48 protein-coding genes and 1 tRNA gene (2 of these 49 only partly in view) are annotated in these 57,671 nt (G+C 66.6%); 43 read left to right on the top strand and 6 right to left on the bottom strand.

Features of this window, described 5'->3' with window-relative positions; genetic code table 11:
- Together B5G20_RS03435 and B5G20_RS03425 are read left to right on the top strand one after the other, a co-directional pair.
- Nucleotides 1-740 carry the 3' portion of a hypothetical protein gene (locus tag B5G20_RS03435; protein ID WP_087355068.1) on the top strand. The gene continues 94 nt to the left of window position 1, outside the view, so 740 of the gene's 834 nt are visible here — the last part of the coding sequence; the start codon falls outside the window, past its left edge; its stop codon occupies nt 738-740.
- Nucleotides 741-1,263: 523 nt separating this feature from the next.
- Complete coding sequence (locus tag B5G20_RS03425) at nt 1,264-2,427, top strand: YitT family protein (protein ID WP_239286849.1); 1,164 nt, start codon at nt 1,264-1,266, stop codon at nt 2,425-2,427.
- Nucleotides 2,428-2,568: 141 nt separating this feature from the next.
- On the opposite strand, the gene pyk is transcribed toward B5G20_RS03425, so the two are convergent.
- Nucleotides 2,569-4,029: a pyruvate kinase gene (gene pyk, locus B5G20_RS03420; protein ID WP_087355065.1), complete on the bottom strand. Its 1,461-nt coding sequence runs from the start codon at nt 4,027-4,029 to the stop codon at nt 2,569-2,571.
- 322 nt (nt 4,030-4,351) lie between these two features.
- Here pyk and B5G20_RS03415 point away from each other — a divergent pair, with 322 nt between their 5' ends.
- The 28 genes from B5G20_RS03415 to B5G20_RS03280 all read left to right on the top strand — a co-directional run bounded on the left by B5G20_RS03415 (nt 4,352) and on the right by B5G20_RS03280 (nt 32,452).
- A complete protein-coding gene (locus tag B5G20_RS03415; protein WP_087355063.1) occupies nt 4,352-7,036 on the top strand; it encodes a cation-translocating P-type ATPase in 2,685 nt (894 codons plus the stop codon).
- A gap of 330 nt (nt 7,037-7,366) precedes the next feature.
- Nucleotides 7,367-7,927 (top strand): HAD hydrolase family protein, encoded by a 561-nt coding sequence (locus tag B5G20_RS10310; protein ID WP_158094380.1) that lies wholly within the window; start codon nt 7,367-7,369, stop codon nt 7,925-7,927.
- Nucleotides 7,855-8,070, top strand: a complete 216-nt coding sequence (locus B5G20_RS03405) for a PTS system mannose/fructose/sorbose family transporter subunit IID (protein WP_087355059.1) — start codon at nt 7,855-7,857, stop codon at nt 8,068-8,070. The genes B5G20_RS10310 and B5G20_RS03405 overlap by 73 nt, the downstream gene beginning before the upstream one ends.
- A gap of 121 nt (nt 8,071-8,191) precedes the next feature.
- Nucleotides 8,192-8,692: a hypothetical protein gene (locus B5G20_RS03400; RefSeq protein ID WP_087355057.1), complete on the top strand. Its 501-nt coding sequence runs from the start codon at nt 8,192-8,194 to the stop codon at nt 8,690-8,692.
- A 192-nt stretch (nt 8,693-8,884) separates the two neighbouring features.
- Complete coding sequence (locus tag B5G20_RS03395; protein ID WP_087355055.1) at nt 8,885-9,499, top strand: DUF1349 domain-containing protein; 615 nt, start codon at nt 8,885-8,887, stop codon at nt 9,497-9,499.
- Between the two features lie 89 nt (nt 9,500-9,588).
- The gene (locus B5G20_RS03390) at nt 9,589-10,071 is read left to right on the top strand and encodes a hypothetical protein (RefSeq protein ID WP_087355053.1); all 483 of its coding nucleotides are present in this window, start codon (nt 9,589-9,591) and stop codon (nt 10,069-10,071) included.
- Nucleotides 10,072-10,099: 28 nt separating this feature from the next.
- Complete coding sequence (gene rsgA, locus B5G20_RS03385; protein ID WP_087355051.1) at nt 10,100-11,263, top strand: ribosome small subunit-dependent GTPase A; 1,164 nt, start codon at nt 10,100-10,102, stop codon at nt 11,261-11,263.
- A gap of 453 nt (nt 11,264-11,716) precedes the next feature.
- Nucleotides 11,717-12,487 (top strand): Flp pilus assembly protein CpaB, encoded by a 771-nt coding sequence (cpaB, locus tag B5G20_RS03380; RefSeq protein WP_239286864.1) that lies wholly within the window; start codon nt 11,717-11,719, stop codon nt 12,485-12,487.
- A complete protein-coding gene (locus B5G20_RS03375) occupies nt 12,487-14,205 on the top strand; it encodes a P-loop NTPase (protein ID WP_087355047.1) in 1,719 nt (572 codons plus the stop codon). Before cpaB ends, B5G20_RS03375 begins: the two co-directional genes overlap by 1 nt.
- Complete coding sequence (locus B5G20_RS03370) at nt 14,202-15,536, top strand: CpaF family protein (RefSeq protein WP_087355046.1); 1,335 nt, start codon at nt 14,202-14,204, stop codon at nt 15,534-15,536. The genes B5G20_RS03375 and B5G20_RS03370 overlap by 4 nt, the downstream gene beginning before the upstream one ends.
- A complete protein-coding gene (locus tag B5G20_RS03365) occupies nt 15,515-16,486 on the top strand; it encodes a type II secretion system F family protein (RefSeq protein WP_087355044.1) in 972 nt (323 codons plus the stop codon). Before B5G20_RS03370 ends, B5G20_RS03365 begins: the two co-directional genes overlap by 22 nt.
- Nucleotides 16,487-16,614: 128 nt before the next feature.
- The gene (locus tag B5G20_RS03360) at nt 16,615-17,127 is read left to right on the top strand and encodes a type II secretion system F family protein (RefSeq protein ID WP_239286848.1); all 513 of its coding nucleotides are present in this window, start codon (nt 16,615-16,617) and stop codon (nt 17,125-17,127) included.
- A gap of 280 nt (nt 17,128-17,407) precedes the next feature.
- Nucleotides 17,408-17,587: a class III signal peptide-containing protein gene (locus tag B5G20_RS10540; RefSeq protein ID WP_087355267.1), complete on the top strand. Its 180-nt coding sequence runs from the start codon at nt 17,408-17,410 to the stop codon at nt 17,585-17,587.
- A 92-nt stretch (nt 17,588-17,679) separates the two neighbouring features.
- Complete coding sequence (locus B5G20_RS03350; RefSeq protein ID WP_143750207.1) at nt 17,680-18,276, top strand: hypothetical protein; 597 nt, start codon at nt 17,680-17,682, stop codon at nt 18,274-18,276.
- A 321-nt stretch (nt 18,277-18,597) separates the two neighbouring features.
- Entirely contained in the window at nt 18,598-18,783 is a 186-nt protein-coding gene (locus B5G20_RS03345; protein ID WP_087355038.1) for a hypothetical protein, read from the top strand.
- A gap of 37 nt (nt 18,784-18,820) precedes the next feature.
- The gene (locus B5G20_RS03340; protein WP_239286847.1) at nt 18,821-19,324 is read left to right on the top strand and encodes a TadE family protein; all 504 of its coding nucleotides are present in this window, start codon (nt 18,821-18,823) and stop codon (nt 19,322-19,324) included.
- Complete coding sequence (locus B5G20_RS03335) at nt 19,296-21,335, top strand: hypothetical protein (RefSeq protein WP_204207633.1); 2,040 nt, start codon at nt 19,296-19,298, stop codon at nt 21,333-21,335. Before B5G20_RS03340 ends, B5G20_RS03335 begins: the two co-directional genes overlap by 29 nt.
- On the top strand, nt 21,332-21,796 hold the full coding sequence (locus tag B5G20_RS03330; protein WP_343283986.1) for a hypothetical protein: 465 nt from the start codon (nt 21,332-21,334) through the stop codon (nt 21,794-21,796). The genes B5G20_RS03335 and B5G20_RS03330 overlap by 4 nt, the downstream gene beginning before the upstream one ends.
- 434 nt (nt 21,797-22,230) lie before the next feature.
- Nucleotides 22,231-22,434, top strand: a complete 204-nt coding sequence (locus B5G20_RS10535; RefSeq protein ID WP_239286846.1) for a DUF192 domain-containing protein — start codon at nt 22,231-22,233, stop codon at nt 22,432-22,434.
- Between the two features lie 310 nt (nt 22,435-22,744).
- Entirely contained in the window at nt 22,745-23,194 is a 450-nt protein-coding gene (locus B5G20_RS03320; RefSeq protein ID WP_087355032.1) for a helix-turn-helix domain-containing protein, read from the top strand.
- Between the two features lie 309 nt (nt 23,195-23,503).
- Nucleotides 23,504-23,576, top strand: a tRNA-Phe gene (locus tag B5G20_RS03315).
- Nucleotides 23,577-23,870: 294 nt separating this feature from the next.
- Nucleotides 23,871-24,935 (top strand): cellulase family glycosylhydrolase, encoded by a 1,065-nt coding sequence (locus B5G20_RS03310; protein WP_087355030.1) that lies wholly within the window; start codon nt 23,871-23,873, stop codon nt 24,933-24,935.
- Between the two features lie 13 nt (nt 24,936-24,948).
- On the top strand, nt 24,949-26,115 hold the full coding sequence (gene rsmI, locus B5G20_RS03305; protein WP_087355028.1) for a 16S rRNA (cytidine(1402)-2'-O)-methyltransferase: 1,167 nt from the start codon (nt 24,949-24,951) through the stop codon (nt 26,113-26,115).
- 263 nt (nt 26,116-26,378) lie between these two features.
- Nucleotides 26,379-27,992 carry a methionine--tRNA ligase gene (gene metG / locus B5G20_RS03300; protein ID WP_087355026.1) on the top strand — a complete coding sequence of 538 codons (1,614 nt, stop codon included), beginning with the start codon at nt 26,379-26,381 and terminating at the stop codon, nt 27,990-27,992.
- A 136-nt stretch (nt 27,993-28,128) separates the two neighbouring features.
- On the top strand, nt 28,129-29,010 hold the full coding sequence (gene rsmA / locus B5G20_RS03295) for a 16S rRNA (adenine(1518)-N(6)/adenine(1519)-N(6))-dimethyltransferase RsmA (protein ID WP_087355024.1): 882 nt from the start codon (nt 28,129-28,131) through the stop codon (nt 29,008-29,010).
- Complete coding sequence (locus B5G20_RS03290) at nt 29,007-30,179, top strand: TatD family hydrolase (RefSeq protein WP_087355022.1); 1,173 nt, start codon at nt 29,007-29,009, stop codon at nt 30,177-30,179. Before rsmA ends, B5G20_RS03290 begins: the two co-directional genes overlap by 4 nt.
- Nucleotides 30,180-30,320: 141 nt before the next feature.
- Nucleotides 30,321-31,772: a PHP domain-containing protein gene (locus B5G20_RS03285; protein ID WP_239286845.1), complete on the top strand. Its 1,452-nt coding sequence runs from the start codon at nt 30,321-30,323 to the stop codon at nt 31,770-31,772.
- Between the two features lie 17 nt (nt 31,773-31,789).
- Complete coding sequence (locus tag B5G20_RS03280) at nt 31,790-32,452, top strand: pentapeptide repeat-containing protein (RefSeq protein ID WP_087355020.1); 663 nt, start codon at nt 31,790-31,792, stop codon at nt 32,450-32,452.
- A 120-nt stretch (nt 32,453-32,572) separates the two neighbouring features.
- Here B5G20_RS03280 and B5G20_RS03275 read toward each other — a convergent pair whose 3' ends face one another.
- The 4 genes from B5G20_RS03275 to B5G20_RS03260 form a co-directional block, all read right to left on the bottom strand.
- The gene (locus B5G20_RS03275; RefSeq protein WP_087355018.1) at nt 32,573-33,367 is read right to left on the bottom strand and encodes an acyl-ACP thioesterase domain-containing protein; all 795 of its coding nucleotides are present in this window, start codon (nt 33,365-33,367) and stop codon (nt 32,573-32,575) included.
- A gap of 42 nt (nt 33,368-33,409) precedes the next feature.
- On the bottom strand, nt 33,410-33,760 hold the full coding sequence (locus B5G20_RS03270; protein WP_087355016.1) for a hypothetical protein: 351 nt from the start codon (nt 33,758-33,760) through the stop codon (nt 33,410-33,412).
- 215 nt (nt 33,761-33,975) lie between these two features.
- Complete coding sequence (locus B5G20_RS03265) at nt 33,976-34,746, bottom strand: mechanosensitive ion channel domain-containing protein (RefSeq protein ID WP_087355014.1); 771 nt, start codon at nt 34,744-34,746, stop codon at nt 33,976-33,978.
- A gap of 140 nt (nt 34,747-34,886) precedes the next feature.
- Complete coding sequence (locus B5G20_RS03260) at nt 34,887-35,516, bottom strand: helix-turn-helix transcriptional regulator (protein WP_087355012.1); 630 nt, start codon at nt 35,514-35,516, stop codon at nt 34,887-34,889.
- Between the two features lie 332 nt (nt 35,517-35,848).
- On the opposite strand from B5G20_RS03260, the gene B5G20_RS03255 reads away from it, so the two are divergent.
- From B5G20_RS03255 to metA, 7 genes are all read left to right on the top strand, one after another.
- Complete coding sequence (locus tag B5G20_RS03255) at nt 35,849-37,210, top strand: ABC transporter permease (protein WP_087355010.1); 1,362 nt, start codon at nt 35,849-35,851, stop codon at nt 37,208-37,210.
- A 315-nt stretch (nt 37,211-37,525) separates the two neighbouring features.
- Nucleotides 37,526-38,548, top strand: coding sequence for a patatin family protein (locus tag B5G20_RS03250; protein WP_087355008.1), 1,023 nt, complete (start codon nt 37,526-37,528; stop codon nt 38,546-38,548).
- A gap of 355 nt (nt 38,549-38,903) precedes the next feature.
- Complete coding sequence (locus B5G20_RS03245; protein ID WP_087355007.1) at nt 38,904-40,985, top strand: cation:proton antiporter; 2,082 nt, start codon at nt 38,904-38,906, stop codon at nt 40,983-40,985.
- 457 nt (nt 40,986-41,442) lie between these two features.
- Complete coding sequence (locus B5G20_RS03240) at nt 41,443-42,135, top strand: response regulator transcription factor (protein WP_239286863.1); 693 nt, start codon at nt 41,443-41,445, stop codon at nt 42,133-42,135.
- A gap of 19 nt (nt 42,136-42,154) precedes the next feature.
- Nucleotides 42,155-43,822, top strand: coding sequence for an ATP-binding protein (locus B5G20_RS03235; protein ID WP_239286844.1), 1,668 nt, complete (start codon nt 42,155-42,157; stop codon nt 43,820-43,822).
- A gap of 197 nt (nt 43,823-44,019) precedes the next feature.
- Nucleotides 44,020-45,228 carry a Gfo/Idh/MocA family oxidoreductase gene (locus tag B5G20_RS03230; protein ID WP_087355003.1) on the top strand — a complete coding sequence of 403 codons (1,209 nt, stop codon included), beginning with the start codon at nt 44,020-44,022 and terminating at the stop codon, nt 45,226-45,228.
- A gap of 2 nt (nt 45,229-45,230) precedes the next feature.
- Nucleotides 45,231-46,193, top strand: coding sequence for a homoserine O-succinyltransferase (gene metA, locus B5G20_RS03225; protein ID WP_087355001.1), 963 nt, complete (start codon nt 45,231-45,233; stop codon nt 46,191-46,193).
- A gap of 155 nt (nt 46,194-46,348) precedes the next feature.
- Here metA and B5G20_RS03220 read toward each other — a convergent pair whose 3' ends face one another.
- The gene (locus tag B5G20_RS03220; protein ID WP_087354999.1) at nt 46,349-49,489 is read right to left on the bottom strand and encodes an insulinase family protein; all 3,141 of its coding nucleotides are present in this window, start codon (nt 49,487-49,489) and stop codon (nt 46,349-46,351) included.
- Nucleotides 49,490-49,756: 267 nt separating this feature from the next.
- Between B5G20_RS03220 and B5G20_RS03215 the strand changes: the two genes are divergently transcribed.
- The 6 genes from B5G20_RS03215 to B5G20_RS03190 form a co-directional block, all read left to right on the top strand.
- Nucleotides 49,757-50,353 carry a hypothetical protein gene (locus B5G20_RS03215; RefSeq protein WP_087354995.1) on the top strand — a complete coding sequence of 199 codons (597 nt, stop codon included), beginning with the start codon at nt 49,757-49,759 and terminating at the stop codon, nt 50,351-50,353.
- A 331-nt stretch (nt 50,354-50,684) separates the two neighbouring features.
- Nucleotides 50,685-51,725, top strand: coding sequence for an EamA family transporter (locus B5G20_RS03210; RefSeq protein ID WP_087354993.1), 1,041 nt, complete (start codon nt 50,685-50,687; stop codon nt 51,723-51,725).
- A gap of 423 nt (nt 51,726-52,148) precedes the next feature.
- Nucleotides 52,149-54,767, top strand: a complete 2,619-nt coding sequence (locus B5G20_RS03205) for a DNA topoisomerase I (RefSeq protein WP_087354991.1) — start codon at nt 52,149-52,151, stop codon at nt 54,765-54,767.
- A gap of 296 nt (nt 54,768-55,063) precedes the next feature.
- Nucleotides 55,064-56,203 carry a DUF4013 domain-containing protein gene (locus B5G20_RS03200; protein WP_143750206.1) on the top strand — a complete coding sequence of 380 codons (1,140 nt, stop codon included), beginning with the start codon at nt 55,064-55,066 and terminating at the stop codon, nt 56,201-56,203.
- Between the two features lie 8 nt (nt 56,204-56,211).
- Entirely contained in the window at nt 56,212-56,961 is a 750-nt protein-coding gene (tmk, locus tag B5G20_RS03195; RefSeq protein WP_087354987.1) for a dTMP kinase, read from the top strand.
- A 137-nt stretch (nt 56,962-57,098) separates the two neighbouring features.
- Nucleotides 57,099-57,671, top strand: the 5' portion of a protein-coding gene (locus tag B5G20_RS03190; protein ID WP_087354986.1) for an AAA family ATPase. 558 nt of this gene lie beyond the right edge of the window; the window shows 573 of its 1,131 coding nt (coding positions 1-573); it begins with the start codon at nt 57,099-57,101; its stop codon lies off the right edge, out of view.

Genomic DNA, 57,671 nt, shown 5'->3' with positions numbered 1-57,671 from the left:
TCTTTGGCAACCTCGTGCCCGACATCTACGTGGGCTATATGGTTCCGGGTATCGAGCATCCCATCGCCTACCGCGTGACCCACGTGGCGCGTCCCGAGCACATCCCCAAGCCGCGGGAGTGGGAGTTCTGGGACACCTATGTGGCGCCGCTCGCCCAGCGGCTCGGTATCTCGGCCGGCACGCGGCGCGAGGGTGCCGATCAGCCCATCCCTGTGGCGCTTCTCAGCGTGGAGCAGGACTATGTGAGCCGCCTGCATTATCCCCAGCGCTATGCCGAGGCGGAGCCGCCGGTGTGGCAGGCATGTGCGGCCGATGAGGACACCTCACCCGAGGCAGTGGACGCCTCCCGCTTTGACCTCGTGCTCGGTGCGTGGTCGCATCTGGTGGCCGATAACCTCTGGAACACGCGCGTCAACGAGTTCCTCGAGGCGCACGGCGGGCGTCCGAGCGAGTCGTTCCGCATCAAGAAGCAGGGGGACTTCGATCGCTTTGGCAAGGCGCTGCCGCTCGATATGGTTCCGCGCGCAACGAAGCGGCTCATCGCGGCCGCGGCGGCGTTTCCGCAGTATCCCATCGAGGAGCAACCCACACTCTTCTCCATCGGCGTGGCGCACGAGACCGTCCGCACCAACCACGGCGACCAGAACCCGCGCTACGAGCTCCTCACCACCGACTTTTTTGAGCATGTGTTTGCCGAGGCGCTCGATCGCACCGAGGAGCTGCTCGCCGCGCGCCTCTAGCCGCTGCGGTTATTGAGACCGTCAAGACAGGCGAGCCGCTGTTCGTTTGGCGTGCCGCCCGCCCTCCGCTCCCGCCTCTGACCCTGTCCCCGAGGGGCACCCGTCGTTCACTCAGCTTTTGTGCACATTGCTTTTGCCGTTCACTCACCCTTTGAGCAGAATTTGGCTGCATTTCGCACAAAGGATGAGTGAACAACAAAAGCCATTTGGAGGAGGGGGTCATTTCAAACGATGCGAAGAAGTCTGCGGTAGTTGCCCGGACGCTTACCGGAATGACGCCCCTGTGGCGCGCGGTCTGCGGTATCCTCGTCGTGGAACGAGACGGTCGCGAGGGGCTGCGCTTGCCTGGTCCGGCGCGCGGACTGGCCGGTGCGGCCCTGCGGATACGCTGAGCAGGGGGTTTGGTCGCATGGAGACGACGGGCCGGCAGGATGGGACGTCAGGGTCCGAGGGGTCTTTGACGGGCGGGGAAGAGGCTCCCGGCATGACGTCGGCCAATGCCTCCGGGCCCGAGAGGGCGCCGATGAGCGCTTTGGGCTCTGGCACACCGTCCGATGTGCCGGCGTCGGGCGCCTCTGCGTCCGCCTATGCGGCCGCAGAGTCCGCCGCCTCCGCATCGGCTGCGGCCCCCACCGCCGCCTCCGCGTCGGCTGCGGCCCCCACCGCCGCCTCGCCCAACACCCCCTCACCGCACCGGCACCCGCTCCACGGCGCCTACCGCTCGCGCCGGGGCTCGGGCCCCCGCCGTCGGCGCCGCATCAACTTCCGCGCGCCCATGCCGCGCCTGGACGTCTCCGCCGAGATGGAGCGCCTCCGTCGCTTCCGGCGCATCACGGTCGTGCGCCGGCTCTGGACGCTCACTTCGGTTATCGTCTCGGCGCTCCTCCAGGCCTACACCATCGCGGCCTTTGTGCGCCCCGCCGGGCTCCTCTCGAGCGGTTTTACCGGTCTCGCCCTGCTCATCGAGCGCATCACGGGGCTCTTTGGCGTGCACTTCTCCACGTCGCTCGGCATGATCGCCCTCAACATCCCCGTCGCCCTCATCTGCTGGCGGAGCATCAGCCGGCGCTTTGTGGTGTTCTCGCTTCTGCAGGTGGCGCTCTCGTCGTTCTTTTTGCACTTCTTTACCGGCACCCGGCCGCTCGTGGCCGACCTCATGCTCCAGGTGGTCTTTGGTGGCTTTCTGTACGGCTTCTCCATCGCGGTGGCGCTTAGGGCCGGTGCCTCCACGGCGGGGACGGACTTTATTTCGCTCATGGTCTCAAACCGCACGGGTCGGAGCATCTGGGGCATCATCTTTGCGGGGAACTGCGTGGTCCTCGGCATCTTTGGCGTGCTCTTTGGCTGGCGCGCCGCGGCCTATTCCATCATCTTCCAGTTCATCTCCACCAAGGCGATCGAGACCTTCTATCACCGCTACGATCGTCTGACCCTGCAGATCACCACCAAGCGGCCCGACGAGGTGCTCGGCGCCTACCACGAGGCGTTTCGGCACGGGTCGTCGTGCGCGGAGGTCATCGGCGGCTACAGCCGCGAGCGCTACTGGGTCATCACCACGGTCATCTCGTCGTACGAGCTCGATGACGTTCTGCACGTGGTGCGTGGGGAGGACGAGCGCGCCGTCGTCAACACCATGCGCACGGAGAACTTCTACGGCGGCTTCTACCGCGGCCCGCTCGATGCCTAGGCGCAGCGCTGCCTGCGCAGGCATGCGGCATCGGCCTCCCGGCCCCCGCGACACAAAAAAGCCGCCGGGCGCAAACCCGGCGGCCTGTACAGCTAGCAAGTCGGCCAAGCTGCCTCGCGGCAACCTCTGTCCGCGTGTGCCTTAGTGCACCTGCACCACGTAGGCCACGTTGGTGGAGGTTACCTTGTCGGCCAGGGCAACGGAGGTCTTGGGGTCGCCCACGGTCACCACGGCGAGGTCGTTCTTCTCCACGCAACCGCAGTCCTTGGCGGCCTGGATGGCCTTCTGAACGGTCTCGTCCACGGTGCCCTGGGTGATGGCGGCATAGTGCGGCTCAACGCCCCAGTACATGATCATCTTCTGGACGGCCCACTTGTGACGCGAGAACGCCACGACCGGGGTCTTGGGGTGGAAGTGCGAAATCAGGCGCGCGGAGCGGCCCGTGGTGGTCGGGACGATGATCGCCTTGGCGTCGATGGTGGTGGCCATGTTCACGGCGGAGAGACCCACGACGTTGTTGATCACGCGGGTGCCGTGGCTGCCAGCCGGGACCTCGAGCGGACCGTGCTCAGCGATGTGGCGCTCGGTCTCGTGAGCGATGGAGGCCTGCATGCGCACAGCCTCGACCGGGTACTTACCGGCCGCGGTCTCGCCGGAGAGCATCACGGCGTCGGTGCCGTCGTAGATGGCGTTGGCCACGTCGGCAACCTCGGCGCGGGTCGGGCGCGGGTTGCGGATCATGGAGTCGAGCATCTGGGTGGCGGTGATGACGGGCTTGTAGGCCGCATTGCACTTGGCGATGATCGTCTTCTGGATGTGCGGCACGAGCTCGGGCTGGATCTCGATACCGAGGTCGCCGCGCGCCACCATCACGCCCTGGGAGGCCTTGAGGATGTCATCGAAGTTCTTAACGCCGAGAGCGCACTCGATCTTGGGGAAGATGCCGACGTTCTCGCCGCCGTTCTCGTCGCAGAGCTGGCGAATCTCGCGCACGGCGTTGCCGTCGCGGATGAAGGAGGCCGCGATGTAGTCGATGCCCTCCTTAAGACCAAAGAGGATGTCCTCACGGTCGCGCTCGGTGATCGCGGGGAGGCCGATCTCGACGTTGGGGACGTTGACGCCCTTGCGCTCGCCGATCTCGCCGCCGTTCTCGACGGTGCAGTGGATGTCCTGGCCGTCGATGGAGTCAACCACGAGGCCGATGAGGCCGTCGTCGATCAGGATCTTGGAACCGACCTTGACCTCGCGGGGCAGGTCGAGGTAGTCGAGGGAGATGTGGCTCGCGTTGCCGAGGCGGTCCTCGCTGGTGGGCTCGGCGGTCACGACGATCTTGTCGCCGGCGGCCACGGTGATCTTCTTGTGGTCCTCAAGAAGACCGGTGCGGATCTCGGGGCCCTTGGTGTCGAGCAGGATGCCGATGGGGGTGTCGAGCTCCTCAGCGATGCGCTTGACGCGCTCAATGCGGCCGTGGTGCTCCTCGTACGAACCGTGGCTGAAGTTAAAGCGCGCCACGTTCATGCCGGCCTTGATCATCTCGCGGATGGTGTCGTCGTTGTCGCACGCCGGACCCATCGTACAAACGATCTTGGTGTGTTTGTACATGCGAACCTCCTTGGTTCTACGTCGCCTTACGTCTCATCTGAATCCGCGCGTCATTATAGCGTCAACAAAAAACCGATAACCGAGAAATTTCTACCGCACGCCGATTTTGGAAGATTTTTCCATTAACTAAGTCTTAAGAGGGGCCTGCGTCTTGAATTGCCACCCGCGGCGGAGCACGCCCCCAATTTGCGCTATCATGGTCGCTATTGTCAGCTGCCTCTCGGCATGGCAGCCTTGACGAGCCCTTGCCCCGACCCCTGGGGAATTATGATCGGGCGTCAATCTGCCGAGCGGCTTGATGCACCCAGGAGGGGTCGAACGTATGTCAAAGGAATACTTGGCTTCGGCTGAGGAGGTGCTTGCGGAGCAATCTGTGGGCGCCGAGATGGGTCTTAGCTCCGCGGAGGCGGCGTCGCGCCTGGCGGCCGTGGGTCCCAACAAGCTCAAGGAGGAGGAGAAGACGCCGCTGTGGAAGCGGTTCTTTGAGCAGATGGCCGACCCGATGGTCATCATGCTCATCGTGGCGGCGGCTATCTCGGCCATCACGGGCACCATCCAGGGCGAGCCCGAGTGGGCCGATGTCATCATCATCCTGGCCGTCGTTATCATCAACTCGGTGCTCGGTGTGGTGCAGGAGGCCAAGAGCGAGCAGGCTCTCGAGGCCCTGCAGCAGATGAGCGCCGCGCAGTCCAAGGTGATCCGCGACGGCAAGCTCGTGCACCTGCCCTCGTCTGAGCTCGTGCCCGGCGACATCGTGGTGCTCGAGGCGGGCGACTCGGTGCCGGCCGACTGCCGCGTGCTCGAGAGCGCCAGCATGAAGATCGAGGAGGCCGCCCTCACCGGCGAGTCCGTGCCGGTGGAGAAGCACGTGCAGGCCATCGAGCTTTCCCCCGACTCCGACGACGTGCCGCTCGGCGACCGCAAGAACATGTGCTACATGGGCTCCACCGTGGTGTACGGACGCGGTATGGCCGTGGTGGTCGCGACCGGCATGAAGACCGAGATGGGCAAGATCGCCGACGCCCTCACCACCGCCAAGAAGGAGCTCACGCCGCTGCAGATCAAGCTCAACGAGCTCTCGGGTATCCTCACCAAGCTCGTGCTCGGCATCTGCGTGGTCATCTTTGCCGTCGACCTCATCCGCCACGGCAGCGAGCTCGGCCAGAACCCCGAGATGATCCTCGACACCTTTATGGTCGCCGTGTCGCTCGCCGTCGCCGCCATCCCCGAGGGCCTCGTGGCCGTGGTCACGATCGTGCTCTCGATGGGCGTCACCAAGATGGCCAAGCGTCAGGCCATCATCCGCAAGATGACGGCGGTCGAGACCCTCGGCTGCACGACCGTCATCTGCTCGGACAAGACCGGCACTCTCACCCAGAACAAGATGACCGTGGTCAAGCACGTGCTCGCTGCGCCCGAGGAGAAGTTCCTCGCCGGCATGGCGCTCTGCTCCGACGCCAAGTGGGACGAGGAGGCCGGCGAGGCCCAGGGCGAGCCCACCGAGTGCGCGCTCGTTAACGACGCCGCCAAGGCCGGCATGAAAGGGCTCGAGGTCGAGCACCCGCGTGTGGGCGAGGCGCCCTTTGACTCGAGCCGCAAGATGATGTCGGTTGTTGTGGAAGAGGCCGACGGCACCTTTGAGCAGTACACCAAGGGCGCGCCCGACGTGGTGCTCGACCTGTGCACGCAGATCTACGACGGCGATGCGATTGTCCCGCTCACGGCCGAGCGCAAGGCCGAGCTCCTGGCCGCCAACAAGGCCATGGCCGATGAGGCCCTGCGCGTGCTGGCGCTCGCGAGCCGCACCTGGGACGAGGTGCCCGCCGACTGCAGCCCTGAGGCGCTCGAGCACGACCTCGTGTTCTGCGGTCTCTCCGGCATGATCGACCCCGAGCGCCCCGAGGTGGCACCCGCCATCGCCGAGGCCCGCGAGGCCGGCATCCGCCCGGTCATGATCACGGGCGACCACATCGATACCGCCGTGGCCATCGCCAAGAACCTCGGCATCCTCGAGGGCGACGGCGCGGGCCACGCCATCACCGGCGCCGAGCTCGACAAGATCTCCGACGAGGACTTCCACGAGAAGGTCACCGAGTACAGCGTCTATGCGCGCGTCCAGCCCGAGCACAAGGCGCGCATCGTCGACGCTTGGAAGAGCCGCGGCAACATCGTCGCCATGACGGGCGACGGCGTTAACGACGCGCCCTCCATCAAGCGCGCCGACATCGGCGTCGGCATGGGTATCACCGGTACCGACGTCACCAAGAACGTGGCCGACATGGTGCTCGCCGACGACAACTTCGCCACCATCATCAACGCGGTGGAAGAGGGTCGTCGCATCTACGACAACATTCGCAAGGTCATCCAGTTCCTGCTCTCGGCCAACATCGCCGAGGTGCTCTCGGTCTTTGTGGCCACGCTCGTGGGCTTTACCATCTTCCAGCCGGTGCAGCTGCTGTGGATCAACCTCGTGACGGACTGCTTCCCGGCGCTTGCGCTCGGTATGGAAGGCGCCGAGGGCGACATCATGAAGCGCAAGCCGCGTAACGCCAAGGACGGCGTCTTCGCTGGCGGCATGGGCCTCGATATCGTGGTGCAGGGCATCATCATCACCGCGCTTGTGCTCGCGAGCTTCTTTGTGGGCGTGTACTTCGACATGGGCTATATCAACATCGCCGACATGATTGCCGGTACCGCCGACGAAGAGGGTGTGACCATGGCGTTTATTACGCTTTCCATGGTCGAGATCTTCCACTGCTTTAACATGCGCAGCCGCCGTCAGTCGCTCTTCACCATGAAGAAGCAGAACATGTGGCTCTGGGGTGCCGCGGTGCTCGCGCTCATCCTGACGGTCATCGTGGTCGAGGTGCCGTTCTTGGCCGAGATGTTCGGCTTCATGGAGCTGCCGCCGGTGGCGCTTGCCTCTGCACTGGGTCTTGCGTTCCTCATCATCCCGCTCATGGAGGTCTACAAGGCCATCATGCGTTCGGTGGAGAAGGACGCGTAAGGGCGCGCTACACGCTTCGACCTGACCGGGCCGGGCGCAACCCCTTCGGGTGTGGTCCTCGCCGCTTTGCGGCTGCGGGAAACACCCTCCGGGGTTGCGCCCGGCCCTTTGTTATGCGGAGCCGTTGGCATAAATCGGAGCCAGGCTCAGGACGTGCGGACTTGTTGGCTATGCGAGGCCGTTCGGGGAGGAGAGCTCGTAACTGTTGCGGTCTCCGGGGGCGAGGGTGACGGTGAGTTCGAAGGGGCGCTCGTTGGCGTCGTAGGTGACGCGCGTGATGCGGAAGGCGGGGGCGCCGGCGTCGAGGCCGAAGAGCGCCGCCTGCCGTTCGTGATCGTCACGGCGCGCGGTATCACAGGTACCTACCCCATGCTCGAGCAGAACGACATCGCGTGCCCGGTGGTCACCTACAGCGGCGGCGTTGTCCTGGACCGGGACCGCTCCGTTGTCTACCATCACGGCTTTAGCAAAAAGACCGCGCAGGACGTGGTCGAGTTCATCGAGCGGCGGGGGTTCGACCTCACGTGGAGCGCCTACGCCTTCGAGGACTGGGTCTCGCCGCGCAAGGACGACGAGCGCCTCAGAAACGAGGAGCGCATCGTGATGGCCGAGGCGCGCGAGGGCGACATCGCGTCCATCGCGCACGACGAGGTGCAGAAGCTCCTGCTCATCTGCGATCCCGCCCAGACGGTGGGCATCGAGGGCGAGCTGCGCGGGCGCTTTCCTGAGCTCGCCGTCATGCGCTCCTCGAACATCCTCATCGAGGTGATGCCGCGGGGCACCAACAAGGCTCACGCGGTGCGCGCCCTCTGTGAGCTGTGGGGCGCGGACCCGGCGGCGGCACGCTCCAGGGCACGCTCGACGGCATCTTCCCCAAGCTGCTGCCCCTGATCTTCACCCTGCTGTGCTGGTGGCTCATGTCCAAGAAGAAGGTCAGCCCCATCATCACGATGCTCATCCTGCTTGTGGTCGCCTTCGTGGGCTCGGTGATCGGCTTCTTCGGCGCGGCGACCATCGCAACGGCCGGGGCGTAACGCAAGGCGCTGCCGTGCTTTCGTGATCGCATCGAGGGGCTGCGGGCGCTCTGTTCCGCAGCCCCTTCCTTGTTTTACGTGTATCGTTTCATTATCGGTTTCCCGCGTGAGGAGACGCATCATGGCCAAGCTCAACCCCCTCGACACCTCCCGCTGGACGCGCGACGACTTCATTCGCGAGGCGCGCCTGCAGACCGATGCCATCCAGCGGCTGAACGTGTGGCTGCGCCTGGGGTACTCTCTCGTGGCGGTCGGCTTCCTGCTGGGTTACGGCGGGTTCTACGGCGGCTTTGGCGCCGGGTGGGGCATCGTGGGCGTGGTGGCGCTCGTGCTGGGTGCGCTCATGTCCGTGGTGCTCAAGGTGGGGACCACCAACGCCAAGAAGAACGTCGAGGCGCTCATGGGCGAGGCGGGCGTAAATCTCGAGGAGCTCAACCGCCAAAAGCGCGCCGAGGCCGCCGTCGAGGGCAAGAAGAGGGCCGAGGCGCACGCAGGCAAGGTGAGCCGCAAGATGGACGGGTTCACGAAGGCGGGGGAGGAGTTCTCCGGCGAGGTGCGCGGGATGCGCGCCCGGCAGGCCGAGGAGGCGCCGGCGAAAAAGTGGCCGCACAAGAAGCGCTAAAGCGGTTCTCTGGCGATGCCTCGCTGTGCGGGTTCCCGGCCGCTCGGCGCCAGCACATTGGTTACGCCCGGGGGGCGACGAATCGTATTACCATTGCCGTAGTGCACGTGTGACGAGCGCATGGACGGATGGGGGCGCTGCGAGCCCCGGCCCGCTGTGCGGCGGCTGCGAGAGAGGGGATGTGCGATCGATATGACGGTTGACTGGAAGACGATGACGTGGACGCGCGAGCCGCGCTCTTGGGAGGTCGCGGACGGCGCACTCGCCATCACCACGGAGCCCGGGACCGACCTGTGGCAGCGCACCTACTATCACTTTCGCAACGACAACGCGCCGGTGCTGCAGCTCGAGATTGCCGAGCGCTTTTTCTCGTTCGTCGTGCGCACGGATTTCTCCGACGCGCACCATCGCTTCGACCAGTGCGGTGTCGCGCTCTACCTTGACGCCGAGAACTGGATCAAGGCATCGGTTGAGTACGAGAACGAGGAGTACCAGCACCTGGGGAGCGTCGTTACCAACCATGGATGGTCCGACTGGGCGACGACCGAGATTCCCGCGTCTACGCGCCAGATGTGGTATCGCCTGAGCCGCCGCGAGGACGACTTTCGCATCGAGTGCTCCGGCGACGGCGCAAGCTGGCAGCAGATGCGCATCTGCCATCTGCACGAGGCTGCGGGCGCGGTGCGCGTGGGCGTGTACGCGGCATCGCCGGAAGACTCGTCGTTCACGGCGCGGTTCAGCGACATCTCGCTCGGCCCCTGCGAATGGGCGGCGCACGACGGCCAGGCGCCCGACGAGGACTGCTGAGACGGGCATCCGGCGAGAGATTGCGGGCCGGCGGCGTGCTGCCGGGCCCGGGGCTGGACCGTGGGGCTTCGGAACGGGTGGTGAGGACCATGAGGGACAAGGCGGGCGAGCTGGTTGCACCCGATATGTGGCTGACGGAGGACATGCTGGCGCCAGATGGCGAAGACGAGCCGGGCGACGAGGGCGCATGCGGCGCGGACGCGTCTGGCGAGGACGGTCGCGCGCCGTTTGAGCTGCCCGCGCCCGCGTACTCGTCGATGGAGCGCTACCGGGAGTTCGTTGACGGGTGCTTCGGCAGGCGGGGAGGGTTCAACCCGCAGGATCCCGTCCACCGTCAGGTTAGGATCATGCTGATGTGCGGGGCGGTGATCTATACGCTTGCCGACGGCAGGGAGGTCGTCGTTCCGGCACCCGAGGTGCTCACGGCAGTGTTTCCCGGCAAGGACTTCTCGCCGCGGTCACAGCTGCGCAGTGCCATGCCGCAGCATGCCGTTGAAGCCCCGCGCGGGTGCAAGGCGGCAGATTGCCGGTCTTGGAGCCTCTTGGTTAGCCCAGACAAGACGCTGCTATAATCTCCGCAGGTAGCTTGCGGAGGTTTGCATGGCAAAGAAAGCTCGGAAGAAGACGGGTTCGCGCGCCGGCGCTCGGCGGCGTGCAGGGGCGGACGCGGCTCTGGATGCCGCGGCGATCGCATCGCTGCCCTCCGGCGCGGCCCTGGCCGATGCCCCGTCGTTCGACGACCTCCGTGTGGACGATGCGCAGCGCGCGGCCTTTGAGGAGTTCCGGGCGGGGAGCGACGCTCCCGACGAGATGCACCTCGGGTTTGTGATCAGGCTCGACCGGGGGTTTCCCCTGGTGACGACGGCGGAGGCGACGTTTCGCGCCGAGCACGCCGTGGGTTTTGCCAAGCGCGACCGCGAGCGCGACGAGGGGCTGTTGCCCGCCATCGGCGACGCGGTAGCTGTGCGCCTCGCCCCGGGGCACGACATGGGCGTGATCGAGCGTGTGCTGCCGCGGCGCAACGCCTTCGAGCGGTGGCGTGGCAAGAACCGCGGCGAGCGGCAGGTGCTCTGCGCCAACGTTGACCGCGTGCTCGTGGTGGCGGCGCTCGGGGCGGGCGAGGTGCTGCTCGACCGCATCGCGCGCTCCCTCGTGCTCGCGGCGGATTGCGGCGCGGCGGCGACCGTGGTGCTCACCAAGGCCGATCGCTGCACGCCGGACGAACTCGAGCATGAGCTTGGGCGCGTGCGGCGGCTGGTGGGCTCGGGCGTTGACGTGGTGGTGACCTCGTCGGCGGAGGGTGAGGGCGTCGACGCAGTGCGCGAGCGTGTACCGGTGGGGACGTGCGCCATGATTCTGGGAGAATCGGGCGCGGGTAAGTCCACCCTGCTCAACGCGTTGCTTGGGCATGAGGTGCTGGCCACGAGTGCCGTGCGCGAGCGCGATGACGCGGGCCGGCACACCACGGTCGCGCGCGTGATGGTCTTGCTCCCCGGTGGCGGGGTGGTTGCCGATGCGCCGGGTCTTAGGAGCTTGCCCCTGGTGGGGCATGAGCGCGGGCTGGCGCGCGTCTTTCCCGAGGTGGTGGAGGCGGCGCACGGTTGTCGCTTTAACGACTGCACGCATACGCATGAGCCGGGTTGCGCGGTGCGCGAGGCCGAGGCCGCGGGCGAGCTCGACTCGGTGCGGCTCGAGGCGTGCCTGACCCTGGCACGGGCGATGCGCGTGAGTGCCCAGAGTCTCGACCCGGATGTAAAGCTGTAGCGGGTGCGCTGCCGGTGCCGTTGGGTGCCGGGGCGCTGCGCGGTGCGGGCGCGCGGCGTGTGGCGGAGCATATATAGGCGTGCGGGCGGCTTGTTGGGCCGCCTGTTTTTTGCACGGGCTCGCGAGCAGAAGGCGTGCGTCTTGGGGTGGCGCCCGAGCGGCGTGGAGGTTCTGTGTCGCTTTGTGTCAGAAAAAGTGAGTTGAGCCAAACTTTAAACGCTTCAATGTTTGTCCAACCAAATCCTGACCGTTTTTCTACGGCTTCTGTCACGAATCTAACCGGGTGGTTAGATTCGTGACAGCTTTTGGTAAGAACGTGTCGAACTTTCTCAGATTGATCTAAGCCCTCTGACCTGCCGCTTTGAGAATGAAACCAGGGGGAGCCGTCGGGGCGCTCCCGGTTCTTCTGGAGCGGAGGCGCGCGTGAAACGGACGACCAAATTGCTATTGAGTGTGACCTCGGGGGTGCTGGCTGCAGCGCTCGCCCTTTGGTACGGCTCCTCCGTGCGCGCCGAGGCGGAACAGGCTCGGCAAGAGGCACTCGCCGCATATGGCGGCGAGCTCGTGAGCGTTTGCGTGGCGTCGCGCGACATCGATGCCGGCGAGGCGTTGAGCGAGGCGAACGTGCACGTTGAGGAGTGGGTTGCGAGCCTGCTCCCCGACGGAGCGGTGACCTCGGTTGCCGACATTGCCGGATCGCGAGCGACCTCGAGCATCCCGGAGCGGGCGGTGATTTGTCCCGTCTACCTCGAGCAGGAGGACGGCGCCATTGAGGTGCCTGCGGGCACGGTGGCGGTTTCGGTCCCCGTGGATGAGGAACACGCGGTGGGCGGCGCCATATCTCCGGGCGACCAGGTTGATGTCTACGTTTCTAACAACGGCGTTGCCGACCTGCTCTGCCGGGCGGGCGTGATCGACACGAGTGCGCATGGCAAGGAGACCGAGGGCACGACCATCTCGTGGGCGACCCTGGCGATTGAGCCGGAGCGCGTGACTGAGGTGCTCGCGGCGACGGCAAAGGGGTCGGTGAGCCTGACGCTCCCGGATGCGACGCTCGACCAGGAGGCCGAGGGTGGTAGCACGGACGATGCCGAAGAGGCGGATGAAGCTGCGAGCGACGGTAAGGCCGATGATGCCGGCGCGGAGGGCGATGGCGATGCGTCTGCCGGCAAGGAGGCCGATGGTGCGGCTGCCGATGCCGCGGCGAGCGGGGGAGGTGCCTGATGGGGAAGATTTGGCTCGCCTGCTGCAGTTGCGCAGGCTACCCAGAGATTCAGCGAGAAGTCGAGGCGCGCGAGGCGTCTGCCCACATATTGCGCGTGGCCGACCTTGCGGCGCTGGGGCGCATGGTCGAGGCGTTTGTGCGGTCGAGCGGCTCGATTTCGGTTGCGCTGCGCGGAGGGTGCGACGAAGGGCTGCTGCGCACCGTTGCGGACCTGGCGCACAACGGGGGCGTGCGGCAGGTTGTGGTGGTGCTCGACGACCTCGACCCCGGGTTTATCGCACAGCTTTTCCAAGCGGGTGCAACCGAGGTCATCGCGGGGAGCGGAGACGCCCCGAATGCTAGCGAAAACAGGGAGTGTCCGGAGACGGGGCACCGTATCACCGGAGGGCGTGCTGCACCGCCCCGCGATGACGTACGTTTGGCTGCTGGGAGCGATGCTGCCACGCGGCAGGCGGCCCAGACGAGGACGGCGCCCGCCTCCCTGGCTGAGGCGGCGCCATGTACGGCAGGGCGGTACCGGTTTGTGGACGACCTTGATGAGCCCGATGCGTGTCGGGCTGATGACCTCGGCGGACGCGTGGCGTCGTTGGGGGCGCCTGCATCGTCTGCGCGCGGTAGGGCCGGCGATGGGGTGCCGCCCGGCGAGCGGCACGCTGGTGGGACCGCTGAGGGCGTCGGTACGGGTGGCGACTCGCTTGAGGAGAGAGTCCATGCGCCGGCGGTGTGCGGTGCGGCGTCGGTAACGCCTGAGACGATGCACGCTGGCAACTACCCGGCGCGACCTGCGGATGCTGCTGCGTGGCCGGATCGGGTTGCTCCTCCGGGGTGCGTTCCCGTGCCGCGCGGGGAGACGTCCCAAGCGGGAGGCGATGCTCAGCAGGCTCGGCTCGTTGTGCTGGTGGCGGGCCGGGGCGGATGCGGCAAGACAACGCTTACCGCGGCGATGGCACTCAGGGCGGCGGCCCTTGAGCTGCGCACCGCGGTACTTGACCTCGATCTCATGTTTGGAAACCTTGCCACTTTGCTCGGCGTAGAGGAGCCGCATGATGCGGCGACGCTTGTGGTCCCGGCGCGCGCCGGCAGGCTCGAGGAGGCGGATATCGTGCGCGCCTCGATGCGGGTGGCACCGGGACTCACCGTGTGGGGGCCGGTGCGCGCACCGGAGCACGCCGAGCTCATGGGCGCGCCCGTGGAGCAGCTGATCAGGGTGATGCGCAGCGAGGCCGATCTCATCATCGTCGACACCTCGACATATTGGAGCGACGCGGTTGCCGCAGCGGTGGCGGCGTGCGACCGGTGCCTTGTGCTGGGCGATGCACGGACGGGGTCCGTTGCCGCTGCCGAGCGGGTCATCGACCTTGCAGCGCGGATTGGCGTGCCGCGCACCAAGATGGCGAGCGTCTTCAACCGGTTCTCGACGCACGACGCGAGCGAGGACGCTGCATCGCGGTTTGAGTTCACTACAGCGCTCGGCCTTAAGGGGCGCATCGCCGACGGCGGGTCGGAGCTCGCGGGGCTCGCGGCGCTGGGTCATCTCGATACGGCCATGGAACATCCCGGGGCCTTTCGCACGAGCGTGTGCGAGTTTACCGATCTTCTGCTGCGGGAGCTCGGCTGCTCCATCTTGGCGGGGGCCGAGATTCCCGAGGTGGCACCGGCTGCCGAGCGCCCGCGCATCCGGCTGCCCTGGAAGCACGGAGGAGGTGGAACCGCATGAGCGTGATGGCGCGCGTGGAGCGCGTGCGCAAGGAGCGGAGCAGTCGCTGCCGGCGTTCGGTGCGCGGAGCACGCGCCAACCGCTCGCTCATGAGTGCCGTTAAGCGTGGGGTGCTCGAGCGAGTTGGGTTTGACGAGATGGCCCATCTGGTGGCGGACGAGGAGGTCAGCCGTTCGCGCGAGGAGCTGCGCCCCGCCGTCGAGGCGGTGGTGAACGCGCAGAGTGCGCTCGAGCTCGAACCTGGCGAGCGCGAGGACGTGGTGGATTGCGCGCTCGATGACATCGTGGGGCTCGGCCCGCTTCAGCCACTGCTCGAGGACGACTCGGTGAGCGAGATCATGGTCAACGGCTGCCGCTCGGCGTTTTACGAGCGCGGCGGCGTGCTCTACCCCATGGAGAACCTCTTTGAGAGCGATGAGCAGATTCGCATTCTCATCGACCGGATCATCGCCCCGCTCGGCAGGCGCATCGATGAGCGGAGCCCGTTGGTCAACGCGCGCCTCAAGAGCGGTTACCGCGTCAACGCTGTGATTCCGCCCGTCGCGATCGACGGCCCCACACTCACCATTCGCAAGTTCTCCGACCGCATCACCTCGCTCAGGGAGCTTGTGGAGCTGGGGTCTCTGCCCGAGTGGTATGCCGGCCTGCTCTCGTGCGCTGTGGCGCTCAGGCAGGACCTTGCCGTCGTGGGCGGGACCGGTTCGGGCAAGACGACGCTCCTCAACGCGCTCTCGTGCGAGATTCCCACCGGCGAGCGCATCGTGACGATCGAGGACTCGGCAGAGCTTAAGTTCAGCCACCATCCGCATGTGGTCCGGCTGGAGGCGCGCGAGGCGTCGATTGAGGGAGAGGGTGCGGTAACCATCCGCGACCTGGTGGCAAACGCCCTGCGCATGCGCCCCGACCGCATCGTCGTGGGTGAGGTGCGAGGCGCCGAGGCCATCGACATGCTGAGCGCGATGCAGACCGGCCACGACGGTTCGCTTACCACGCTCCACGCTGGCAGCGAGGAGGAGGCGGTCGTGCGCCTGACGCTTCTGGCGCGTTACGGCATCAACCTGCCGTCGGAGCTCATCGAGGAGCAGATAGCACTTGCGCTCGACGGCATCGTGATGTCCGAGCGGCGCGCGGACGGCAGGCGCTTTGTCTCGTCGTACGCGGGGGTCTCGCGCGCGCCCGGCGGCGGAGTGGAGCTCGAGCGCTACGTGAGTTTTGACCGGGCGAGCGGTACGTGGTCGCTCGACCGGGAGCCACCGTTTATCGAGGAGGCGCTTGCCTCGGGCGAGCTTAGCGAGGAGGAGGTGGAGCAATGGCGGAGATCGTGCCCCTGATGGTGGGCGTGCTTGCGGCTTGCAGCGTGTGGGGGATGGCAAGTGCGGTGTGCGCACCGTATGGAGCGCTGGCGTCTGGTGCGGCGGGTGCGTGGGATGCCGAGGCGGCGCGAGCGCACCTTGCGGCCCGTGTTGTTGCCCTCGCGCGCGCGGCTGGGGCGCACGTGCCGGTGATGCCGCGCGGGGAAGGTGTACTCGATGCCTGGGCAGCGGAGGCGGCGCGTGTGGCGCGGCCGCTGGTTGGCGCGGCGGCCGATGAGCGGGTTTGCGCCCGCGGGCTTTTGGCGTTGGGGTGTCTTGGCGGTGCCGTGGCTGGCGCGGTGATTGCCCTGTCGCCCCTTGGTGCGCTCGTTGGCGCGGTGGCTCCGGTGGCGTTCTGTGCCGGAGCTGCGGCAAAGCGCTCTCGCGAGCAGGCGCGTCGCGTGGAGTCCGCTATGCCCGAGGCATTCCAGGCGCTTGCCATCTCGCTTGGGTCCGGCCATTCGCTGGCGCAGGCCCTGAGGTTTGTGGGCGGTCATGCGCAGGAACCCGTGCGGACGGAGTTCTTGCGTGCGGCGTCTGCCCTCACGTGCGGAGTTCCCGCACGTGAGGCGCTTGACGAGCTGCTGCGGCGTTTGCCGGCGCCGGGACTCGAGCTCGTGGCAACAGCGCTTGCCGTGTCGCAGCGCACCGGCGCCCCGCTCAAGGACCTGCTTGCGCAGGCGGCGGGCATGGTGGGCGAGCGCATCGAGCTGGCGCGGCGCCTTGAGGTCAAGACGGCGCAGGCGCGGCTCTCGGCACGCCTGGTGACGATCATGCCGCTTGCGATGGTGGGCGCCCTTGCGCTGCTCTCGCCGGATTTTCGCGCCGGGGTGTCATCGCCGGGCGGTGCGCTCGCCGTGGCGGTTGCGCTCGTGCTCGACGGATGCGCCTGGCTCATCATCCGGCGCGTTATGGAGGTGAGGCTCTGATGGCCGGCGGGTTGGCATCGATTGCAGCGATTGGCGGTGCTGTCGCGTGCGCTGTGGCGGTGGCGCTCTCGTGGAGCCCGGCAGAGCGGGCGTGGCTAAACGGAGAGGTGCGTAAAGCCTTGGAGCAGATGGCGCAGAGGCTACGGCGCCTGGTGGGCAGGCTGACAGCGGCGCGGTCGGCCGGCACAGGCGCTCCCGACGTCACGCTTGCGGAGGCCTCCGAGATGATCGACGTCATCAATCTGGGGCTTTCCGCCGGGCTTTCCTTCGATGCCTCGCTTGAGCTCTATTGCGGGTCGCGCCAGACACCGCTCGCCCGCGGGATGGCGCGTGCGCTGCTGGCATGGCGGATCGGCATCGGCTCGCGTGAGGAGGAGCTGACGCGTGCGGCGCGGTTGCTGGACTTGCGGGCGTTGGAGTCATTTGCCATCGCGGTTACCCAAGCGCTCGCGCTCGGGGCTCCTCTGGTGGACACGCTTGCTGCCCAGAGCCGCGAGATGCGCGCCGCGCACCGCGCCGAGGTGGAGCGGCAGATCGAGCGTACGCCGGTCAAGCTGCTCATCCCTACGGGGACGCTCATCTTGCCGGCCCTGCTGCTCTCGATCGTCGGTCCGCTTATGGCGGCGAGTGGCATGTGGTAGTGCGCGGTGCACAGGGGTGGCACGCATGCGCGACGGAGTGCTGCGGGGGCAGTGCGTGGCGGCGTGTAGATGAGAGCTGATGGAGGGAGGCACGATGAGGGGAGGTTAAGTGACTTAGGGCCATGTGGAGTGCAGGAGGAAGAAGCGGGAAGAAGGAGGAGTCATGTTGATGGGAAAGGTCGCGTGGGAGCAGGCGGAGAAGTGTGCGGCGGTCGTACCGGCGGGAGCAAAATCGGTTGCGCTACAGGCCCGCAACGCAGCGGCGTACGGTGGCGAGCGGCTGAGGTGCGCTTTGTGGCAGGCACAGCAACTGGCAAGAGAGGAGCGGGCGCAGGGCACAACGGAGTACGCCATCCTGGTTGGGGTCCTCGTGGTTATCGCGATCATCGCCATCGTGGCGTTTCGTGACCGGGTGAGCGAGCTGTGGACCGCCATCTCCGACGGCATCAACAGCCTGTAGCGCAACGCGGCGCGCGAGCCCGGAAGTGCGTGGGGACGGTCCGGCGTACCGGACCGTTCCGTCCCTGCGGGTCTGCAGGGTGGGTGCGGGTCGTGGCAGCGCTTCTCCTCGGCGTGTGCGGGCTGGGTGTTGCGATGGCTGCCGCCGGGGGTGCGTTCCGGGGCTGCACGCCGGATGTCGGGGCGACGGGGTCGGCTCAAACGGCGCCTGCCGATGGAGAAGGTGCCGGGGTGGGCTCTGCCGCGCCGGAAGCGGGTGGAGCGTTTGAAGAGGCTGGTGGTGGTTCGGAAGCCGCGGGCGCGGGAGCGAGTGGCAGCGAGTCGTCGGCGCCGCCGGATGCGAAGGCTGCCGACCTCTCGACAGAAACGTTTCTGGCCGAGCTTGCCCGCAAAAGTGAGGAGGCGGGTAGTGCGGCGACTTCGGAGGATGCCGGCGAGGTTGCCGTGAGCTGGACGGAGGAGCGTGGGTTGGTATCTCTCGCGTCCGATGTGCTAACCGCGTACGGCGATATCGCTACGGCCACGCTTGCCACGAGCGGTTACCTCGACCTCAGGGGCAATGTGTGGGCAGCTCTTGTGCAGGATGCGCGCGGATGGGTCGATGTGGTCACGGTGACATCGGCGGCGGATGACGGCTCGGCCACCGTGCACGTTGCGCGTCTGTTGGCGAGCGCGGCACCGGAGTCGTGACGAGGGGGTAAAGGGGTTGGAGACGATGGGGGAGGTTTTGCAATGGGGCGTAGGTCAACGGGGGCGCTGCACATGGCGCGCATTGCAGGTGCGCCGGCGGGGCAGCGGAACATTGGGATGGAGCCGCAGGACGCGGGAGCGGGCGCTCGGAGATCGAGCCGCCGCGGGGCGCGAGCGGAGTTTTCGATTCGGCACGAGGTTGACCCGGTCGGGCGACTGGCTGCGTTGCGTGCGTTCCCGTGGCAATCGAGGTGCGTCCGACCTGTCACAGACACCGATGCCATGCGAAGGGGAGACTGCGCCGGATGCGGGCCGCCGCGCATGGGGGAGGAGCGGGCGCAGGCGACGCTCGAGTATGCGCTCACCATCGTGGCCCTGCTTGCGCTCGCGGTGGGGCTTGCCTGTCTGTGGCGCGCGGGGGAGCGGGGCGTCTTTGTTGAGGCGGCCGAGCGGGCGGCGTCGCATCAGATGGATGGGCTTGGAGCCCTTGATATCGCGCTCTTTTGACATGGCGCGCCGGGCAGCACGTCGTGTGCGGTGGGTCTTGGGCGAGGCCACCGCGCAGGCAACGGTGGAGGCTGCCGTGCTGCTGCCGAGCTTTCTCATCGTCATACTGCTGGCGCTGCAGCCGGTTTGCGTGCTCTACACCCGTGCCGTTATGGAGGGTGCGGCGGCCGAGACGGCGCGGCTCATGGTCACGGGGGAGGCGGATTCTCGGGCCGAGGGGGAGTCTGGCGGCGATGGGTCCGATGCGTATCGCGCCTTTGCGCTCAGGCGGCTCGCGGCAGTACCCGACCTCTCGATTTTCCATGCGGGAGGTCCTCTCTCGTGGGATGTCGAGTGCTCACCCGCTTCGTCGGGGGAGGGCACCGTGCGCGTTGCCATTACGGGGGCGGTGACGCCGCTTCCGGTGCTCGGCGCATTCGTGGGGCTCTGGGGCTCGCGCAACGCTCAGGGCGATGTGGAGGTAACCGTTGAGGTGACCTATGCGGGTCGCCCGTCATGGCTGGAGGGGAGTTATGAAACGTGGACTGCGGCTTGGGATTGACCTGTTCATCGAGGACGGCGCCTACACCACGGTGGCTGCTGCCGTAACCATGCTGGTAACGCTCACGTTGCTCTTCTCGGCGATTACGGCGGCGTGGACCCTCTCCCGCTCGGGGGAGGTGCAGGTTGCAGCTGATGCCACGGCGCTTGCTGGGTCCAATGTGGTTGCGTCCTACCGCACGGCGGCTACGGTGGCCGATGCGGCGGTGCTGAGCATGGGGCTCGCGGGGCTCTGCACCACCGGGGCCGGCTTGGTGGGCATGCTGGTGCCGGGTGCGCAGGCCGCCGCGGGCGAGACCGTTCAGGCGGGGATCCGCATGCTCGAGCTCAGAAACAAGCTGGCGGCCTCGGCGTCGCGCGGGCTCTCCGCGCTCGAGTCCGCGCTGCCGTACTTGGTGGCCGCCAATGCGGCGCGCACCTGTACGGCGCAGGGGAGCGAGCAGGTCTCGTACACGGGCACAGCGCTCGCGGTCCCGCGCGATTCCGCATCGGAGTTTCCGGCGCTTGAGGGTGAGGGCATCCCCACCGAGGGGCTCTCTCAAGCATCGGACGAGCTAGGCGCGGCTGCCGAGCGCCTTGCCGAGGCCTCCGCCGCTACCGAGGAGGCCAAGCGGGCTGCCTGGTTGGCAGACTGCGGCAGCGACGGCGCCAACATGCAGGAGCGGGCGGCGCGTCTCTCGGGCCTTACTGCCAGGGAGAACCCCGACTATGCCTCGAGCATCACGTGGGAGCCTCAGGTCGGTCTCGATCGTGCCCGGGCGTACTATCGCTGGCGCTTGGCCCATAACGAGCCCGAGGGGCCCGGAACTGAGGCTGCAGCCGATGCCGCCGCGCGCTCTGCGTTCTACCGCTTTGCGCTCGAGGAGCTCGAGGCGGCGCGGATCGAGGAGGTGGACGGGCGGGTGGTCTCCACGGTTCCGCTTCTGCCCCGCAATACCGACGATGTGCGGGCGACCTCCCTCTACACCGAGGCGGTTTGGCCCTCCACGGTCGAGGCGGAGGGACTCACGCTTCACTACAGCGCGGCCTGCCCGGGCGCTGCGGGCGCGGCGGGGCCGGCACTTTCGCTCGCCGCGACCGAGAACGGAACGGCGCGGGAGTGCCCCACCTGCCGGTTTGGAGTTGGCGACGTGGGTCGTGCGCCGGCTGCTTCGACCTCCATCGAGAACGGTTTTGAGTACCACCTGCGAGCCTTCACGCTCGCGCTCAACGAGTACATCTCCTGTCGCGACCGGGAGCTCGAGCTTGAGCAGGAGGTTCGACAAGAGGCGGAGGGTGCCTCGGATGCCTTTGAGGCGGCACTCGGAACGCTCGCGGGCAAGCGACCGCACATCGCCCCGCCCGGGCGCGACGGGTGCGTCGGCTTTGCCGTGACGGGCGAGGTGACAACGCCCGAGGAGCTCGAGAGCGCCTTTGCGCCCGGAGGGATGCTTACCGCGCGCGGTGCCGTTGCGGGATCGGTGCTCGCCCCGGACCCCGCGACCGAGGAGAACAATGTGCTTGCGGATTTCTTCAGCACCATCGCCTCGCGCACGAGCGGCGGAGGTGCGGCGGGACTTATCGACGACGTGATGGGGCTGTGGGGCCGGCTGCTCGTGACGTACGGCAATGCGGCTGACGGTCTCGCGGGGGTGATGGACGACCTGCTTGGCGGACTTAGCTCGCTCGGCATGGGGTCGATAGCCTCGTGGCTCTCCAACCAAGTGAGCGGTGCGGTTCATGCTCTTGGGCTCGAGCCGGTGGACCTCACCCTCATGAAGCCGGTGCTCACCGACTCCGCCAACGTTATAGCACGGTCGGGTTCGTCGGGGCTCTCGGACGTGCAGAGCGCGCTTCGATCGCTTCCCGTGGGGTCTACGGATCCGGCGCCGATGATGCAGGCGCTCTCGTACGAGGTGGGGGAGACCTTGAGCGGCGCCACGTTCACCCTTGCGGAGATTCCGCTGCCCGGCGGCGGGTCGATTCCCCTCACCATCCAAGTGCAGGACCTGATGGGAGGCGAGCTGCCATGATGCGCGTCAGGGCACACGAGACGTCGGCGCAGGCGATGGTCGAGATGGCGGTCGTGCTCCCCACTCTCCTGGTGCTTGCACTCATCGTCTACAACCTGATGCTCTACGCCGCGGCAGTGGTGCGCTTTGATCGGGTGGCGGCCGATGTGGTGATGGCCCAGGGTGTCTCGCCTGCAGGCGGCGAGGAGGCTGCGGACGCGGTTGAGGCGGTAGAGGGTGAGCTTGCCCGGGCCATGGGCGACTACCCCGTTGAGGTGTCGGTTTCCTGCGATGAGGAGGGTGCGGAGAGCGCGGCGATGCTCTCGCTCGTGGGTGCGCTTCACACGTACCGGTGCACGATGCGTTTCTCGCCCTGGCCGAGCGGGCTTTCTATCGCGGGGGTGCGTCTGGGGGCTCCGGCGGTTCTGGAGCACGAGCGGGCGGTCACGGTCGATCCGTGGCGCCCGGGGGTGGTGATGTAGCGATGCGGCGGATCGAGAGACAGAGGCGGTCGGTGCAGGGCGTTGGCCGATGTGATGCGACGGACTCGAGCATTCGATGCCGTATGGTGCGTGCGACTCGTGCGGCGCTTGTCCGCGCCCGCAGGAGGTTTGCTCGCATGCGGGCGGCGGAGTGGCTGCGCAGCCGGCGGTTTCCTGCCCGGGCTCCCATTGTGGTGCTCGACCCGTATGGGTTTCGTCGGGCGCTCCGAGAACTTGGGTGGGAGCCGGCGCGGCTTGTGGTGGCGGAGCGTTTCGTGCCACGGCTCCGAGGGTTAACCGGTTTTCCGGCGCCGGATGCTGGCGCACCGGCCGCGCCGACAGCGCCGGACGCGGCGGCACGCAAGGTACCGCGTGGGGACATGCGGTCTCTCGCGATGGGGTTTCCGCGGTGCCGCTCGGTCCACACCTGCTTTATGAACTACCCCATTGACGTGGCGTTTCTCGATGCATCGGGGCGTGCGATTGAGGTCCATGTGGCCGTCGGTCCATGGAAGGTTCTCTCATGCCCCGGCGCCGTATCGGTGCTCGAGCGGCCCACACCGCGCGGCCACGAGCCGCCGAGCCTGCGCCTTGTGGCACCCGCGCCGTCCCCACCGTCCTATCCCGATGCTGCCTAGCAGGTCGTTTGGGTGACTGCTCCGTCTGTGGAGGCGATTGGTCCGGTGCTAACGAGGGTCATATATCTTAACACATGTTAAGATATAGGTACCGGAGAGGAGCTGGGTTGCAACGGCGAGAGCTGGTGAGGCTCCTGCTGCGGGCGGGGTTTGTGTCCCGGGGAGGATCGAAGCACGAGCTGTTCACGCGGGGAAGGAAAGGGTCCTGGTAAAGCGCCATCGAGAGATTGAGGACCAGGTGGCGCTTCGTATTCTACGCGAGGCCTGGCTGCGTTGATAGTGGTGAGCGTGTCACCTAAGGAGGAGCCGCATGGTGTACATCTGGGAGTTTGAGTTCTTTGAGTCAAACGGAATGGTCGATGCGTTTCCGTGCGGAGACCTTGGCTACGGGGCGACCTATGGCGAGAATCTGCAGGAGGCCGTAGAGATGGCAGCGGATTTTCTGATGACGGTGGTGGACGACCATCTGATGAACGGGGTGGCGTTGCCGCCCATGGAATTTGGTCATACGCCTGAGCGTGGAGGGCAGATCATCGCCATCGCAGTCTCCCGTGAGCTTGATGATATCCCCGCGATGACCGCCTCGGACGCAGCGCGGGAGCTCGGGGTAACAAGAGCGCGGGTGTCGCAGCTTATCAGGGCGGGCTTGCTCGACTCATGGAAGGACGGGACGCGTCGCATGGTGTCGCGCGCTTCGGTCGAGGCGCGCAAGGAGGATGACCCAAAACCGGGGAGGCCTTGTTCTTCTGAGGCGGCATAGCATGACGGCCAGCCGCGTGTAGCAGTTGCGGGCAACGTGTGGGGTTGGGATGTCGCCTGCCTTGGAGATGGGCTGACGGCGCGCCCTCGTGTTTGGGCGCCGCTCAACGATTGGCCGCGGGTGCGCGACGGAGCGGCGTGCGCCCCTGCACGTTTACGCACGTAGCGTACCGTGCCCGATTGGGTATTGACGGTCCATCGTGCGAGCAGGAAGTGTCCCCTCGAGTGTACCTTGAAAATTGAACGAGATTCGTGCTTGACCTCGCAGACGATTTTGGTATATTTAACAAGCTGTCCTTGAGACAGCCCCGGTCAGATAGCTCAGTTGGTAGAGCAGAGGACTGAAAATCCTCGTGTCGGGGGTTCGAATCCCTCTCTGACCACCCTTTGCATTGCGAGCCCAGGCACCGTGCCTGGGCTTTTTTCGTAGTGCGGCATGTTCTGGCGGCAAGGGCGCCGTCTTTCAGGGTTTTGCGGCCCCCGACCGCATGGCGGGCTGCGTAACAGCCGATGGCCTGGGCAATGGTGCGAGCAAGGCCCAGTAGCTTTGCCAAATGACGTACTCCGGGATGCCGGGAGCGCGCGATTGCCAACCGAGAAGCCCGGCTCCGCAGCTCGTTCGGCTATACTCAGGGGCACCGATATGCGCGAGGCGCGAGCGAGAGAGAGGGGACGGCATGACTGAAAGGATCCGCGGCGTCAATCTTTCCGGATGGTTTATCCCGGAGCCCTGGGTCACGCCATCGCTCTTTGCGGCAACGGGCGCGTCTAACGACTCCGAGCTGCAGAGCGCTCTCGGTGCGACCACCTACAACGAGCGCCTGCGTCGCCACCTCGAGACCTTTATCTCCGAGGACGACTTTCGCCGCATCACGGCCATCGGCCTCAACGCCGTGCGCTTGCCCGTGCCGTGGTACGCCTTTGGTTCGCAAGGCGAGAGCGAGGTCTATATCCCCCTCGTCGACTACATCGACCGTGCCTTTGAGTGGGCCGAGAAGTACCATATGGGCGTGCTCCTCGACCTCGCAACGGTGCCCGGCGGCCAAGGCGATTCCAACGCCACGCCGAGTACGCCGGAATCCACTGCCGCTTGGCATTCGTCCGCCAACGGCCGCCATATCGCCCTCAACGTTCTCGAGCGGCTTGCCGCGCGCTACGGCATGCGCGAGGGTCTGCTCGGCCTTGAGCTCCTCGATTCGCCAATCATGAGCCGACGCCGCGGGTTCTTTAATGTAACGGAGGGTATTCCGAGCCACTACCTGCGCAATTTCTATCGCGATGCCTACGAGCTCGTGCGCCTGCACATGGCCGACGACAAGCTCGTGGTCTTCTCTGCCTCGGGCGACCCGGCCGCGTGGAAGCACTTTATGCGGGGCGACAAGTACGAGGGCGTTGCCATGGACGTGCATCTCTATCATTACCGCGACGAGCATGCCCAGGACATCACGAGCCCGCGCGGCCTCTCGGCGGCGATTGCGCGCAACCGCAAGCTCATCAAGGAGGCGCGCGCGGCAGGGTTCCCCGTGATCGTGGGCGAGTGGTCGGGCGCGGCGGTCTTTGCCAACGCGTCGATGACGCCCGAGGGCCATGCCGCCTACGAGCGCGTCTTTATCTCTAACGAGCTCGCCTCGTTTGCTGATGCGCGCGGCTGGTTCTTCCAGACCTGGAAGACCGAGAAGCGCATCCCCGCGTGGGACGCCCGCGTGGCGCTCGGCACGCTCGAGCGCGCGATGATCGATTAGCGCGGAGGTGCGCATGGCGGGGAAGAGCCGGGCGGACGCGCGCGTGGTGGACGCAGCCGCGCTGGATAAGGCCGGAGCGGGTGTGAGTGCGCCGGGGGCGAACGTGCCGGAGGTTGCCGCACCGAAGACAGCCGCACGGGAAGTGGTCGTGCCGGGCGCAAGCGTCCCAGAGGTGGACGCTCCGGGAGCAGATTCTCAGCGTGCCGGCACCGCGACGGCGTCCAAGGCATCACGCAAGACGCGGGGTGCCGCTGCTCGATCGGGCCGGCTTTACGTGGTCGGCACTCCCATCGGCAATCTCGGCGACCTCTCGCCGCGCGCCGTCGAGGCCTTCCGAGCAGCGGATGCCGTTTGCTGCGAGGACACGCGGGTGACGGGTAAGCTGCTCGCTGCTGCAGGCGTCTCGCGCCCGCTTATCCGCTGCGACGAGAACGTGATCGCTCGCCGCGCCCCGGAGCTCGTGGAACGTCTCGCCGCAGGCGAGGTGCTCGCTTTTGCCTCCGACGCGGGGATGCCGGGAGTGTCCGACCCCGGGCAGGTGCTCATTGAGGCGGCGCGTGCGGCCGAGGTGCCCGTGGAGGTCATCCCTGGGCCGACGGCCTGCATCACCGCGCTTGTGAGCTCGGGCATTGCCTGCGACCACTTCTTCTTTGAGGGCTTTTTGCCCCGCAAGGCGGGGGAGCGCGCTCGCCGTCTGGCCGAGCTTGCCCCGGTGCCGGGGGCGCTACTCTTTTATGAGTCGCCGCACCGCGTAGGGGCGACACTCGATGCGCTCGCCGTTGCCTTCCCCGCGCGCGAGGCTGCGCTCTGCCGCGAGCTCACCAAGCTCCACGAGGAGGTGCTGCGCGGCACTGCGGTAGAGCTTGCCTCTGAGGTAGCCCAACGTGAAGAGACGGGTGCGCCGCTCAAGGGCGAGATGGTAATCGTGGTGGCTCCGCCCAGCGCTGAGGAACTTGAGGTCCTCGGTCGTCTGCACGCTGCGGGCCTGGCCGCGGCGCAAGGGGATGGCACCGCAGCGGGAGCAGGCCCCGCGCTCGACCCCGACGAGGCGCTCCGTGCCGATATCCTTCGCGCTCTCGAGGAGGGCGAGCCGGCCAACGCCATCGCCAAGCGTCTCTCGCAGCGGTACTCCCGCCGCAAACGCGCGGTCTATGAGCTCGTGCTCGAGCTCCAAGGGTGACGTTCCGCAGGCAGCGCCACTTGCGGTACCATGTGTTTCTAGAGAAACGCTGATCAAAGCATTCCGCATCTAGCCGCGCCGTGTCGGGCGCCTGCGGGCTTACATTGCGTCGGGGCAGCGCCGCTGCGCCTTCCTCGCCTTTGCCCGCATCCGCCTCGCCACGGCGTCTCTGGTCGCGAATGCTGGTAATCGGCGCTTCCCCATCTCAAGCGCCTTGCCCCGGGTCTCATGCCCGCCGGCTCGCAATAGGAAGGATCCGCGCCATGGAGCACACCAAGCCGTCGTACTACATCACCACGCCCATCTACTACGTCAACGCCAAGCCGCATCTCGGAACGGCGTACTGCACCATCCTTGCCGATGTGCAGGCGCGCTTCCGCCGCGCGTGCGGGTGCGACGTCAAGTTCCTCACCGGCATGGACGAGCACGGCGAGAAGGTCGCCGAGGCGGCAGAGAAGAACGGCTTTGACTCGCCGCAGGCCTGGTGCGATTCCATGGAGCCGGCCTTCGCTGACCTCTGGCGCACGCTCGAGATTTCCAACGACGACTTCATTCGCACCACCCAGCCGCGCCACATCGCGGGCGTCCAGAAGTTCCTCCAGGTGCTCCTCGACCGCGGCTATATCTACAAGGGCGCCTACGACGGCTGGTACTGCCGTCCGGACGAAACCTACTTTACCGACACGCAGGTCCGCCACCACGAGGAGGATCGCCGTGCCGCCGGCGAGGAGCCGGCCGACCCGGAGCATCCGCTCTGCCCCGACTGCGATCGTCCGCTCGAGCGCATCAAGGAGGAGAGCTGGTTCTTCAAGCTTTCCGAGTTCCAGCAGCCGCTTCTTGACTTCTATGAGGCGCATCCCGACTTTATCCAGCCCGAGACCCGTCGCAACGAGGTGCTCAGTTTTGTGAAGGGCGGTCTCAAGGACCTCTCCATCAGCCGCTCGACCTTTGACTGGGGCGTGCCCTTCCCCTTTGACGAGAAGCACGTGGCCTACGTGTGGGTGGACGCGCTCATCAATTACATCACGGCGCTCGGCTACGGTTCGGACGACGAGTCGGAGTTCCACCGTCGCTGGCCCGCGCAGGTTCACGTGGTGGGCAAGGACATCATCCGCTTCCACTGCGTGATCTGGCCGGCGCTCCTCATGGCGGCGGGGCTGCCGCTGCCCGAGCGCGTCTTTGTGCACGGCTTCCTCACGGTGCGTAACGAGGAGACGGGCAAGATCGAGAAGATGAGCAAGAGCCGCGGCAACGCCATCGCCCCCGAGGAGGTCATCGACCTGCTGGGCGTCGAGGCCTACCGCTATTACTTTATGACCGACGTGGCGCACGGCACCGACGCGCCCATCAGCTGGGGCCGTATGCGCCAGGTCTACAATGCTGACCTTGCCAACAGCTGGGGCAACCTTGTGTCGCGCACGCTCAACATGAGCGTCAAGTACTTTGACGGTTGCGCGCCCGTGCGCCCTGCGGACTTTGATGCGCCCTCGCCGGTGCGCGATGCCTGTGCGGGTGTCTTTGAGCGCTATGCCGCCGCGATGGAGCAGATGGATTACGGTGCGGCTGCGGGTGAGGTGTTCGCCATCGTCTCGGCTGCGAACCACTACATCGAGGACAGCGCGCCCTGGGCGCTCGCCAAGGATCCCGAAAAGGCTGACGAGCTCGCCCGTGTGATCTGGAGCCTCATCGAGGTCATCCGCATTGCGGCTGAACTCTATGAGCCCTTCATGCCGTGCATCTCGGCCGAGGTGCGCCGCCGCCTGTCGCTTTCCACCGAGCCTTCGACGGACCTTGCCGCCGCGTGCGTGTGGGGCGGCCTGGCCGGCGGTGAGCCGGTGGAGAAGGGCGATCCGCTGTTCCCGCGTCTCGTGGATTGACGGCTTGCCGTAGCGCCCCACCTTGCCCTTCGCCCGTAGCGCGTGGGGCATACCTGCCCCCGTTCAGGGCAATCTGGGGCCCTGCGGCAGCCCTCGGTATCTGCGCGAGCAGCATCTTAGGTGAGAGGAACCTTATATGACCACATCACCGCTGGCGAGTCCTGCCGCCACGCGCGAGCTGCTCGAGGCGTTTGGCCTGGCGACCAAGCACCGTCTGGGCCAGAACTTCCTCATCGACAACCATGTGATCGAGCGCATCATGGCGCTTGCCGGGCTCACGGGCTCCGAGCGCGTGCTCGAGGTGGGGCCGGGCATCGGCACGCTCACGCTCGCGCTCGTGGAGGAGGCGAGCCGGGTGGTCTCCATCGAGATGGACCACGAGCTCGAGCCCGTGCTCGCCGCCCACGCCCAGGCGCACCCCTCCTTTAGCTTCATCATGGGCGACGCCCTCAAGGTCCCGCTCGCCTCCATAGCCGAGGCGGCGGGCGGGGAGCCCACGGTCTTTGTGGCAAACCTTCCCTACAACGTGGCGGCGACGATCATCCTCTCCTTCTTTGAGCAGATGCCGGCGCTCGAGCGTGCGGTCGTGATGGTTCAGAAGGAGGTAGCGGACCGCATCGCGGCGCGTCCGGGCACCAAGGCCTACGGCGGCTATACGGCAAAGCTCGCGCTTTTTGCCGAAGTCACGGGGCGCTTTGAGGTGCCGCCGCGTTGCTTTTTGCCCGCCCCGCACGTGGATTCTGCGGTGGTGCGGCTCGAGCGCGTGGCTGCACCCGGACCCGAGGCGGCGCGCACCATGCGCGTGATCGACGCCGCCTTTGCCCAGCGCCGCAAGACCATCCGCAATTCCATGAGCTCGTCGGGCTTTGACAAGGCGCTGCTCGATGTCGCCTTTGAGAGCACGGGTATCGCACCCACCGCTCGAGCGGAGACGCTCTCGGTTGCGGACTTTACGCGGCTGACCGAAGAGCTCGACCGCCTGGGCGCGTTTGCGTCGGACGCAAAGGATGCGCGATGAGCAGGGTGTGTGGCGTGCCCGGTGCGACCGCTACTGCCGATGCGCCTCTTTCTGCTGTAGCGGCGGCCCCGGCGGGAAGTTTGGCGGCGCCTCTCGTTTTTACCAAGCACGTCAAGCATCGCGAGAAGACGTACGAGGCGCCCGCCCCGCTTGCTCCGCTTTTTGACACCCATGCGCACCTCACCTGCTTTTGGACAAAAGACCCGGCCGAGGTGCTCGTGCGTGCGGCGCGGGCGGGTGTGCGGCGCATCGTGACGCTTTACGACCCGCTTGGCGACGACTTTGACGGCCTTGCCGCCTACCAAGAGCAGCTTGCGGTATGGCTCGACGCTGCCCGTGCGCTTGCGGGGGCGGATGTGTGTGCTGGTGCGCCTACTGCGGGTGATGCCGAGCGCGCGCTTGCGGCAGGTCTGGGCAGTGGCGCTACGGTGACGGCGCCAGCTACGGCGTCGCCGATGTCGAATGCGGCGACTGCGCCGGCCACGGTAGCAGCAGGTGCGCTCGACCTCATCGATCACGTCCGCTATCTCGTGGGTGTGCACCCCTATGGCGCGCCCGATTACACCGACGCCACCCATGCGGTGCTCGAGGCCGCGCTCAACGATTCGCGGTGCACGGGCATTGGCGAGATCGGGCTCGACTACCACTTTGACGCGGACGATCAGATCGAGGCAGCGCCGCACGACGTGCAGATTGAGGTCATGGCCCGTCAGCTCGAGCTTGCCGTGACGCGCAACGTCCCCGTTGAGCTGCACCTGCGCAACGACGATGCCGACGAGCGCCGCGAGGCCCATGCCGACGCGCGGCGCGTGCTCGTCGAGGTGGGCGTGCCGGCGGCGGGATGTGTGCTCCACTGCTTTGGCGAGGACCGCCCGACTATGGAGCGCTTTCTCGAGCTGGGCTGCCATATCGCCTTTGGCGGCGCGGCGACCTTCAAGCGCAACGAGCACATCCGCGAGGCCTTTGCCGCATGCCCGCTCGACCGCATCCTCTTTGAGACGGACTGCCCCTACATGGCGCCCGAGCCCATCCGCGGGCTGGAGTGCGAGCCGGCCATGATCGCTTTCACCGCCGATGCCCTCTGCCGAGACCGTGCGGGGCGCACGGGTGAAGGTGCCGCGGAGATTGCCCGTGCCGCTTGGGAGAACGCCTGCCGGCTCTTTGGATAGTTTGGCCTCTGCGTTTGCTGCGGGCTGCGGGGTCATCATGCGAGCTTCAAGCCGCGCTTTCCCGCTACTCCACGTGAGCTGTCGGAGCTTGGTGTCCGTACGCCGGGGTACCATGGTTGCAAACGTGGGTGAGGAGGCGCCATGGGCAAGAAGCGCAAGAAGCAGGAGAAGGCGCGCAAGAAAGAGCGGAAGGCTGTCGAGCGCAAGGCGTTGAGCCCGGCCGAGCGTTTCGATGCATTGCTGGACGGGCGATGGTTTGCTGGGAGCGACGGTGCGCCCGATGCGGCGTCTAACCCGGAGGCCAAGCCGGCAAAGCGCAAGAAGCACGGCAAGCACGCTAAGCATGCCGAGTGTGCTGGGCGCACAGAGCGCACCGCATCGGGCAAGCCTGAGAAGGCGGCAATGGCTGGCACATCCGGCAAGCACCGGGCACAACGGGCTACTGAGTCCGACGCCATCAAGAGGCTGCCCACTCCCGCCGATGCGCGCACCGCGACGGAGGCCCCGGTAGGCCGAGCATCCGGCAGCACGCTGAGCTCGACCCCGGCGCAAGCCGCCTCAAAACGCGATACGTCCGCGCCGGCCGGCCGCGCCGCGGCCACCGTCGCGCCCGGTGCCTCGCGCGTCACAGTGCCCGACCGCACCGCCGCACTTCCCTCCGCAGCCGCTCGCGCATCCCTTCCCGCTCCTACGCCGCGGCGGGCGGCGTTTCGCACGGTTGCGGGCGCGTGGGACCTACACAGCCACTCCGTCTTCTCCGACGGTTCCTGCACGCCCGAGGAGCTCATCGCCGAGGCGCTCGAGGCCGGCTTGGAGCGTCTTGCCATCACCGACCACGATAGCCTGCGCCAACTCAGTGCCGTGCGCGCTTGCGCCCGTCGGCTCAACTTCCCGGTGCTCGCGGGCACCGAGGTCTCGGCACGCGACTACGTCACCGGTCGCAACGTCCACATCCTCGCGTTTGGTCTCGAGGCCACGTCGGACGGGTCGGGCCCGCTCGAGCGCCTCGTTAACGATACACTCTACCAGCGCACGGCCAACACGCTGTGGCAGGCGTGGGTGCTCAAACGCCGCGGGGCGGAGTTCTCGGGGCGTTACATCTCGCTCGACAACGTGGTGGAGACGGCGGGGCAGAGCCTCGGCGTCTACAAGCAGCACGTTATGGAGTCGCTCACGCACCGGCATCACGAGGACCCCGATTACCAGTTCTTCTATCAGTGCCAGTTTAAGGGCGAGAGTCCGGCCAACCACGATATCCGCTATCCCGCGGCGGCTGACGCCGTGCGTGCCGTTCGCGAGCAGGGCGGCGTGCCCGTGCTTGCGCATCCCGGCCAGATGAACTCGTGGGTGTCGCTGCCCGAGCTCGTGCAAGCCGGGTTGCTCGGCATCGAGGCGTACCATCCCGACCATGGCGCGGTTGATGAGGAGCTCGCCTTTGAGGCGGCGGCGCGCTACGGGCTCTTCGTAACGGGCGGTAGCGACTATCATGGCAAGTATGGGGCGCCCGCCGCACTCGGCGAGGCGTTCGTCATGCCGGAGGAAGCTGGCGAGGCGGTTGAGCAGCTGTTCCGTCGCGAGCGCAAGCTCGCCTAGCGGCAGGAGGGTGCCGGATGAAGCGCAAAGCCACGACCTATGCCCAGGTGAGCGAGGCCATCGGTGCGCACATCACGCGCGATGAGCTGCTGTACACGCTCGCGGCGGGCGACGAGACTGTCTCGATGAGCTCGTTCTCGGGTCTGGAGCTTGCGGGGGTCGATGCGGGCGACACGACCTTTGAGGAGCTCGTCTTTCACGATTGCACCTTTGAGGACGTCGACTTCTCGCGGAGCACCTTCGCCAATGTTCGGTTCATCGGATGCCGTTTTATCACCTGTGCCATGAGCCGCTGCTGGTTGAACCGCGTTGATTTTTGCGGTTGCTCGGCACCGGGACTCTCCGTTCTAAAAAGCCGACTCACCGGCGTGTCGCTGAGCGATTGCCAGCTGCGCTACGCCGACTTTTCCGAGGCAACGATCAAGGGCCTGCGCGCCTCGTTTACCGTGCTGGCCGAGAGCTCGTGGCACGCGTCGAACCTGAGCGATGCGCGTTTTGCGGACTGCGACCTCACGCGCGCCGAGTTCTTCCGCACGCGCCTTGCCGGGATCGACCTTTCGACCTGCGAGATCGCGGGTCTGGTGCTCTCGAGTGACTTCCACGAGCTCCGCGGCTGCATCATCGACCCCGAGCAGGCGGTCGACTTGGTGGGGATGCTCGGCGTGAAGATCAAGGAGTGAGAATCCGGGGACGGGTGCGTTTTTCTCAAAAGTGAGAAAAACGCACCCGTCCCCGGATTCTCACCCCCGGATTCTCACCCCCGGATTCTCACCCCCGGATTCTCACCCCCGGATGCTCGCTTATCGCAGCTCAACCACGGCGTAGGGTGCGCCGTTCTCGTCGGCGAGCGACGTTACCACCCGCTCGGGCTCAATCGCCACGCACGGCACGATGACGTCTCCCAGCACGGCGGCTCGTCGGTAATCCACCCGCACCTCGCGCACGCCACGCTCGCGCACCGCGCCCGGGATGCGCTCGAGCGGCAGCTGCTCGAGCGCCATCTGCACATAGTGGCAGTTGTTGACGTGCTCGTTGGTGTCTATGAGGCTCGGCCCCACGGTCAGGGGCGTGCCGGGCTCCAGCTGCTCGGGCACGGGGATGTGGCGGCTCTCGGCCGGCAGCTCAAAGGGCTCGGCGGTACCGTAGGGCTCAACGTGGTCGGCGCTGGGGCGAGTGGGCCGCCCGCGGTCGAGGTCCATAAAGGCCCAGGCGGAGTTGCCGCGCACAATGAGCCGGCCCGACTCGTCGCGCAGGTAGAAGCTGCGCATGCCCTGGACTCCGCGAAAGCTCGTGGCAAAGGTCCCCACCGCGATGGGCTCGCAGAGCGACGGGTAGCGGTCGACCACAATCTGCCAGTGAACGAGCACCCAGGCGCGCGCCTCGTGCTTGAGCCATGCCGCCCCGAGGCCGAGCATCTCGGACTGAAAGATGCTGCAGTCCTGGAAGGCGTTGATGATCGCCGGCAGCGTCATGAGGCCACGATGTCCCACCTCGCTGTAGCGCACCTGGCAGGGGTACTCAAAGGCGTTGGACGCGGGCAGGTCGGTAGGTGTGGCGGGGGTTTGCGGGCGAGCTTCCGGGCAGGTGGGGGACATGGTGCTCCTCGGGGTTACGGACGGTGCGGGGACGGGGACGCGCTAGAACGTGGTGCCGTTCCAGCCAAAGTTGGGGGTTGAGCTGCAGCTTACGTAGATGCGGGCCGGGTCGATGCCGAGCACCTCGGCGACGGCGGGGGTGATGGCCTCAACAAGCGCCGTCCACGCGTCTGCCGGCACCTCGCTCCGCGCAAAGACGCCCACCTCGATGAGCGCGCTCGGTTGGGAATCGTCCCCGGCAAAGTAGATGGGCGTCTCGTCGGTAAAGACGCACATGAGCCAGCCCTCGGACTTGCCGGGGATAGCGCTGATGGCCTGGCCAAACGCGGTCTTGAGCTCAACGCGCGCCTCCTCGGGGATGGCGACGGACGTGGTGGTCTTGATAACGGGCATGAGGACTCCTCTCGGTGGTGGGCTGGTGTGCGAGGCGGCTGCGGGCGGGGCGCTGTTAGGGGTGACGCTTGGCCGGGGGCGGCCCGGCGTCCCGTACGCCCGCGGGCAGCGCGGCACATTGCTGAGGTTTGTACCCGATTATGCCCGATTGACCCGCGGGCGGGTGCACGGGGTTGCCGCTGCGGGGTTACGGGTACAGGACTTCTGCCGCGGAGCTACCGCGTGAACGGCGCGATGGCCCGCACGGCGGCGTCGAGCGCGGCGCTCACCAGGTCGGGGTCCTCGACCTTGAGGGTCGCCGTTCCCTTAAAGCTGTACTCGGTGATCTCGGTAAAGCGCACGAGGCACGGCGGGTCCGAGATAACCTTCGAGACCTTGGCCACGGCTTTCGTGGCGGCCTCGGCAATCTGCGCGGCGTCCTCGTCGAGGGGGGCGGCGCCCGTAGTCACGGCAAACGGCACCGAGACCACGTTGGCCGGCGGCATCTGCACGAGCGAGGTTTTGGAGAGCACCGAGTTGGGGATGATGACGATCTGCCCCGAGGCGTTCTGGATGGTGGTGTGGCGCAGACCGACGTCTTTGACCACGCCCTGGTCGCTGCCCACGCGGATGTGGTCGCCGGGGGAGATGACGTGCATAAAGGTGAGCTGCAGCCCGCCGATGAGGTTGGAGAGGGTGTCTTGCAGGCCGAGCGAGATCGCGATACCGCCGACGCCGAGGGCGGTGATAATGCTCGATACGTCAAAGCCAAAGACCGTGTCGAGGATGATGCTGCCGCCGATGAGCCAGATGGCGCCGCGCACGATGTTCACGATGATCGAGGTGTAGGGGAGCGGGTTGATGTCGCTGTTGAGCGAGCGCCTGAGGCCGCTGGTGGCGAGGCGCGACGCCGCGATCGTGGCGATGAGCACGATGCAGAACCAGGCGGCGAGGCGCATCCACCCCGCGGGCAGAAGGGCGAGGATGCTGTTGAAGAACTGCTCCATTCGGGACTCCGTTCGGTCGGCTACCCCATGGTATACCCAAGACGCGCGCGACCGGAGACGCATCGCCGTATGACAGCGGTGACAGGTTCTTTTGTCATACGACAAAATGACCTGTCACCGCTGTCATACGGCGTGCCTGGCTAACCGAGCAGCACGTCTACGAGGGCTGCTCCGTGGTAGCCCACAAACGCCCCAACGGCTGCCGCGATGAGTGTCCAGCCTACGGTGCGCACGATTTTCATCCAGCGCGGGATGATTCGCTCGCGGCGGCCGCGCGGTGTGTCGCGGTCAACGTTCTCGCCCTTTGAGAACGCCAGGATCTCGCGGTAGGTAATGAGGTCGTGCTCCTTCTTGATGCGCTCGGCCCACACCGCCGCTGCCATGGCGATACCCCAGAGCACGAGCGCGAGCACAAATGTGGGCAGGCACTGGTCGAGCGGCCAGTCCCATGCGCTGCTCTGGATGGCAAGCCACACGAGCGTCGCCACCATGAGCAGCAGAAAGCTGAGCATCGCGTAGCCCAGGCGCATCAAGAGACGAGCGTCGCGGTCGATGGTTTCAGTCATGGTCTCCACATCTCCTTTGATGAGGCTGTCTACGGTCGCGCCGAAGACGTCGGAGAGGATGAGCAGGCTCTGGACGTCGGGGTAGGTTTTGTCGTTCTCCCACGAGCTGATCGTCTGGCGGCTTACGTACACGCGCGCCGCCAGATCGTCCTGCGAGAGTCCGAGTTCCGCGCGGTGCTCGCGGATGCGCTTGCCGATCTCCATGCCCGTCTCCTTTCTGCGTCTCGGCGCGACCCTGTCAGATGGGAGCGTGCCATGCCGGTGGGCATCGTACCATCAAAAGGACCCGACACGAGGTTCGCGGAGGGCGTTCGCGGCTGTCAAATGGTCTTGACAAGACCTCTGACCTGCGAAAAAGACAAGGTACTACGTCTTGTGCCTCACCGCGGAAGGTGGGGAGGCTGCCCTCGTTTTGCCCTCGCGTCGATGCCGCGAAACGCCTTACAAAAGTGTTCGCCAACGGTAAGGGTGGGGTAACCGGCGTGTGGGAGGATAGGGTGGCCGCTCAGCCCCGTCCTATTCGCTCAGGAGGTGCCATGCTTCTCAAGCTTGCCGTCGGCAACGTTCGCCGCTCCGCGCGCGATTTTTCCGTCTACGCGCTCACGCTCGCCTTCGCGGCGTGTTTGCTCTACTCGTTTCTCGCCTCGACGGATTACCTGCTCGCGCTCGATCTTACCGAGGCGCAACGGCTCTACTTCCATAAGGCGCGCGAGATCCTCGGTGCCTTTTCGGTCTTTATCGACGTGATCTTCGTCTTCCTGCTCGGCTACGCCAACGTTTTTCTGGTGCGGCGGCGCACGCGGGAGTTTGGCCTCTACACGCTGCTCGGCATGGGGCCGGGGCACGTCTCGATGGTACTTGCGCTCGAGAGCGGGCTCATGGGGGTGCTCGCCTTGGTGGCGGGCATAGCGCTCGGCGCGGCGCTGTCTCCCGTCTTTGGGCTCGTTGCGGCGTTTGTCTTCGGCGTGTCGTGGCACCCGGTGGCAACGTTCTCGCCCGAAGCCACGGTGCAGTGCGTCTGCTCCTTTGCCGTCATCACCGTGGTGGCGGCGCTGCTTGCCGTGCGGAGCATCCGGCGCAGGACGCTTCTCGAGCTCATGCAGACCGAGCGCACACCGGAGCGGCCGCGCTTGGCGGGGCGGGGGCAGCTGCGGGCGCAGACGGTCGCCGCGGCGCTTTTGCTTGCACTCGTGTGGGGGACGTGCCTTCTCAACCCGGGGGGCTTCATCGTGTTCATCGTGCCCATGGGCTTTATCGCCCTAGGAGGAACCTACCTGCTTTTCCGCGTGCTCGCTCGCCGTCTGCCGGAGCGCCTGCGTACCCGCCGGCCCGAGCGCTACTACGCCGGGCTCACCCCCTTTACCGTGCGGCAGGTTGAGGCACGCGTCGAGAGCGGCTGCGCGGCGCTGGCGGCCGAATGCGTGCTCATCGCGGCCGGTCTGTGCATGGTGGTGGCGGGGCTCGTCTTTAGCGTGGGGCTCCGGGCGAGTGCGAGCGAATTTGCCATGAGCGCCGACGGCATGGCGCCCATCGCCTACGCGTGCGTGTTCTACGGGGCGGCGTTTCTGGTGGCCGCGGCGGCGGTGCTTGCGCTGCAGCAGCTGTCGCAAGCGGCGGACGCGCACGCCGCGTACCGCGCGCTGCACCGGCTCGGGGCTCCGCGCCGCCTGGCCGCGGGATCGCTCCGCCGGCAGGTCGGGGTGAGCTTTGCGGCACCCTTCGCCATGGCGTGCGCGCATTGCGTCTTCGGGTTCGTGCTCATCGGTGCGCTCGCCCTCATGGCGGAGTCGGCGGGTTTCGTCCCCATCGTCGCAGGAACGGTGGGCGCCACGGCGGCGGTCTTTGCGCTCTACTATCTGCTTACCTGCCGCGTGTGCGAGCGCGGTCTTGTGCGGTAGGGGCATGTGGCGGGTGGCCGGCGCCGAGTGACGGGGGCTGGTGCTGGGCGGGTGGCTGGTACCGGGCGGCGGCGCCGGCGCCGGGCGGTGGGTGGACGCGGGCAGATGCGTTAACTCCTCTACCTGCTGGTTCACAAGTGCATTCATTGCCGGGTTCATTGCAGCGGGTTTTGCCCGGAGTTGGCGGCAAAACCCCGCGCAATGAACCCGCTCGTGAACCCAGGCCCCGCCGTATGACAATGGTGACAGGTACATTGTCATACGGCGGAGACGAGCAGCGGTATACTACCCTCCATCTGCGTCAAGGAGGAGACCATGTCCGCGCGCAACGCAACCCCAGCCGCCCGCACCCAAGCGACCCACACCCAAGCCCCTCGCACCCAAGCGACCCACACCCAAGCCCCTCGCATCCCGCGAACCGTTCCCGGCGTGCGTTTTCCCGTGGGCGAGCCGATCGTCGAGACCCCCGCGCCAGAGCCCGTCATCGGCGCGGATGCCGCCTTCGTCTTCGAGGGCGGGGGCATGCGCGGGCTCTTCACCGCCGGCGTCATCGACGTGCTCATGGAGCACGGCGTCACGGCCGGTCTCGCCGTGGGCGTGAGCGCCGGGGTGACGTTTGGGTGCAACTTCAAGTCGCTGCAGATCGGCCGTCCGCGCCGCTACAACGAGCGGTACTGCGCGGACCACCGCTACGCGAGCCTGCGCAACCTCATCACCACCGGCGACCTTTACAGCCGCGACTTTGCCTACGGCGAGCTGCCGTGGACGCTCGACCCCTTCGACCTTGATGCGTTTCGCGCCAACCCCATGCGCTTCTTCTCCGTGTCGACCGACCTTGCCACGGGGGAGGCGGTGTATCACGAGCTAGACGGCACGGGCGACGAGATCATCGAATGGATCCGCTCGTCGGCGTCGATTCCGGTGCTGTCACGTCCGGTCGAGCTCGATGGGCGCCTGCTGCTCGACGGCGGCGTGGCCGATTCCATCCCCGTGGCGTGGGCGCGCGCCCAGGGGCTCTCCAAGACGGTCGCCGTGCTCACGCAGCCCGCGGGCTATCGCAAGGACCCCAACAGCCTCATGCCGCTCCTGCGCGTATGGTTTCGCCGCTATCCGCGGTTTGCGGAGTGCCTTGCCGATCGTCACCTCCGCTACAACGAGACGCTGGACAAGATCGCCTCCCTCGAGCGTGCCGGCGAGCTCTTCGTCATTCGGCCGAGCGCGTCGGTCAAGACGCCGGGAATCGTGCGCGACCCGGCCATTCTTGAGGTGGTTTACCAGCGCGGTCGCGCCGATGCGGAACAGGCGCTCCCCGAGCTTCTCTCCTATCTGCAGGGGTAGGGCCGTTGCGAGCGAGCGGCGTTGTCGGGGTCTCCTGAGGCGCACCTGCGTCCGCGTGTCGATGCGCTATCAGAAAATCCGCAGGTATAGTGCCATGCATCGGTATAGTTTGGTACCTTGCGGGGTATAAACAAAAACACTTTTGATGCGTGCGTCTGATCGGCCGGCCTTCGTATCGGGAAGGTCGGCCGTTTCTGTACGCGTGTGCGATGTCCTTTGCCGACGGCGCATCTCGTGCCCGACATCGCTTTGCGGCTCGATCTGCCTGCCCGCATCCGACTCCGGTCGGCCTGCTTGCCCCAACCGCCCGACCGCACACACGCCCCCGCCCCTCGATCCCTCATGAAAGGAAGCTATGCACGGAGAGACCATCCTGCTCATGACCTTTGTCTTCGCGCTCGTCGCCGCGTTTGCCGGCGGCATCGTGGCGCGTGCGCTCCGCCTGCCGCCCATCGTGGGCTATCTTATCGGCGGGTTGGTGGTGAGCCCCTTCACCCCCGGTTTCATCGGCGATTCCGACGCCATGAACCAGCTGTCCGAGGTCGGCGTCATGTTCATGATGTTCAGCACCGGCCTGCACTTCTCGCTCAAGGACCTCTTTGAGGTCAAGGGCATCGCCATCCCCGGCGCCATCCTGCAGATCGCCGCCGGCACGCTTGCGGGCTATGCGCTCGCCATGGCGTTCGGCTGGACGCCCGAGGCGGGCATCATGCTCGGGCTCTCGGTGAGCATCGCCTCAACGGTGGTGCTCATCAAGAACCTCACCGACGCCGGTCTCTACCAGAGCCGCGGCGGCAAGATCGCCACGGGCTGGCTCATCGTCGAGGATCTTGCGACGGTCGTGATCCTCGTGGTGCTCCCCGTCATCTTCGGCCCGGGCGAGATTTCGGGCGCGGAGCTCGCCCTCGGGCTCGCGGAGGCGCTCGTCAAGACCGTCGCCTTCGTGGCGCTTATGCTCGTGGTGGGTTCGCGGGTGCTGCCGTGGCTCCTCGGCCGGATCGCGCGCTTCTGCCCCTCGGAGCTCTTCCAGTTGGCGGTGGTGGTCATCGCGCTCGGCACGGCCATGGTCGCCTCGGTCTTCTTCGACCTGTCGGTGGCGCTCGGGGCGTTCCTCGCCGGTGTGGTGGTGAGCGGCTCCAAGCTCAGTCACCGCGTGGCAGCCGAGGCCATTCCCTTTAAAGACCTCTTCTCGATCATCTTCTTTGCCTCGGTGGGCATGATGGTCAACCCCGCCACGCTCGCGGCGCACCTGTCCGAGCTCATCGCGCTCGTGGCGCTCATCATAGCGGGCAAGTGGGCCATCAACATGGTACTCGGCATGGTGCTCTCGGCGGGGCTGCACACCACGCTCACGGTGGCGTCGGGTCTTTCGCAAATCGGCGAGTTCTCGTTCATCATTGGGCAGACGGGTATCGCGCTCGGCGTGCTCACGCCCGACGAGTACAGCCTCATCCTCGGTGGCGCAGTGGTGTCGATTGCGCTCAACTCGTTTACCTTTATGATCATCGACCCGCTCGAGAGCTGGATTAGCGCTCATCCGCGGCTCGCGGGACTGTACGAGCGCCACGTGCCGAGCTTTGCGCCGCCGGCAGAGACCCTGGCCGACCACGTGGTTGTGGTGGGATACGGACAGGCGGGGCAGTGCGTGACCGAGGTGCTCGCGCAGCTGGAGATTCCGTGCCTGGTGGTGGAGCGCGATATCGATGCGGCCGACGAGGCGGATGCGGCGGGACTCATGGTGCTCCAGGGCGACGCTGCCAACTCCAGCATCCTCGAGCACGCGCACCTCGACCGGGCGCGCCTGCTGGTGGTGGCAATCGACCAGGAGGCGGCGGCCGAGCTCATCGTGCGCGCCGCCCGCGAGCTGGCGCCGGAGCTTGTCGTGGTGGCGCGCGCCGACAGCGACGACTGCGTGGCGGAGCTCGTGCGGCTCGGCGCGAGCGACGTGGTGCGCCCCGAGCTGGAGGGCGGGATCGAGCTGATGCGCCACGCGCTCCTGCGACTGGGGTACCGCCCGCAGCAGATCCAGGATTATGCCAACGACCTGCGCGCGAGCGGCTACGAGGCGCTTGCCGCCCGCGTGCCGCTCAAGCGGCGTCTCGCCCTGGAGCGGCTCGTCGCCTCGTTGCATGAGCTCGAGCTGCACTGGGTGCCTGTGGAGGAGGACAGCGAGCTGGCCGGTCGGACCCTTGCGGAGAGCGACCTGCGCGTGCGCACCGGGGCGCAGGTGGTGGCGCGCCGCCGCGGCGGCGACGTGACGCTCGTGATGGCGCCCGACGAGCTGCTGCGCCCGGGCGACGTGCTCGGTCTTCTGGCCACGCCCGAGGGCATCTCAGCCGCTGAGAGGCTGGCCGGCGTGGCCGGTGATGCAGAGGGTGAGCCCGGGAGCACCGCCGAAGCTACTGCCGAGTCTGGGGCGGCATCGGCCGCGATGTAGGTGCGGCTCGGGCGCGGACTGGGTGCGCGCGACGTGCGCCCGGGCCGCGCGAGTCTAGGGAACCGCTCATCAAAGTATCCTTGCTCGATGCGCTCTGTTCGATTCCTCCCGTCCCGCCGTGTCCGATTCCTTCTGATGGACTCCGCGCCGGCCGATCCCTTCTGTCTCATTCCTTCTAGTTGAATGAATCCGTCAGAAAATGCCCCATTTTTGACCGATTCGTTCTACGAGATGGAACCGGGTACGGCAGAGCAGGCCTACCCGCCTCGCCGGTCCGCTCCGCCCTGATCGTCACACTTGCCCGCATCGCTACCGTCGCACGCCCTCCTCGCCATGGGTCTTTCGTGGCTGCTCCTTAACGCCGGCTTAAAATACCCCCATCCGCTCGCCCTGCCGCCGCCAAGCCGTCATAATGAAACGGGGGAAGGAGCGCTTTGTGGATACCGATACCAAGACCGTGCCGCGCATCCTTGTGGTTGACGACGAGCACACCATTACCGACCTGGTAGGCATCTATCTCCAGAACGAAGGCTACGAGGTAACGCTCGCCTACAACGGTGCCGACGCCGCGCGTGAGATTCTCACGCACGAGTTCGACCTTGCCATCCTCGACATCATGCTGCCCGATATCGACGGCTTTGAGCTGCTGCGCACCATCCGTGCCAATCGCACCTATCCGGTGATCATGCTCACCGCTCGCGATGCCCAGGCAGACAAGATCGAGGGCCTCTCGCTCGGGGCCGACGACTACGTGGTCAAGCCCTTCCGTCCGCTGGAGCTTGTGGCCCGCGTAAAGGCCCAGCTCAGGCGCTATACGAGCTACGGCACGCGCGACCAGACGGAGGACTCGCTGCTGAGCGTGAACGGCCTCACCATCAACCGCGACGCGCGCCAGGTGACGGTGGACGAAAAGCCCGTCCGCACAACGCCGCTCGAGTACGCGATCCTGCTCTACCTGGTGGAGCACCGCGGCAAGGTGGTGCCCGTGGAGGAGCTCTTCCGCGCGGTATGGAACGAGGAGTTTATGGCGGGCTCCAACAACACGGTCATGGTGCACATTCGGCATCTGCGCGAGAAGATCGGCGACGACGCCCAGAACCCGCGGTTTATCCGCAACATCTGGGGCGTGGGCTACACCATAGACGCTTAAGGCGGTAGAGGAGGCCGGCATGGCGTTAAGGGACTGGAAGGGGCGCGGCGCGGCGCACGCGCCGGTGCACCCGGTAACCGGGGCGCCTGTGGCACCGGCAAGCTCAGCGGGCTCCGCCGTTGGTGGCGGGTTGGATGAGCAGAGTGATGATGCGGCTTCGGGGTCTGCTTCAGCATCCGCCGTCGGCAAGGGCGCGCGGCCCCAGGTCGGCGAGGTCCAGCAGGGCGACCCCGCGTACGGCCAAGGCGCCCCCCACGTCCAACCGCCCACGCCGTTTTGGGATGCCGATGAGCCTGCCCGCATTGCCACCGGCGCGTCTGCCACTGGCACCCCCGGTACCGCGCCCTTAGCTGAGGGCACCATGCCCGAGGTCGACCCCAGCACGGTTCTTGCCGACATGCCGCCCACCGACCCCAACGAGGAGCTCGTCCATCGTCTTGACAGGCTTCTCGACAACCGGGCGCTCGCCATCTCGATGCTCTTTGTGCTGCTCTTTGTGGTTGTGGGGCTCGATAGCCTGCTGCTCTTTGTGGTGCTGCTCTTTGTGGGCTACCTCGCCATCGACCGCTTCCCCTCGGCCCGTCGTTGCGTGGTAATGGGCGGCGCGGCCTGGCTCACCGTCATCTTTATCGGCTTTCTCGTGAGCGAGAGCGTCGATATGCCGATCGTCTTTGGGCTCGATCACCTCTTTATGTTTTGCGGCTTTTTGCTGGCAGTGGCCGTGTGCGGGGCGTTTTTTGCCGGCCGCTCGATGTACCGCTTTGGGTTTGAGCGCGGGCAGGAGGAGGCCGACCACACGATCGCGGAGCATCTGGAGGAGCGGCTGATCGAGCGGCCCGACGACTGGCGTGGGCTCGACGGCACCTTCCTCGAGGTGGAGAGCGCGCTCGCCCGGGTGCGCGAGCGCGAGCGTCGCGCCGAGCAGGCCCTGCGCGACGAGGCGGGCCGCAAGGACGATCTCGTAACCTACCTCGCGCACGACCTCAAGACCCCGCTCGCGAGCGTGGTGGGGTACCTGTCGCTTTTGGAGGAGGCGCCCGACCTGCCGGCCGAGCAGCGGGCGCGCTTTACGGGGGTGGCGCTCGAGAAGGCGCACCGGCTCGACGAGCTCATCGAGGAGTTCTTTGACATCACGCGCTTTGATTTTCATGATATCGTACTCACGCGCGGCTACGTTGACCTCAACCTTATGCTCGCGCAGGTGGCCGATGAGTTCTATCCCACGCTCGCGGCACAGCACAAGACGGCCGAGATCGATGTGCCCGAGGGGCTCGTGGTGCTCGTCGACGGCGACAAGATGGCGCGCGTGTTCAACAACGTGATGAAGAACGCGATTGCCTACAGTTACGAGGGAACGACCATCCGCGTAACCGCCCGCCGGCTGGGGCCGGCCGGTGCGGAACGCGCGGCGGCGCCAGCGACTGGGGTGGAGGGCGCCACTGCAGCCACACCCGTTGCCGCGCCGGTGGAGATTCGCTTCGAGGACCAGGGCGACCCCATCCCCTCGCCCAAGCTCAAGGTGATTTTTGAAAAGTTCTACCGCCTGGATGCCGCTCGCGCAACCAACCGCGGCGGTGCAGGTCTGGGCCTTGCCATCGCCAAAGAGATCGTTTCGGCCCACGGCGGCACCATTGCGTGCGAGTCTACCCCCGAGCGTACGGTCTTCATTATCACGCTGCCGGCGTAGAGGGGTTGGCGGCGCTCCGTCGCGGGCGCCCGGGTGCCTTGTAGGCGGCGGTGCCGAATCCGTTGCCGGTGACCGTCGCCCCCGCTCGGCGCCTCCTGCCGGCAGCACCCTCTCCGCCCGCCCCGCCTCCCCGCGCGGCGCGGCTATAATGAGTCTCACCTGTGCGCAGTCCCGCGCACCCTCGGTGAGGAGCTGCTATGTCAATGCGTTTGTCCACCACGCTCGATTCTGCCGCCGCGTCCGACGCGGCGTACGCTGCCGTCCAAGACCGTCCCTTCCCGTCGAACATCTTTACGGCGCCCCAGCTCAGATGGGCGGTCATCGGCTGCGGGGTCATCGCCAACCAGATGGCGCAGGTCATGGAGCTCGCTGGTAGGCGGCTCGCGGGCGTGGCCAACCGCACTCCCGCCAAGGCGCTCGCTTTTGCCGAGCGCTGGGGCGTGGAGCGGGTCTACGACACCTTTGAGGAACTCTACGCCGACCCCTCCATTGATGCCATCTACATCACCACGCCGCACAACACGCACATCACCTTCTTGCGCGGTGCGCTCGCCGCGGGTAAGCATGTGCTCTGCGAGAAGTCCATCACGCTCAACACCGCCGAGCTCGCCGAGGCGCGCAGCATCGCCGCCGCGCATGGCGTGCAGCTCATGGATGCCACGACGATCCTCCACATGCCGCTTTTTCGTGAGCTCCGCCGTCGGGCAGATGCCGGTGAGTTTGGCCCGCTTGTACTTGCCCAGGTAAACTTTGGCAGCTACAAGGAGTACGGCGACCTCTCCAACCGGTTCTACAACCCGCATCTTGCGGGCGGTGCCATGCTCGACATCGGGGTTTATGCGCTCAGCATCGCTCGGCTCTTTATGGCGAGCGCGCCTACTGAGGCTGTCTCGCTCGCCAACCGCGCGGTGACGGGGGTGGACGAGACGAGCGGCTTTGTAACGCGCAACGCCGAGGGCCAGCTGGGCGTCTTCTCGCTCTCGCTCCACGCCAAACAGCCCAAGCGCGCCATGCTCTCGTTTGACCGCTGCTACATCGAGGTCGAGGCCTACCCGCGTGCCGACCGCGCCGTCATCACCTGGACGGAGGACGGTCACCGCGAGATCGTCGAGGCGGGCGAGGAGGGCTATGCCCTCGCCTACGAGGTGGCCGACCTCGAGCGCGCGGTAGCGGGCGACGAGCGTGCGGCCGGGCTCATCGATATCGCGGCCGATGTGATGGACGTTATGACCCGCCTGCGCTACGACTGGGGCATCTACTACCCCGAGGAGGCCGAGCTGGCGAGCGAGGCAGGGGTTCCGGTTGCGGGGGCAACGGGGCGGGATGCGCTCGCGCCCGCGGAGGCAGCCGCCGGTTCCGCCGGGGCCGCCGCCCCTGCAATCGCGCCCGCCCCGGAGGGGGAGTAGCGATGCCCATCCGCATCCCCGACGCTCTGCCTGCCACCGCGGCGCTCGAGGCCGAGAACATCTTCGTTATGACCGAGTATCGCGCCATCCACCAGGACATTCGTCCGCTGCGCGTGCTCATCCTGAACCTCATGCCCACCAAGATCGCCACCGAGACGCAGATCATGCGCAAGCTCTCCAACACGCCTCTGCAGATCGAGGTCGAGCTGCTGCGCACGGCGAGCCACGAGGCGGCGCATGTCTCGGCGAGCCACCTCGAGACTTTCTACCGCACCTTTGACGAGATCGCCCACGAGCGCTTCGATGGGCTCATCATCACGGGCGCGCCGGTGGAGGAGATGCCCTTTGAGGAGGTCGATTACTGGGACGAGCTCTGCCGCATCATGAGCTGGTCCACCACCCACGTGCACTCTACGCTCCACATCTGCTGGGGCGCGCAGGCGGGGCTCTACTTCCACTACGGCATCAACAAGCATCCGCTACCGCACAAGGCGTCGGGGGTCTTTGAGCACCGGCTCGTCAAGCCGAGCTCGCCTCTGGTGCGCGGGCTCGACGACCGGTTCTATGCCGTTCACTCGCGCAACACCGAGGTCCGCGCCGAGGACGTGGCCCGCGTGCCCGAGCTCGAGGTCATCGCGGCATCGGACGAGGTGGGGCTCTATATCGTCAAGTCGACAGACAGCCGCCGGTTCTTTATCTTCGGCCACCCCGAGTACGACACCGACACGCTCGCCCTCGAGTACGAGCGCGACGTGGCGCGCGGCCTGAACCCCCAGGTGCCGGCGCATTACTTCCCGGACGACGACCCGGCGCGCCCGCCGCTCAACACCTGGCGCGCGCAGGCGCAGCTCATCTATACCAACTGGCTCAACTACTACGTCTACCAGACGACCCCCTACGACATCCGGACCGTGGGCTCCTCAAGCACCCCGTCGCACTCCCCGATTGCTCGCCCGCATGCCTAAGTACGCGGCGCCAAACTGGTCACCAAAAGTTACCAGTTACGCCAAAACTGGTCATTTGCGATTACCAGTTGTGACAATGGGGACAGGTTGTTTTGTCACGTGACAAAACAACCTGTCCCCATTGTCATGCGGCGGCGGCACCGCCGGCGGCCTCATTAGCCCATAAGGTCCACGATGTTCCAGTCGCGCTGGCTCGCCTCGATGATCGCGCGCCCGCCAAAGACGCAAATGGGCGCCTCGGCGGCTACGCGCGTTACGTCCTCACCAAGAGAGCGCAGGTCGGCGGGGGTACAGGCGAGCATCTCGGCGCGCACCTGGTCGCGGAAGCCTGGCTCGCGCCCCGCAAAGTACTCGGCGTTGCGGCGCTTGGTCTGCGCGTAGGGCTTAACGGGTGCGTCGTGCGACGCCACGCTTGCCACCAAGAAACCCTCAAAGGTCGGCTGGTCGGGCTCAAACGAGCTGAGCCAGGCGCCGGCGCGGGCGATGCGCTCGAGCGAGGGGTCGATGGCAGGGTCGCGGTAGGTGTAGAAGGCGAGCTGCCGGTCGACGGCCGCGCGGAAGCCGCACCCGTAGGCGCCGCCCTTAACGCGGATCTCGTTCCAGAGGTAGTCGTACGAGAGCGCACCGGCGGCCACGCCCCAGCGCCCGTCGGTGGCAATGTCGAGTGCGCGCGGGTCGGTTGCCTGCGCGGCGTAGCACACGTCGCTCGGGATTACGAAGGCCTCGCGCTTGGGCTCGGGCGCGGGCACGTAGAGCTCCTTGGCGGGCGCGGTGCGCGGCTCGAGTCCGAGCGGGCCGGCCGCCGCCCAGTAGCGACTGTAGTCCTCGGCGGAGCCGGTAAAGCTCGCCACCGTCCCCGTTGAGGTAAAGATGCGCCCCGAGAGCTCGTGGAGCTTCTCGCAGAGGTCCTCTGCCCGCTCGTCAAAGTGCTCCACGAGCTCGGTCAAGAAGCGGTAGAAGTCCACGCCGCCGAGCTGCTCGGCAACCACCGCGGCGGGCGACACGTAGCTGAGCGAGCGCGCAAGCGCCGCCTGGTGGCCCGAGGTCAGAAATGCCTGCTCCATGCCGATTTTGAGCTGCACGAGCACGTCGCGCATGCGCTCGGTGTCCTCAAAGAGGGTCTCCGACCATACCTCGTGCGGGATGCTCGCCAGTGCGTCGATCTTCTCGGAGAGGGCGCCGGCCGCCACGCAGAGTACGGGGCGGGCGAGCCGCCAGTTGGCCTGCTGAAAGACCTCGGTGCCAAACGAGAGAAAGCCGAGGTTGCCGGTGATGTAGCTGTCGAGCTCGGCGGCCGTGTGCCGCGCGGTGGGGAGCTGCTGCAGCAGGCGGCAGAGGACCTTGACGTAGGGGAGCTCGGCGTAGCTCACGTGGGTGAGGTCAAAGTAAGTGAGTGCGTAGGCGAGCGCGTGCGTGGGGAGCGGGTGCACCAGGCAGGGGATGGGGGCGTTGCGGTCGAGCGCGAGCGGCGGCTCGGGGCGCGCTGCTCCGATATCGGCCACCGTGAGGCGGGGGAGCGTCGCCTTGGCCTCGGGCGTGTCCTCAGCCTCCTGTGCCGCACGGAGCTCGGCCACGCGCTCCTCGATGCGTGCCGCCTCCTCCGGCGTGAGGGGCTCGCCGGCGGCTGCGTCCGCCGGGGCCGCGCCATCCGCCGCGGCTTCCGCTCCGGCCTCGCCCTCCACTGGCACAAGCTCCACGAGCGCGCGGTGGCTGCTCTCCAGCACGAGCTCGCGCAGCAGGTTCTCAAAGAAGTCGCCCTCAAGCTCGCGGCGCAGGCGCGCGTAGATGTCGGCGTACTCCAGCGCGGCGGTGGCGGCGTGCGTCTCGGGCGTGTCCTCGGCGTAGAGCCAGGTCGAGAGCGCATCGCAGGCGAGCACCACGCCGTCGGCCGTGCCGTAGTCGCGCTGGCGCAGGGTGTACTCGTTGCTCGAGATCACGGCCTCCAGGCGGTCGCGCGGGACGCCCTGTTCCACCAGCTCGCGGCAGGTATCCTCAATGACTTGCGCAAACGTGCGCGCCATCTCGGGCTTGGCGCCCTGTAGCATGATGAGCTCGTAGGGTTGCAGACACGCGGACGAGGTGTAGGAGAGCACGTTTCCGCCGATGCCCGCCTCGAGGATCGCGCGCTTGACGGGCGCCTCGTTGGAGCCCAGGAGGGCGTCAAAGAGCACGTCGGCCGCCACGGTGCGGAAGGTGTCCGCCGCCTCGCCCAGCACGTAGGCCGCGCCCACGAGGGCGTTGTCGGGGGTGGTCTCCATCTCCACGCGCAGGTGGTCGCAGACAACGGGGTCTTGGTGCTTGAGCGGGTTGGGCGCGCCCACGTGCTGGGGGTCGAGTCCGGCCGCCGCGCGCCAGGCGTCCTCGGCCGCGCGGGCGCCGTCGCTCAGATAGCGCTCATCCATAAAGGCGAGCTCGCGGCGCACGTCGGCAAAATCTCCGTAGAGCACGATGTAGCTGTTGGCGAGGTTGTAGTGGCGCGCGTGCGTATCGAGAAAGCCCTCGTAGGTGAGGCTCGGGATCGCCGCCGGGTTGCCGCCCGACTCGTGCGCATAGGCCGTGTCGGGAAAGAGCGCCCGGTTGACGGCGTTGTCGAGCACGTCCATGGGGTCGGCGAGCGCACCCTTCATCTCGTTGTAGACCACGCCGTTCACGCGCCGGCGGGGCGTGCCCGTGGCGTCGCGCTCAACCTCCTCGTGCCAGCCCTCCTGCTCAAAGATGGTGGGCTTGGTGTAGATGGCGGGGTTGAGCACGGCGTCGAGGTAGACGTCCATGAGGTTCAAGAGGTCCTGCTCGTTGGTGGAGGCCACCGGGTAGACGGTTTTATCGGGGTAGGTCATGGCGTTGAGGAAGGTCTGCATCGAGCTCTTGATGAGGTCGACGAAGGGCTCCTTGACGGGGAATTTGGCGCTGCCGCAGAGGACGGAGTGCTCGAGGATGTGGAAGACGCCCGTGTCGTCTGCCGGCGGGGTCTTAAAGGCGATGGCGAAGGCCTTGTTCTCATCGTCGCAGGCGAGGTAGAGGAGGCGCGCGCCTGATGCGGTGTGGCTGAGCACGTAGGCGTCGGCGTCGAGCTCGGGGATGGTCTCGGTGCGGGTGACGGTAAAGCCCGAGACCTCGGCGCCCGGGGCGAGCAGCGTGGCCGCGCTCACGCGGGCGGGGGAGGCGGCGGGTGCGGTTTCGCCCGCGGTGGCGGCTCCCTTGGGGGAGGCTCCCTCGGGGGAGTCGGGCGCGGCGCTCTCGGCGGCCCTCGTGGCGGGGGCGGCGGTTTCTGCGGTGGACGGGGTAGTGGCGGACATGGCGCTCCTTAACATCAGATGGTGGAACGAGGTTGCTTATACCCATCAGGCGGTATGCCGCGCCGTGCGGACGGATGTTGCGAGGCGGGCGGTCTGCGCGCGGGCGCGCGCCGGCGGGCGCCGCAAACGCAGCGCAACCGCGTTGCCGCTCGGGCGACCATCAACAAATTGTTTGCGCCGCTTGGCGAAATGGCTTGTACGCCGCTCAACTTAGGCCCTAGGGGGGGTATAGCTACCATACGATTGGCCTCGGGGGAAGGAACGATCATGGAGGGCATCGTCAATCAGCTCAAGGCGTCGTGGCAGGTCATGGGGGAGAAGGCCAGACGCGCCTTCAAGCGCTATGCGGTGTATACGGTGGTGGCCAACGTTGTGCTTGTGGTGGCGCTTATCGTACTCCGGGTGATGATTGTTCTTGGCTATCGTCCGTTCCAGCTCGATGTTGTCCAGTCATTCTACTTTTACATTTGGATCGCGTTGATCGACGTTGTGTTTCTGATTGTGACGCTCATTATCCTCTCGAGTGCATACAAGGCCATCAAGCGCGACTACTTTGCTCGGGCCTTTCCTGGTGAGTTCTGTGTCGAGCAGAATCACTGGAGTAAGCGAGATGCGTTTCTGCTCTACGCAGGGCTTGTCGGACTAGTAGGGTTCATTCCCAACGTTGTGACGATTGTCCTCGAGCTGACGGATTTCTCCGATTTGGACCTCACCAACATCATCACCAGTGTCGTTTGGATCGGTATCGCCATCTGGGCCGTGCCCCGCTGCTGCGCGCGCTACCTCGCGCCCGGCCCGCGCTTGGGCGACGGGTCGGCTGCGGCGCCCGCTGCGTCGAACACGACCGACGGCCACGAGCAATAATCCGTTAACGCGGCAAACCTTACTCACTCATTTCTTTCCGTCTGGGGTCGCTATCGTAAGAATCGCAATCCGGATTGCCCGTTCAAATCTTCCGGGCGCAATGCTGAACGCGTGCTGCGCACGTGTGTCTCCGCGTCTGCCCAGTACGTACTTTAGCGTGCCGGATGACGAATACGTGTAGCCGCGGTGAGCCATTTGACTCGGTCACATAACCGCCAGCACACGCTTTAGCGCGCGGGAGCAAGTTTTGCACCCGGTCCGGGAAGTTGGCGTTTTCACTTTAACCCGATGAGTTCATGCGGTAAGGTGGCCCCTGGACCAAGGGGGGATCATGACCGAGAGAACTGAGCAGAGGGATGCCGTAGGGGGATTTGGGGCCGCGGAGAACGGCGCTGTGCAGGATGTTGCCGCCGTGCAGTCCGCCGCTCCCTACGGCACTTCCGCAGCAGACCGCGCCCAGCGCCGCGGAATCCGCGAACGCCTCAACGCCTCTGAGAACCGCCAGCTCATCATGGGCGTTGCGGCCACGCTTGCGGGCGGTACGTTCTGGGGTTTCTCGGGCACCTGCGCGAGTTTTCTTTTCGACAACTACCAGGTCGACACGCTCTGGCTTATGTGCGCGCGCCAGATCTGCTCGGGCCTGCTCTTTCTCATCCCTATCCTCGCCTTCGACCGCGCGCGCTTCATCAAGCTCTGGCGCACTCCACGCGACCTGGCGATCCTGCTCGTCTTCACCCTGGGCGGCGTGCTCCTCAACCAGTTTGGCTACCTCATGGCGGTGCGCCTCACCAACGCCGGCACGGCAACGGTGCTGCAGTGCCTGCAGCTCGTGATCATCATGGTGTACGCGTGTCTGCGCACCCGGCGTGCCCCGCGCCGCCGCGAGCTTGCGGGTGTGGCGCTGGCGCTCGCCGGGACCTATCTCATCGCCACGGGCGGCAACCCGGCCAACCTCGCCATCCCCGCAGAAGGGCTTGTTATCGGGCTCGTTGCGGCGGTGGGGGCGGCGTGCATGTCCATCATCCCCGCAGGGCTGCTCGGGCGCTACGGCTCGTCGATCGTCACGGGGTCGGGCATGCTCATCTCGGGCCTCGTGTCGAGCGCGTTCATCCAGCCGTGGACGAACATGCCCGCCTTCGACGCGATGGGGTGGGGCGCCTTTACTGTGTTGGCGTTCGTGGGATCGTTTTTGGCGTACTTCTTATATATGCAGGGTGTGCGCGACATCGGCTCCATGCGTGCGAGCCTGATCGGCACGGTTGAGCCCATCTCGGCCACGGTCACGAGCGCGCTTCTGTTGGGCACGTTCTTTGCGCCGACGGATCTTGCGGGCTTTGCGCTCATAATTGCGATGGTGTTCCTCACGGTGTAGGGCGCGTGTGGCCAAACACAAGGACAATATGCTTAAAAGACATACCCATGCAGTCACTATTGTTGGTGAGCATGGAAAGTCATCCTCACGGCTTCCACGTAAAAGGTGAAGCTCGTATTACTGCGATTTTTGTCCACTTGAAAACACCCATAACTATCTCGGAAAACGCACAATAACCGCAGGTACAGATCCTGGACAAAAATCGCTGAAATATGAGTTTGCCAGCATTCGGGCAATTAATTAACCCATCCAAGACGGCCCACCTTCTCCCGCGAGCGCGCCGCCGGGCAAATCTGTGCATTTCGTAGACCTCGCTAAGTCGCTTATACTGTCCCGCAAAGATGCGCCGCCCGCCGCGCGCCCGCCGCGCGGTCCGGCCCAACGCGCGTCAGTCCCAGTCCGTACCGGCCAGGGGGTGCCCCCGTGAAGCTCGTCGTTGCAGAGAAGAACATCGCCGCGCAAAAGATCGCGCAGCTGCTCTCCACCACCAAACCCAAAAACGACAAGGTCTACAACACGCAGGTCTACCGGTTTGAGGTGGACGGGGAGGAGTGGGTCTCTATGGGGCTCGCCGGGCACATCCTGGCGCCCGACTTTCCCGACGACGTGCTTTTCGATAAGAAGCAGGGCTGGTACAGCCTCACCGAGGACGGCGAGGTGCTTCCCGCCGACATCCCCGATGGCCTTGCGCGCCCGCCCTACCAGAGCAAGCGCAAGCCCTTCCTCGCCAACGGCATCTCGCTCAAAGGCTGGAAGGTCGAGAGCCTGCCCTACCTCACCTGGGCCCCCGTGCTCAAGAAGCCGGCCGAGAAGGAGATCATCCGCGTTCTCAAGAACCTCGCCAAAAAGGCCGACGCCGTGATCATCGCCACGGACTTCGACCGCGAGGGCGAGCTCATCGGCTCCGACGCGCTCGACATGGTGCGCGAGGTGGCGCCCGACGTGCCAGCCTTCCGCGCGCGGTACTCGGCGCTCATCAAGGGCGAGGTCACCCACGCCTTCGAGAACCTCGTCACGCTCGACCAGGACCTTGCCGATGCCGGCGAGAGCCGCCAGTACATCGACCTCATCTGGGGCGCTGTCCTCACGCGCTACCTCACGCTCGCGCGCTTTGGCGGCTTTGGCAACGTGCGCTCCGCCGGCCGCGTGCAGACGCCCACGCTCGCCCTGGTGGTTGAGCGCGAGCGCGAGCGCATGGCCTTTGTGCCCGAGGACTACTGGCAGATTCGCGGCATGGCGGCGGCCCAGGGTGTGGACGGGAGCGACTTTAAGATCGCGCACGCCACCGCGCGCTTTACCGACAAGCATGCAGCCGAGACGGCCTTTGCGCATGTGGAGCACGCCTCCACGGGCACCGTTACCGCGGTGGCCAAACGCAGCCGCAAGCAGCAGCCGCCCATCCCCTTTAACACCACGGCGCTCCAGGCGGCCGCGGCGGCTGAGGGCATCTCTCCGGCTCGCACCATGCGTATCGCCGAGAGCCTCTACATGGCGGGCTTTATCTCCTACCCGCGCGTCGACAACACCGTCTACCCGCGCTCGCTCGACATTGCGGGTGTGGTCAAGGGGCTCGCGGCGGGCTCGCCGGCGCTCCGACCCGTCTGCCAAAAGGTGCTCGCCGGGCCGATGAAGCCCACGCGCGGCAAGGTCGAGACCACCGACCACCCGCCCATCCACCCCACGGGCCAGGGCGATCCCGAGACCCTCGACGGCGGCCAGAAGAAGCTCTATATGCTCATCGCGCGGCGCTTCTTGGCAACGCTCATGGGCCCCGCGACCATCGAGAACACCAAGCTCTCGATCGATGTTGCGGGCGAGCCGTTTACCGCCTCGGGCGATGTGCTCGTAGAGGCGGGGTTCCGCGAGGCGTACCCCTACGGCCTCAAGCGCGATGAGCAGCTGCCGCAGCTTGCCGAGGGCGAGACGGTGGACGTGCGCGACATCAAGCTCGAGGCCAAGCAGACCGAGCCGCCCGCTCGCTACAGCCAGGGGCGCCTCGTGCAGGAGATGGAGAAGCGGGGCCTTGGCACCAAGTCCACCCGCGCCTCGATTATCGAGCGCCTCTACCAGGTGCGCTACCTCAAAAACGACCCCATCGAGCCGAGCCAGTTGGGCATGGCCATCGTGGACGCGCTGCACGAGTTTGCACCGCGCATCACCACGCCCGAGATGACGGCCGAGCTCGACGAGGATATGACCCGTGTGGCCGAGGGCAAGGACACCCAAGACCACGTGGTCGAGCACTCGCGGGCGCTCCTTGCCGGCATGCTCGATGCGCTCATTGAGCACAAGGACGACCTTGGCGAGGCGATAGCCGATGCGGTGACGGCCGACGCGCGCGTGGGGACCTGCCCCAAGTGCGGCAAGGACCTGGTGATGAAGACCTCCGCCAAGACGCGCGGAAGCTTTATCGGGTGCATGGGCTGGCCCGACTGCGACGTGACCTACCCGGTGCCCTCCGGCGTAAAGGTGAGCCCGCTCGAGGGCGAGGCGGCCGTGTGCCCGGAGTGCGGAGCGCCGCGCATCAAGTGTCAGCCGTTCCGGCAGAAGGCCTACGAGGTTTGCGTGAACCCCAAGTGCCCCACCAACTACGAGCCCGATCTCAAGGTGGGCGAGTGCCGCGTGTGCGCCGAGGCCGGTCGGCACGGCGACCTGATCGCGCACAAGAGCGAGCGCAGCGGCAAACGCTTCATCCGCTGCACCAACTACGACGAGTGTGGGGTCTCCTACCCGCTGCCGGCGCGCGGCAAGCTCGAGGCTACGGGCGAGGTGTGCGAGCACTGCGGCGCGCCCATCGTGGTGGTTGAGACGGCGCGCGGTCCGTGGCGGATCTGCGTGAACATGGACTGCCCGGGCAAGGAGCAGAAGGCCTCCTCCGGCCGAGGCCGCGGTCGCGCCGGTTCCAAGGCGGCGGCAAAGCCCGGTGCCAAGCGCACGACGTCGAAGGGCGCGGCAAAGAAGACGGCTACTAAGAAGACCGCTGCCAAGAAGACAACGGCCAAGAAGACGTCTACCAAGACGAGCAAGGGGTCGGACGCGTAGGGCAGCTGCGCGGTTGATTGGCTGAGGGCCCCGTCTGGAGCTTGTTTCACTTGCGCGACGATTGCGCTTGCGGTGAGGTGGGCTCCGGGTGGGGCTTTTTGCTTGCCGGGTGTGTCTGCAAACGGTGCGCAGCACTCGGACGTCGTCGCGCGGCTGGGGCGCTTTGCCGGTGCGGGGCGCGTTCACCGGCCGGTTGGCTATCGGCTACAATGGACGGACGCCGCGCTCCGTGTGCGGCGCCCGGAATCGGCGGCGCAGCGCACGGCGCCCGCGCCCCATCAGTCAGAGGAGACATCATGGCCACCTGCCCTACCTGTGGGTTTACTTTTGAGCCAGCCGACCCCCAGAATGCGTGCTGCCCGCAGTGCGGCACGCTCTTTGTTGCAACGAGCGAGTCTGTCGCCGGCGAGCCGTCCGACGACGCGCCGGTGGCGTCTGGGTCCGCGCAGGCTTCCGCAGCCCCCGAGCAGCCGACGTCCGCGCAGAACGGTGCCCCAGAGAACACCGCGGCCGCGTCCGCCGGCGCCGCATCCGGCAACACCTCGGCAAGCGCCACTGCGGCGCCCACCGGCACCAATCCCACCGAGACCTTCCCGGGCGCGCCCGAAACCTCCATCGCCCCGCAGCCCGTCTATCAGCCGAGCCCGCTCAAGCGCGCCTGGATGGACTTCAAGGCGTCCCCCGGCAAGCTCTGGATCATCTTCAAGCTCGCGCTCTTTCAGTTTGTGCCCGGCGTGGGCAGCCTCGTGCTCAACGGCTACGTCTACACCTGGGCGCGCGAGCAGGCGCTTGGCCGGCACCTGCCGCTGCCGCAAAAGATCGTGCGCCCCGGCGTGCTCGATAACGGCCTCTACATCTACGGTGTCTCGGTCATCATGACCGTCGCGCTCTTCGTGCTCGCGCTGCTCTCGGCCACCGTCTTTGGCGCGCTGGGGCTGGGGGCTGTCTACGTGCTGCTCGTCATTGCCTTCATCATCTGCTGCCTGCCGTTTTTTGCCGCCATGTACATGCGCACAGCGCTTTGCGGCCGCGTGCGCTCGGGCCTCAACGTCAAGCGCGCCTGGTCGCTCTTTGCCGCGCCGGGCAAGACCGGCCAGATCTTTGCCGCCACGTGGGCGCCCGCGATCATCTCCATCGCGGTGACGCTCTTGTGCGAGGTCGTCTGGTTTGCCGTGGTGGTGGGCTCTGCCGCGTCGGTGGCATACAGCATGCCGAGCGCCTACTTGCCCGATTCGTACATCGTGGCGCAGATGCTCTCGCTCATGGTATCGTTCATTCCCATCACGCTCGTGCTCTGCTTCGCGATCTTCTTTGTGTCGACAACCGCCTCGATCGTGTCGGCGCGCGCCCTCGGCTACTGGGTGCAGGACTTCCACCCCGAGGGATGGCCCGAGTACCAGGAGAACGTCAAGTACTACATGGATCGCGCAGTCTAGGGGGAGCCATGGCGGAGAATCTGGAACGCGCTTGCTGCGCGTGCGAGCAGCCGACGGCGGATAGCGCGGACCGGGCCGAGCAGGCGGCCGATCGCGGGCGCGGCATGTTCATCACGCTCGAGGGTATCGACGGGTGCGGCAAGTCCACCCAGGCGCGGCTCATCAAGGCGGCGCTCGAGCATGCCGGCCGCGACGCGGTGCTTTTGCGCGAGCCAGGCGGTGTTGAAATCTCGGAGAAGATCCGGAGCCTTCTGCTCGACCCCGCCAACGCCGCCATGTGCGACACCTGCGAGCTTCTGCTCTACGAGGCGGCGCGCGCCCAGCACGTGCACGAGGCCATTCGTCCCGCGCTCGCAGCGGGGAAGGTCGTGCTGTGCGACCGGTTCTACGATTCCACCACCGCGTACCAGTCGTGCGCGGGGAGCGTGCCGCGCGAGACGGCGAGCGCCGCCAACGCCCTTGCGGCGGGGGATTGCGTGCCCGACCTCACGCTCGTCTTTGATATCGATCCGCACGAGGCCGCGCACCGGGCTGCAGCGCGCGAGGGCGCGCCCGACCGTATCGAGGCCAAGGGCCTTGCCTATCAGGAGCGCGTGGCGGCAGGTTACCGCACCATCGCACGTGAGGAGCCCGGGCGCGTGAAGCTCGTGGACGCCTCGCAGCCCATCGACGCGGTCTTTGCCTGCGCGCTTGCCGAGCTTGCAAGCGTGGGGCTTGCGGTCGACGCTGCGAGCGCCCGCGCCGCCCTCGCCATGTGACAAGGGGGACAGGTTATGTTGTCACGTGACAACATAACCTGTCCCCACTGTCACATGCCGGGCTGCATCAGCTGTCCGGGCAAACGGCTATCATGGTTACTCACCCAACCCGCCTGACGCCTAGGGAGGTGCCGCCCATGCCCGATCTTGCCCCGGCGAGCCTGCTCGCCCAGCTCGACACACAACCCCGCGTGCGCGACTTTCTCGCCCGCGCCGTTACGAGCGGCCGCACGAGCCACGCCTACCTCTTTTTGGGGGCTCCCGGCTCGGGCAAGCTCGATGCCGCCTGGGCCCTCGCGCAGGCGCTCGTGTGCGAGCACGGCGGCTGCGGGTCCTGCGAGGCGTGCGTGCGCGTGGCCCGCCACACCCATCCCGACGTGCACTACTACGCGCCCGAGAGCGTTACGGGCTACCTCATCGGCCAGACGCGCGACCTCATCGAGGATGTGTCGCTCGCGCCCATCCGCGCCAAGACCAAGGTCTACATCATCGACCAGGCCGACCGCCTCCGGGCCGACTCGGCAAACGCCCTGCTCAAGACGCTTGAGGAGCCGCCCGCGGGCGTGACCTTCATTCTGCTGGGCACCTCGGCGGAGACCATCTTGCCCACTATCGTCTCGCGCTGCCAGTGCGTGCCCTTCCGCATGGTCGCGCCGGCCGACGCTGCCCGTGCCGTCGCGCAGGCAACGGGCGCCACCGAGCCGCGCTGC

Origin of the sequence: Collinsella sp. An7 (assembly GCF_002159335.1) — a bacterium.
In the GTDB taxonomy this organism is placed as follows: domain Bacteria; phylum Actinomycetota; class Coriobacteriia; order Coriobacteriales; family Coriobacteriaceae; genus Coprousia.
Note: the sequence above shows the minus strand (reverse complement) of the source record. Positions and strands in the feature narration are given on the sequence as shown.

Coding starts and splice junctions, on each gene's coding strand:
- B5G20_RS03275 (WP_087355018.1), bottom strand. CDS start 33,367: ATGTCCCCCACCTGCCCGGAAGCTCGCCCGCAAACCCCCGCCACACCT.
- B5G20_RS03425 (WP_239286849.1), top strand. CDS start 1,264: ATGAGCGCTTTGGGCTCTGGCACACCGTCCGATGTGCCGGCGTCGGGC.
- rsmI (WP_087355028.1), top strand. CDS start 24,949: ATGGCGGGGAAGAGCCGGGCGGACGCGCGCGTGGTGGACGCAGCCGCG.
- B5G20_RS03270 (WP_087355016.1), bottom strand. CDS start 33,760: ATGCCCGTTATCAAGACCACCACGTCCGTCGCCATCCCCGAGGAGGCG.
- B5G20_RS03280 (WP_087355020.1), top strand. CDS start 31,790: ATGAAGCGCAAAGCCACGACCTATGCCCAGGTGAGCGAGGCCATCGGT.
- metG (WP_087355026.1), top strand. CDS start 26,379: ATGGAGCACACCAAGCCGTCGTACTACATCACCACGCCCATCTACTAC.
- metA (WP_087355001.1), top strand. CDS start 45,231: ATGCCCATCCGCATCCCCGACGCTCTGCCTGCCACCGCGGCGCTCGAG.
- B5G20_RS03220 (WP_087354999.1), bottom strand. CDS start 49,489: ATGTCCGCCACTACCCCGTCCACCGCAGAAACCGCCGCCCCCGCCACG.
- B5G20_RS03235 (WP_239286844.1), top strand. CDS start 42,155: ATGGCGTTAAGGGACTGGAAGGGGCGCGGCGCGGCGCACGCGCCGGTG.
- B5G20_RS03400 (WP_087355057.1), top strand. CDS start 8,192: ATGGCCAAGCTCAACCCCCTCGACACCTCCCGCTGGACGCGCGACGAC.
- rsgA (WP_087355051.1), top strand. CDS start 10,100: ATGGCAAAGAAAGCTCGGAAGAAGACGGGTTCGCGCGCCGGCGCTCGG.
- B5G20_RS03370 (WP_087355046.1), top strand. CDS start 14,202: ATGAGCGTGATGGCGCGCGTGGAGCGCGTGCGCAAGGAGCGGAGCAGT.
- B5G20_RS03375 (WP_087355047.1), top strand. CDS start 12,487: ATGGGGAAGATTTGGCTCGCCTGCTGCAGTTGCGCAGGCTACCCAGAG.
- B5G20_RS03390 (WP_087355053.1), top strand. CDS start 9,589: ATGAGGGACAAGGCGGGCGAGCTGGTTGCACCCGATATGTGGCTGACG.
- B5G20_RS03265 (WP_087355014.1), bottom strand. CDS start 34,746: ATGGAGCAGTTCTTCAACAGCATCCTCGCCCTTCTGCCCGCGGGGTGG.
- B5G20_RS03285 (WP_239286845.1), top strand. CDS start 30,321: ATGGGCAAGAAGCGCAAGAAGCAGGAGAAGGCGCGCAAGAAAGAGCGG.
- B5G20_RS03320 (WP_087355032.1), top strand. CDS start 22,745: ATGGTGTACATCTGGGAGTTTGAGTTCTTTGAGTCAAACGGAATGGTC.
- B5G20_RS03210 (WP_087354993.1), top strand. CDS start 50,685: ATGACCGAGAGAACTGAGCAGAGGGATGCCGTAGGGGGATTTGGGGCC.
- B5G20_RS03200 (WP_143750206.1), top strand. CDS start 55,064: ATGGCCACCTGCCCTACCTGTGGGTTTACTTTTGAGCCAGCCGACCCC.
- B5G20_RS03310 (WP_087355030.1), top strand. CDS start 23,871: ATGACTGAAAGGATCCGCGGCGTCAATCTTTCCGGATGGTTTATCCCG.
- B5G20_RS03290 (WP_087355022.1), top strand. CDS start 29,007: ATGAGCAGGGTGTGTGGCGTGCCCGGTGCGACCGCTACTGCCGATGCG.
- B5G20_RS03250 (WP_087355008.1), top strand. CDS start 37,526: ATGTCCGCGCGCAACGCAACCCCAGCCGCCCGCACCCAAGCGACCCAC.
- pyk (WP_087355065.1), bottom strand. CDS start 4,029: ATGTACAAACACACCAAGATCGTTTGTACGATGGGTCCGGCGTGCGAC.
- B5G20_RS03345 (WP_087355038.1), top strand. CDS start 18,598: ATGGGGGAGGAGCGGGCGCAGGCGACGCTCGAGTATGCGCTCACCATC.
- B5G20_RS03335 (WP_204207633.1), top strand. CDS start 19,296: ATGAAACGTGGACTGCGGCTTGGGATTGACCTGTTCATCGAGGACGGC.
- B5G20_RS10535 (WP_239286846.1), top strand. CDS start 22,231: ATGAACTACCCCATTGACGTGGCGTTTCTCGATGCATCGGGGCGTGCG.
- B5G20_RS03245 (WP_087355007.1), top strand. CDS start 38,904: ATGCACGGAGAGACCATCCTGCTCATGACCTTTGTCTTCGCGCTCGTC.
- tmk (WP_087354987.1), top strand. CDS start 56,212: ATGGCGGAGAATCTGGAACGCGCTTGCTGCGCGTGCGAGCAGCCGACG.
- rsmA (WP_087355024.1), top strand. CDS start 28,129: ATGACCACATCACCGCTGGCGAGTCCTGCCGCCACGCGCGAGCTGCTC.
- B5G20_RS03330 (WP_343283986.1), top strand. CDS start 21,332: ATGATGCGCGTCAGGGCACACGAGACGTCGGCGCAGGCGATGGTCGAG.
- B5G20_RS03415 (WP_087355063.1), top strand. CDS start 4,352: ATGTCAAAGGAATACTTGGCTTCGGCTGAGGAGGTGCTTGCGGAGCAA.
- B5G20_RS03360 (WP_239286848.1), top strand. CDS start 16,615: ATGGCGCAGAGGCTACGGCGCCTGGTGGGCAGGCTGACAGCGGCGCGG.
- B5G20_RS03230 (WP_087355003.1), top strand. CDS start 44,020: ATGTCAATGCGTTTGTCCACCACGCTCGATTCTGCCGCCGCGTCCGAC.
- B5G20_RS03255 (WP_087355010.1), top strand. CDS start 35,849: ATGCTTCTCAAGCTTGCCGTCGGCAACGTTCGCCGCTCCGCGCGCGAT.
- B5G20_RS03215 (WP_087354995.1), top strand. CDS start 49,757: ATGGAGGGCATCGTCAATCAGCTCAAGGCGTCGTGGCAGGTCATGGGG.
- B5G20_RS03260 (WP_087355012.1), bottom strand. CDS start 35,516: ATGGAGATCGGCAAGCGCATCCGCGAGCACCGCGCGGAACTCGGACTC.
- B5G20_RS03395 (WP_087355055.1), top strand. CDS start 8,885: ATGACGGTTGACTGGAAGACGATGACGTGGACGCGCGAGCCGCGCTCT.
- B5G20_RS03365 (WP_087355044.1), top strand. CDS start 15,515: ATGGCGGAGATCGTGCCCCTGATGGTGGGCGTGCTTGCGGCTTGCAGC.